Origin of the sequence: Pseudomonas sp. HN2-3 (genome assembly GCF_020691745.1) — a bacterium.
In the GTDB taxonomy this organism is placed as follows: Bacteria; Pseudomonadota; Gammaproteobacteria; order Pseudomonadales; family Pseudomonadaceae; genus Aquipseudomonas; species Aquipseudomonas capeferrum.
Genome location: NZ_CP085704.1, coordinates 3867001 through 3922527 on the forward strand (window position 1 = coordinate 3867001; position 55527 = coordinate 3922527).

The 55527-nt window shown below is 62.9% G+C and carries 54 protein-coding genes, 5 tRNA genes and 2 pseudogenes (2 of these 61 cut by a window edge); 20 read left to right on the forward strand and 41 right to left on the reverse strand.

Features of this window, described 5'->3' with window-relative positions:
* From LJX93_RS17515 to LJX93_RS17525, 3 genes are all read right to left on the reverse strand, one after another.
* On the reverse strand, positions 1-593 hold the 5' portion of the coding sequence (locus LJX93_RS17515; RefSeq protein ID WP_033699085.1) for a L,D-transpeptidase family protein. It extends 385 nt beyond the left edge of the window; only the first 593 of its 978 coding nucleotides appear in the window; its start codon is at positions 591-593; the stop codon falls past the left edge of the window.
* A 119-nt stretch (positions 594-712) separates the two neighbouring features.
* Positions 713-994 carry a hypothetical protein gene (locus tag LJX93_RS17520; RefSeq protein ID WP_033699086.1) on the reverse strand — a complete coding sequence of 94 codons (282 nt, stop codon included), beginning with the start codon at positions 992-994 and terminating at the stop codon, positions 713-715.
* Positions 995-1052: 58 nt separating this feature from the next.
* A complete protein-coding gene (locus tag LJX93_RS17525; RefSeq protein WP_033699088.1) occupies positions 1053-1658 on the reverse strand; it encodes an arylesterase in 606 nt (201 codons plus the stop codon).
* 10 nt (positions 1659-1668) lie between these two features.
* Here LJX93_RS17525 and LJX93_RS17530 point away from each other — a divergent pair, with 10 nt between their 5' ends.
* Positions 1669-2352 (forward strand): ABC transporter ATP-binding protein, encoded by a 684-nt coding sequence (locus tag LJX93_RS17530; protein WP_033699089.1) that lies wholly within the window; start codon positions 1669-1671, stop codon positions 2350-2352.
* A 5-nt stretch (positions 2353-2357) separates the two neighbouring features.
* Positions 2358-4865 (forward strand): ABC transporter permease, encoded by a 2508-nt coding sequence (locus LJX93_RS17535; RefSeq protein ID WP_033699091.1) that lies wholly within the window; start codon positions 2358-2360, stop codon positions 4863-4865.
* Positions 4866-4901: 36 nt separating this feature from the next.
* Here LJX93_RS17535 and greB read toward each other — a convergent pair whose 3' ends face one another.
* From greB to LJX93_RS17550, 3 genes are all read right to left on the reverse strand, one after another.
* Positions 4902-5375: a transcription elongation factor GreB gene (gene greB, locus LJX93_RS17540; protein ID WP_033699093.1), complete on the reverse strand. Its 474-nt coding sequence runs from the start codon at positions 5373-5375 to the stop codon at positions 4902-4904.
* A gap of 11 nt (positions 5376-5386) precedes the next feature.
* Positions 5387-5695, reverse strand: a complete 309-nt coding sequence (locus LJX93_RS17545) for a hypothetical protein (protein WP_033699094.1) — start codon at positions 5693-5695, stop codon at positions 5387-5389.
* A 184-nt stretch (positions 5696-5879) separates the two neighbouring features.
* On the reverse strand, positions 5880-7286 hold the full coding sequence (locus LJX93_RS17550; RefSeq protein ID WP_227696246.1) for a transglycosylase SLT domain-containing protein: 1407 nt from the start codon (positions 7284-7286) through the stop codon (positions 5880-5882).
* A gap of 158 nt (positions 7287-7444) precedes the next feature.
* On the opposite strand from LJX93_RS17550, the gene LJX93_RS17555 reads away from it, so the two are divergent.
* From LJX93_RS17555 to LJX93_RS17565, 3 genes are all read left to right on the forward strand, one after another.
* Complete coding sequence (locus LJX93_RS17555; protein WP_033699096.1) at positions 7445-8242, forward strand: TatD family hydrolase; 798 nt, start codon at positions 7445-7447, stop codon at positions 8240-8242.
* Between the two features lie 135 nt (positions 8243-8377).
* Entirely contained in the window at positions 8378-9856 is a 1479-nt protein-coding gene (locus LJX93_RS17560) for a methyl-accepting chemotaxis protein (RefSeq protein WP_033699097.1), read from the forward strand.
* Between the two features lie 88 nt (positions 9857-9944).
* Positions 9945-10313: an Mpo1-like protein gene (locus LJX93_RS17565; protein ID WP_227696247.1), complete on the forward strand. Its 369-nt coding sequence runs from the start codon at positions 9945-9947 to the stop codon at positions 10311-10313.
* Positions 10314-10331: 18 nt separating this feature from the next.
* Here the strand turns inward: LJX93_RS17565 and LJX93_RS17570 are convergent, their stop codons facing one another.
* The 3 genes from LJX93_RS17570 to LJX93_RS17580 all read right to left on the reverse strand — a co-directional run bounded on the left by LJX93_RS17570 (position 10332) and on the right by LJX93_RS17580 (position 12306).
* Entirely contained in the window at positions 10332-11129 is a 798-nt protein-coding gene (locus tag LJX93_RS17570; RefSeq protein WP_033699100.1) for an acyl-CoA thioesterase, read from the reverse strand.
* 116 nt (positions 11130-11245) lie between these two features.
* Positions 11246-12013, reverse strand: coding sequence for a CHAD domain-containing protein (locus LJX93_RS17575; protein WP_033699101.1), 768 nt, complete (start codon positions 12011-12013; stop codon positions 11246-11248).
* Positions 12014-12027: 14 nt separating this feature from the next.
* The gene (locus LJX93_RS17580) at positions 12028-12306 is read right to left on the reverse strand and encodes a hypothetical protein (protein WP_027593946.1); all 279 of its coding nucleotides are present in this window, start codon (positions 12304-12306) and stop codon (positions 12028-12030) included.
* 162 nt (positions 12307-12468) lie between these two features.
* Between LJX93_RS17580 and LJX93_RS17585 the strand changes: the two genes are divergently transcribed.
* Positions 12469-13509, forward strand: a complete 1041-nt coding sequence (locus tag LJX93_RS17585) for a patatin-like phospholipase family protein (protein WP_033699102.1) — start codon at positions 12469-12471, stop codon at positions 13507-13509.
* A gap of 66 nt (positions 13510-13575) precedes the next feature.
* Here the strand turns inward: LJX93_RS17585 and LJX93_RS17590 are convergent, their stop codons facing one another.
* From LJX93_RS17590 to LJX93_RS17640, 11 genes are all read right to left on the reverse strand, one after another.
* Positions 13576-15447: a SurA N-terminal domain-containing protein gene (locus LJX93_RS17590; RefSeq protein ID WP_227696248.1), complete on the reverse strand. Its 1872-nt coding sequence runs from the start codon at positions 15445-15447 to the stop codon at positions 13576-13578.
* A gap of 181 nt (positions 15448-15628) precedes the next feature.
* Positions 15629-15901 (reverse strand): HU family DNA-binding protein, encoded by a 273-nt coding sequence (locus LJX93_RS17595; protein WP_016485887.1) that lies wholly within the window; start codon positions 15899-15901, stop codon positions 15629-15631.
* Positions 15902-16053: 152 nt separating this feature from the next.
* Entirely contained in the window at positions 16054-18450 is a 2397-nt protein-coding gene (gene lon, locus LJX93_RS17600) for an endopeptidase La (RefSeq protein ID WP_033699105.1), read from the reverse strand.
* A 169-nt stretch (positions 18451-18619) separates the two neighbouring features.
* The gene (gene clpX, locus LJX93_RS17605; protein ID WP_033699106.1) at positions 18620-19903 is read right to left on the reverse strand and encodes an ATP-dependent Clp protease ATP-binding subunit ClpX; all 1284 of its coding nucleotides are present in this window, start codon (positions 19901-19903) and stop codon (positions 18620-18622) included.
* A 108-nt stretch (positions 19904-20011) separates the two neighbouring features.
* Complete coding sequence (gene clpP, locus LJX93_RS17610) at positions 20012-20653, reverse strand: ATP-dependent Clp endopeptidase proteolytic subunit ClpP (RefSeq protein WP_027593952.1); 642 nt, start codon at positions 20651-20653, stop codon at positions 20012-20014.
* A 91-nt stretch (positions 20654-20744) separates the two neighbouring features.
* A complete protein-coding gene (gene tig, locus LJX93_RS17615; protein ID WP_033699108.1) occupies positions 20745-22058 on the reverse strand; it encodes a trigger factor in 1314 nt (437 codons plus the stop codon).
* A 247-nt stretch (positions 22059-22305) separates the two neighbouring features.
* Positions 22306-22605 (reverse strand): DUF6388 family protein, encoded by a 300-nt coding sequence (locus LJX93_RS17620; RefSeq protein ID WP_033699109.1) that lies wholly within the window; start codon positions 22603-22605, stop codon positions 22306-22308.
* A 234-nt stretch (positions 22606-22839) separates the two neighbouring features.
* Positions 22840-22915: transfer RNA gene (locus LJX93_RS17625), tRNA-His, on the reverse strand.
* Positions 22916-22964: 49 nt separating this feature from the next.
* Positions 22965-23049 (reverse strand) — tRNA-Leu (locus tag LJX93_RS17630).
* Positions 23050-23104: 55 nt separating this feature from the next.
* A tRNA-His gene (locus LJX93_RS17635) sits at positions 23105-23180 on the reverse strand.
* A 40-nt stretch (positions 23181-23220) separates the two neighbouring features.
* A tRNA-Arg gene (locus tag LJX93_RS17640) sits at positions 23221-23297 on the reverse strand.
* A gap of 270 nt (positions 23298-23567) precedes the next feature.
* Between LJX93_RS17640 and folD the strand changes: the two genes are divergently transcribed.
* Positions 23568-24422 (forward strand): bifunctional methylenetetrahydrofolate dehydrogenase/methenyltetrahydrofolate cyclohydrolase FolD, encoded by an 855-nt coding sequence (gene folD / locus LJX93_RS17645; protein WP_033699110.1) that lies wholly within the window; start codon positions 23568-23570, stop codon positions 24420-24422.
* A 96-nt stretch (positions 24423-24518) separates the two neighbouring features.
* Here folD and LJX93_RS17650 read toward each other — a convergent pair whose 3' ends face one another.
* Genes LJX93_RS17650 through LJX93_RS17675 form a run of 6 tightly spaced genes read right to left on the reverse strand, consistent with a single transcriptional unit; the run spans position 24519 to position 30436 of the window.
* The gene (locus LJX93_RS17650) at positions 24519-26258 is read right to left on the reverse strand and encodes an ABC transporter substrate-binding protein (protein ID WP_033699112.1); all 1740 of its coding nucleotides are present in this window, start codon (positions 26256-26258) and stop codon (positions 24519-24521) included.
* Positions 26259-26295: 37 nt separating this feature from the next.
* Positions 26296-26568: a DUF2160 domain-containing protein gene (locus tag LJX93_RS17655; protein WP_047581170.1), complete on the reverse strand. Its 273-nt coding sequence runs from the start codon at positions 26566-26568 to the stop codon at positions 26296-26298.
* Between the two features lie 12 nt (positions 26569-26580).
* Entirely contained in the window at positions 26581-27381 is an 801-nt protein-coding gene (locus LJX93_RS17660) for a carbohydrate ABC transporter permease (protein WP_033699115.1), read from the reverse strand.
* Between the two features lie 3 nt (positions 27382-27384).
* Complete coding sequence (locus tag LJX93_RS17665; RefSeq protein WP_095063663.1) at positions 27385-28248, reverse strand: carbohydrate ABC transporter permease; 864 nt, start codon at positions 28246-28248, stop codon at positions 27385-27387.
* Positions 28245-29342 (reverse strand): ABC transporter ATP-binding protein, encoded by a 1098-nt coding sequence (locus tag LJX93_RS17670; RefSeq protein ID WP_186655170.1) that lies wholly within the window; start codon positions 29340-29342, stop codon positions 28245-28247. The genes LJX93_RS17665 and LJX93_RS17670 overlap by 4 nt, the downstream gene beginning before the upstream one ends.
* Complete coding sequence (locus tag LJX93_RS17675) at positions 29342-30436, reverse strand: ABC transporter ATP-binding protein (protein WP_033699120.1); 1095 nt, start codon at positions 30434-30436, stop codon at positions 29342-29344. The genes LJX93_RS17670 and LJX93_RS17675 overlap by 1 nt, the downstream gene beginning before the upstream one ends.
* Positions 30437-30659: 223 nt before the next feature.
* On the opposite strand from LJX93_RS17675, the gene LJX93_RS17680 reads away from it, so the two are divergent.
* Positions 30660-32447, forward strand: coding sequence for a sigma-54-dependent Fis family transcriptional regulator (locus LJX93_RS17680; protein WP_227696249.1), 1788 nt, complete (start codon positions 30660-30662; stop codon positions 32445-32447).
* A gap of 22 nt (positions 32448-32469) precedes the next feature.
* Here the strand turns inward: LJX93_RS17680 and LJX93_RS17685 are convergent, their stop codons facing one another.
* From LJX93_RS17685 to LJX93_RS27520, 3 genes and pseudogenes are all read right to left on the reverse strand, one after another.
* A complete protein-coding gene (locus LJX93_RS17685) occupies positions 32470-34158 on the reverse strand; it encodes a putative bifunctional diguanylate cyclase/phosphodiesterase (protein ID WP_033699123.1) in 1689 nt (562 codons plus the stop codon).
* A gap of 12 nt (positions 34159-34170) precedes the next feature.
* The gene (locus tag LJX93_RS27515) at positions 34171-35169 is read right to left on the reverse strand and encodes a methyl-accepting chemotaxis protein (protein ID WP_371856383.1); all 999 of its coding nucleotides are present in this window, start codon (positions 35167-35169) and stop codon (positions 34171-34173) included.
* Positions 35170-35454: 285 nt separating this feature from the next.
* A pseudogene (locus LJX93_RS27520) lies at positions 35455-35802 on the reverse strand (PAS domain-containing protein); the annotation flags it as partial.
* A 200-nt stretch (positions 35803-36002) separates the two neighbouring features.
* On the opposite strand from LJX93_RS27520, the gene LJX93_RS17695 reads away from it, so the two are divergent.
* From LJX93_RS17695 to LJX93_RS17715, 5 genes are all read left to right on the forward strand, one after another.
* Complete coding sequence (locus tag LJX93_RS17695) at positions 36003-36317, forward strand: helix-turn-helix domain-containing protein (RefSeq protein ID WP_033699126.1); 315 nt, start codon at positions 36003-36005, stop codon at positions 36315-36317.
* A gap of 249 nt (positions 36318-36566) precedes the next feature.
* Positions 36567-37877, forward strand: a complete 1311-nt coding sequence (locus LJX93_RS17700; protein WP_033699127.1) for a C4-dicarboxylate transporter DctA — start codon at positions 36567-36569, stop codon at positions 37875-37877.
* A gap of 45 nt (positions 37878-37922) precedes the next feature.
* Complete coding sequence (locus tag LJX93_RS17705) at positions 37923-38627, forward strand: FadR/GntR family transcriptional regulator (RefSeq protein WP_033699128.1); 705 nt, start codon at positions 37923-37925, stop codon at positions 38625-38627.
* 16 nt (positions 38628-38643) lie between these two features.
* On the forward strand, positions 38644-39324 hold the full coding sequence (locus LJX93_RS17710) for a GntR family transcriptional regulator (protein WP_033699129.1): 681 nt from the start codon (positions 38644-38646) through the stop codon (positions 39322-39324).
* 77 nt (positions 39325-39401) lie between these two features.
* Positions 39402-40451: a hypothetical protein gene (locus tag LJX93_RS17715; protein WP_047581180.1), complete on the forward strand. Its 1050-nt coding sequence runs from the start codon at positions 39402-39404 to the stop codon at positions 40449-40451.
* An 18-nt stretch (positions 40452-40469) separates the two neighbouring features.
* On the opposite strand, the gene LJX93_RS17720 is transcribed toward LJX93_RS17715, so the two are convergent.
* Positions 40470-40898: a PACE efflux transporter gene (locus LJX93_RS17720; protein WP_033699132.1), complete on the reverse strand. Its 429-nt coding sequence runs from the start codon at positions 40896-40898 to the stop codon at positions 40470-40472.
* A gap of 104 nt (positions 40899-41002) precedes the next feature.
* Between LJX93_RS17720 and LJX93_RS17725 the strand changes: the two genes are divergently transcribed.
* Both LJX93_RS17725 and mcpA read left to right on the forward strand, forming a co-directional pair.
* Positions 41003-41881: a LysR family transcriptional regulator gene (locus LJX93_RS17725; protein WP_033699134.1), complete on the forward strand. Its 879-nt coding sequence runs from the start codon at positions 41003-41005 to the stop codon at positions 41879-41881.
* 139 nt (positions 41882-42020) lie between these two features.
* Entirely contained in the window at positions 42021-43907 is a 1887-nt protein-coding gene (gene mcpA / locus LJX93_RS17730) for a methyl-accepting chemotaxis protein McpA (protein ID WP_227696251.1), read from the forward strand.
* A 69-nt stretch (positions 43908-43976) separates the two neighbouring features.
* On the opposite strand, the gene LJX93_RS17735 is transcribed toward mcpA, so the two are convergent.
* The 3 genes from LJX93_RS17735 to LJX93_RS17745 form a co-directional block, all read right to left on the reverse strand.
* Positions 43977-45041 (reverse strand): hypothetical protein, encoded by a 1065-nt coding sequence (locus tag LJX93_RS17735; protein WP_227696252.1) that lies wholly within the window; start codon positions 45039-45041, stop codon positions 43977-43979.
* A gap of 82 nt (positions 45042-45123) precedes the next feature.
* A complete protein-coding gene (locus tag LJX93_RS17740) occupies positions 45124-45498 on the reverse strand; it encodes a RidA family protein (RefSeq protein WP_033699138.1) in 375 nt (124 codons plus the stop codon).
* A gap of 12 nt (positions 45499-45510) precedes the next feature.
* Entirely contained in the window at positions 45511-46647 is a 1137-nt protein-coding gene (locus tag LJX93_RS17745) for an NAD(P)/FAD-dependent oxidoreductase (RefSeq protein ID WP_227696253.1), read from the reverse strand.
* A 115-nt stretch (positions 46648-46762) separates the two neighbouring features.
* On the opposite strand from LJX93_RS17745, the gene LJX93_RS17750 reads away from it, so the two are divergent.
* Together LJX93_RS17750 and LJX93_RS17755 are read left to right on the forward strand one after the other, a co-directional pair.
* A complete protein-coding gene (locus LJX93_RS17750; protein WP_033699140.1) occupies positions 46763-47368 on the forward strand; it encodes a helix-turn-helix domain-containing protein in 606 nt (201 codons plus the stop codon).
* A 132-nt stretch (positions 47369-47500) separates the two neighbouring features.
* The gene (locus tag LJX93_RS17755) at positions 47501-48286 is read left to right on the forward strand and encodes a sulfite exporter TauE/SafE family protein (RefSeq protein WP_033699141.1); all 786 of its coding nucleotides are present in this window, start codon (positions 47501-47503) and stop codon (positions 48284-48286) included.
* A gap of 16 nt (positions 48287-48302) precedes the next feature.
* Here LJX93_RS17755 and LJX93_RS17760 read toward each other — a convergent pair whose 3' ends face one another.
* Positions 48303-48845: a histidine phosphatase family protein gene (locus LJX93_RS17760; protein ID WP_227696254.1), complete on the reverse strand. Its 543-nt coding sequence runs from the start codon at positions 48843-48845 to the stop codon at positions 48303-48305.
* 206 nt (positions 48846-49051) lie between these two features.
* On the opposite strand from LJX93_RS17760, the gene arfB reads away from it, so the two are divergent.
* Both arfB and LJX93_RS17770 read left to right on the forward strand, forming a co-directional pair.
* The gene (gene arfB, locus LJX93_RS17765) at positions 49052-49465 is read left to right on the forward strand and encodes an alternative ribosome rescue aminoacyl-tRNA hydrolase ArfB (protein ID WP_227697312.1); all 414 of its coding nucleotides are present in this window, start codon (positions 49052-49054) and stop codon (positions 49463-49465) included.
* Positions 49446-49682 (forward strand): annotated as a pseudogene (locus tag LJX93_RS17770) (IS5/IS1182 family transposase); the annotation flags it as partial. The gene arfB and the pseudogene LJX93_RS17770, both read left to right, overlap by 20 nt.
* A 129-nt stretch (positions 49683-49811) precedes the next feature.
* Here the strand turns inward: LJX93_RS17770 and LJX93_RS17775 are convergent.
* The 7 genes from LJX93_RS17775 to LJX93_RS17805 all read right to left on the reverse strand — a co-directional run bounded on the left by LJX93_RS17775 (position 49812) and on the right by LJX93_RS17805 (position 54418).
* Positions 49812-49887, reverse strand: a tRNA-Gly gene (locus LJX93_RS17775).
* 64 nt (positions 49888-49951) lie between these two features.
* Complete coding sequence (gene pgsA / locus LJX93_RS17780) at positions 49952-50512, reverse strand: CDP-diacylglycerol--glycerol-3-phosphate 3-phosphatidyltransferase (RefSeq protein ID WP_033699146.1); 561 nt, start codon at positions 50510-50512, stop codon at positions 49952-49954.
* 33 nt (positions 50513-50545) lie between these two features.
* Positions 50546-52369, reverse strand: a complete 1824-nt coding sequence (gene uvrC, locus LJX93_RS17785; protein WP_033699148.1) for an excinuclease ABC subunit UvrC — start codon at positions 52367-52369, stop codon at positions 50546-50548.
* A 5-nt stretch (positions 52370-52374) separates the two neighbouring features.
* A complete protein-coding gene (uvrY, locus tag LJX93_RS17790; protein WP_027916239.1) occupies positions 52375-53013 on the reverse strand; it encodes a UvrY/SirA/GacA family response regulator transcription factor in 639 nt (212 codons plus the stop codon).
* A gap of 63 nt (positions 53014-53076) precedes the next feature.
* Positions 53077-53466, reverse strand: a complete 390-nt coding sequence (locus LJX93_RS17795) for a helix-turn-helix domain-containing protein (protein ID WP_033699153.1) — start codon at positions 53464-53466, stop codon at positions 53077-53079.
* A gap of 121 nt (positions 53467-53587) precedes the next feature.
* Positions 53588-54013, reverse strand: a complete 426-nt coding sequence (locus tag LJX93_RS17800) for a GNAT family N-acetyltransferase (protein ID WP_033699155.1) — start codon at positions 54011-54013, stop codon at positions 53588-53590.
* Between the two features lie 18 nt (positions 54014-54031).
* Positions 54032-54418 carry a DUF488 domain-containing protein gene (locus LJX93_RS17805; protein ID WP_033699157.1) on the reverse strand — a complete coding sequence of 129 codons (387 nt, stop codon included), beginning with the start codon at positions 54416-54418 and terminating at the stop codon, positions 54032-54034.
* 128 nt (positions 54419-54546) lie between these two features.
* On the opposite strand from LJX93_RS17805, the gene LJX93_RS17810 reads away from it, so the two are divergent.
* On the forward strand, positions 54547-55527 hold the 5' portion of the coding sequence (locus tag LJX93_RS17810; RefSeq protein ID WP_156310910.1) for an inorganic phosphate transporter. 636 nt of this gene lie beyond the right edge of the window; the window shows 981 of its 1617 coding nt (coding positions 1-981); it begins with the start codon at positions 54547-54549; its stop codon lies beyond the right edge, outside the window.

The window sequence follows — 55527 nt, forward strand, 5'->3', positions numbered from 1 at the left end:
TTCTTGTTCGAACCGTGAATCAGGTAACCCGGTACACCCAGGGTGAACTTGAAAGGCCCCAGTGGATTGTCTGGGCCGGCAGGCACCACTGTCGGCAAGATATCGCCGTCGGCAGCATGCTCGGCACGGATAGAGGCCGGCGGGGTCCAGGTCGGATTCGGGGTCTTGGCGGTAATCTTGGTGTTGGCGATCGGCGACCCCCACCCTTCACGACCGATACCCAACGGGAAGGTATGCACCACGCTCTCCCCTTTCGGGAAGTAGTACAGGCGGTACTCGGCAAGGTTGATGACGATACCTTCGCGCGGGCCGGGCGGCAGCACATAGCGGGTAGGCAGGATGATCTCGGTGCCGGCACCCGGCAACCAGGGGTCGACACCCGGGTTGGCGGCGATCATTTCCAGGTAGCCAAGGTCGTTGGCGGTACCGATGTCGGCGAACGTGTCTTCGTACTTGGCCTTGATCACCTGCACCTGGCCGACAATGTCTTCACCGGGGGGTGGCAGTGGCAGTTCCAGCGCAGCAGCGGGGCCCGCTACCAGCAGGGCGGCCAGGGACAGGCTACGGGTGACGGCAGGAAAGCGCGGCAACATCCGGTAAATCCTTCGAAAGGTGGGTCAAGAGGATCGATTGTACACCCGCACCGATGCAAGCGGGAGGCATTGGCGGTATGCAAGCGTTTCAGATGATGAAAGGTGTGACAGTTTGCCCGTCAAAGCTGCGGCCACACCGGGCGCATGCCGCGCCGCTGGGCGTCGAGAATGGCACGGCACAGCGCGCACAGACGGTTGTCGCGGTAGATCGAGCGCTGCACGCCCGACCAGCGCGGCTGCGCGGGCAGCAGGCCGCCACACAGGGTACGGTCGACCGGCACGCCAAGCTCAAGCTGGCGAGCGGCCAGGTGGACGCGGATTTCCTGGCAGGCAAACAGGTCGAGCTGTTCGTCAGGCTCGATCAGTTGGTAGGCATAAAGGGACCAGGCAGGGCGCGGCATCGGGGGCTCTCGAAACGGGGGGCGCAACCTTAGCCGAAACCCGCCCCCGTTTAAAGCGTCACAGCAAGGGTTTTATCTTCGGCCAGGCATTTTCCAGCAAGCGCTGCTGGGCACCTTGCGCCGGATGGATGCCATCGGCCTGCATCAGCTCCGGCACGCCCCCCACGCCCTCAAGGAAAAAAGGCACTAATGGCACCTGTTTGTCTGCCGCCAACTGCTCATACACCTGGGCAAACGCCGTGGTGTAGCGCACGCCATAATTGGGCGGCAGGCGCATACCCAGCAGCAGCACCTTGGCACCCGCTTGCCGAGCGCTCTCGATCATCGAAGCAAGATTTTGTTGCAATTGCTGCGGCGGCTGCCCGCGCAGCCCGTCATTGCCGCCCAACTCCAGCACAACCACGGCCGGCTTGTGCGCTGCAAGCAGCGCCGGCAGCCGCGCCTGGCCTCCGGCGCTGGTGTCACCACTGATCGAGGCATTGACCACCTGATCATCGAAACCTTCGTCCTTGAGCCGGGTCTGCAACAAAGAGACCCACCCCTGGCGGCTATCCAGGCCAAAACCGGCGCTGATACTATCGCCAACCACCAGCACCGTTCCCGCCGTGGCGCTCTGGGCCAGGCAATACAAGGCCAGACCGGCACTCAACCACCACATTCGCATTGGATTCTCCATGGGCCCCAGCATTCTCGTTGCGCAGAACCTTAGCAAAGTGGTCCCCAGCGCGGAAGGCGACCTGACCATCCTCCACGCACTTTCTCTCGACCTCGCCCAGGGCGACAGCCTGGCCATCGTCGGCGCTTCGGGCTCAGGCAAGTCGACCTTGCTCGGCTTGCTGGCCGGCCTCGACCGCCCCAGCGCCGGCAAGGTCATCCTCGCCGGGCACGACCTGGGGCCACTGGACGAAGACCAACGCGCCCGCGTGCGCGCCGAGCATGTCGGGTTCGTGTTCCAGTCGTTCCAGCTGCTCGACAGCCTCAACGCACTGGAGAATGTCATGCTGCCGTTGGAGCTCGACGGGCGCCGCGATGCCCGCGAGCACGCCCGCACCCTGCTCGAACGGGTTGGCCTGGGCAAGCGCCTGAGCCACACGCCGCGCCAGCTGTCCGGCGGTGAGCAACAGCGGGTAGCCATCGCCCGCGCCTTCGCCGCACAACCTGCCGTGCTGTTCGCCGACGAGCCCACCGGCAACCTCGACAGCCATACCGGCGAGCGCATCAGCGACCTGCTGTTCGAATTGAACAAGGAGCGTGGCACCACCCTGGTACTGGTCACCCATGACGAGCGCCTGGCCCGCCGCTGCCGGCGCCTGATCCGCCTGGACGCGGGGCGCCTGGTAGCCCCCGTGGAGGTCTGAGCCCGATGACCAGCATGCCCTTCTCCCGACTGTGCGGCCTGGCATTACGCCAGTTGCTCCGCGACATCCGCGCCAGCGAAGTGCGCGTGCTGTTCTTTGCCCTGCTGGTAGCCGTAGCCGCCAGCACCGCAATCGGTTACTTCGGCGCCCGCCTCAACGGCGCCATGCAACTGCGCGCCAGCGAGTTCCTCGGCGCCGACCTGGTGCTGCAGGGCAGCTCACCGGCCCGCGACGAGCAGATCAGTGCAGGCACATCACTCGGTTTGCGCCACGCACAGGTGGTCGAGTTCACCAGTGTGGTGGGCGGCGATAGCGGCATCCAGTTGTCCAGCGTCAAGGCCGCCGACGGCGCCTACCCCTTGCGCGGGCAAGTCCGCAGCGCCGCCGCACCCTATGCCGAAGAAACCCCCGGCGGTGGCCCGGCGCCCGGCGAGGCCTGGGTAGAACCGAGGTTGCTGGCCGCGCTGGGGCTGTCGATCGGCGACAGCATCGATGTGGGCATGAAAACCCTGCGCATGAGCCGTGTACTGACCTACGAACCGGACCGCGCCAATAATTTCTACAGCCTGACCCCTCGGGTAATGATGAACCTCACGGACCTGCAGGCGACCGGGGTGATCCAGCCCGGCAGCCGGGTGACCTATCGTGACCTGTGGCGCGGCGACATCGACGCACTGGCCCAGTATCGCCAGGCCGTGGAAAAAAACCTGGCGGCCAGCCAGCGCCTGCGCGACACCCGCGATGGCAACCGGCAGATCGGTGGCGCCTTGAGCAAGGCCGAACGCTATCTGAACATGGCCAGCCTGGTGGCGGTACTGCTGGCCGGCGTTGCCGTGGCCATGTCGGCCAGCCGCTACGCCGCACGGCGTCTGGATGCCAGTGCACTGCTGCGCTGCCTTGGCCTGTCCCGGCGGCAGGCGCTGGGCCTGTACTGCCTGCAACTGGCCATGCTTGGCCTGGTGGCGGCCGTGGCAGGCGCCCTGCTCGGCTGGCTGGCACAGTTGGGCCTGTTCCGGCTGCTGCATGGCCTGCTGCCGAGTGTGGTGCCACCGGGCGGCATCTTGCCGGCGCTCGCCGGTATGGGCACCGGGCTGGTGGCCCTTGCTGGCTTCGCCTTGCCGCCGCTCGCCGCCCTCGGCCAGGTGCCGCCATTGCGCGTGTTGCGCCGCGACCTGCTGCCGGTGCCGCCCAGCAGTTGGCTGGTGTATGGCGCTGCCTTGCTGGCCCTGGGCCTGATCATGTGGCGCCTGAGCCTCGACCTGCTGCTGACGTTCGCACTGCTGGGCGGCGGCCTGGTCGCCGCCGTGGTACTCGGCGGCCTGTTGCTGCTCGGGCTCCGCAGCCTGCGCCAACTGCTGGTCGGCGCACCGCTGGCCTGGCGCCTGGGGCTGGGGCAGCTGTTACGTCACCCCTTGGCAGCCGCTGGCCAGGCGCTGGCATTTGGCCTGATCCTGTTGGCCATGGCGCTGGTTGCACTGCTGCGCGCCGAACTGCTCGACACCTGGCAGGCGCAACTGCCCAAGGACGCGCCGAATCATTTTGCCCTGAACATCCTGCCAGATGATCGCGAGCCGTTCGCCCAGCGCCTGCGGCAGGTCAATGCGGCCTCGGCGCCGCTATACCCGGTGACACCCGGCCGCCTGGTCCAGATCAACCAGCAACCGGTGCAACAGGTCGTCAGCAAGGACTCTGCCGGCGAGCGGGCCGTACAACGCGACCTCAGCCTGACATGGGCCGCCGAGCTACCCGACGGCAACGCGCTGACTGCGGGCGACTGGTGGCAGGCGCTGCCTTCCGGCGATGAGGTGCCCGGTGTATCGGTCGAGGCGGAACTGGCCACCAGCCTGAAGCTACAACTGGGCGACCTGCTGACCTTCGACATCGGTGGCCAGCAACGCCAGGCCCGGGTCAGCAGCCTGCGCAGCGTGCACTGGGACAGTTTCCAGCCGAACTTCTACATGATCTTCCAGCCTGGAACGCTGCAGGGGTTACCCACCACTTACCTCACCAGTTTCTACCTGGCCCCAGGTCATGACCTGGATGTGGTCGCCCTGTCCCGGGCCTTCCCGGCAGTGACCATCCTTCAGGTCGACGCCTTGCTTGATCAACTGCGCAGCATCCTCGCCCAAGTCACCCTGGCGGTCGAGTATGTACTGTTGTTCGTGTTGGCGGCGGGGCTGGCCGTGCTGTTTGCCGGCTTGCAGGCAACGCTCGACGAACGCATCCGCCAGGGCGCCTTGCTGCGTGCGCTGGGTGCGGCGCGGCCATTGCTGGTCAAGGCGCGGCGTATCGAGTTCGGCCTCTTGGGCGCGGCCAGCGGCCTACTGGCCGCACTCGGTTGCGAGTTGATCACGCTGGTGCTGTACCGCTACGCCTTCGACCTGCAGTGGCACCCGCACCCATGGCTGCTGGTACTGCCACTGGCGGGGGCAGTGCTGGTGGGTGGAGCTGGGGTGCTTGGCACAAGGCGGGCGCTCAATGCCAGCCCGTTGACGGTGTTGCGGGAGGGGTAAGAAACACCGTGAATGGCCGCTACAGGCAATCGCCGATCATTGCCCGTAGCGGATGCTGTTCACGTACCACGCCGCATCCCCGGTCGGGGTCTTTACCACCACCTCATCGCCCTCCTCCTTCTTGAGCAAGGCCCGGGCCATGGGGGAGTCGATCGAGATGTAGTCGTTGCGCCCATAGATTTCGTCATACCCGACAATGCGAAACTTCTTGGTCTCACCCTCGTCGTTCTCGATCTCGACCCAAGCGCCGAAAAACACCCTGCCCTCCTGCTCCGGCGAATAAGCCACCACCTTTACATCTTCAAGGCGTTTGCGCAGGTACCGCACCCGACGGTCGATCTCGCGCAACAGCTTCTTGTTGTACTGGTAGTCGGCATTCTCGCTGCGATCGCCAAGCGAAGCTGCCCAGGCGACCTTCTGGGTGATCTCGGGGCGGTACACGCGCCACAGGTGATCCAGCTCCTTCCTCAGGGCCTCATGACCTTCGGTGGTGATGATATTGGTGCTCAACAGCACTCTCCTCAACGGCGGGTAATCAGGCCTTGGCGAGCAATGCGAGTGAGATGGCCGATAACTTCGGCGGCCTCGGCAGAGGCCGGCGACTGTATCACTGCCAGGTCGAAACGGTCGTTGCCGTACTGCGCAAGGTGGCAGCAGGTTTCGGTGAACTGGATGAGAAAGGCACGGGCCTGGCCTTTACGACGCGAAAGCCCTTCAAGGTGACGCAAAAGAGTGGGTTGATGCTGGCCACCGAGCAGGATACGCGGTGTGCGGGAAGCCTGGTTGGCAGGCAAAGGGCTCAAACAGACACTGGTACGTGGGCAACTCATGGCGCTTCTCTCAGCCTCGCGATTCCCGCTGGGCAGCGGTGGGAGGCGTCACCGAACCAGCGCTTTAGCGGTATTTCGGATGACCGGAGGGGCCTTTCCTGCGCCCCGCAAGTAGCTGTTTAAATCGGCGCAGGCGGTATGCTAGAGCTACAAGCGCTAAGTTACAAGCCTCAAGCTGCATTGCTCAGCGCTTGGCCACCCGCTCCAGCACGGCACGCTCGCGGTTGAACGCCAGGAAGTACTTGTTGACGCTGTTGACGAAATTGACCGGGCCCATGCCGACCTGCTCCATGGCAATACGCTCGGTCTGGAAAAACCACTGGTTGCCGTTGAGCCCACGCCGACGCGCTTCGGCACGCATCGCCTGGACCCGCTCGGGCCCCAGATTGTAAGCCGCCAGCACGAACGCCATGCGCTCGCGCTCGTTGATCTGTGGGCTGGCAAAGAACTTGCGCCGGATCAACGCCAGGTAGCGGGCACTGGCCTGCACATTGCCGTCAACCGTGGCGGTATTGCTCACCCCTACCCGCTGGGCGGCCGAAGGGGTGATCTGCATCAGGCCGTGGGCCCCGCCTGTGCCGCGCGCAGCGGGGTTGAGTGTCGACTCCTTGAAGGCCAGCGCCGCCAGGTTGAGCCAGTCGATCTGCTGCGCTTGGCCATGCTTCTGCAGCACCGCACGCACCGCACTGAGGCGTTGGCGATCCTTGCTCGCCAAAGGGTTGTGTACCCGGTACTGACGGCGGTAGATACGCTCGAACGCGGCGTCCTGGTTGTCCGGCGCGCGATAGCCCTGAAGGAAGCGATCGACCGTGGCCAGCAATTGCGGCGCGTCGCGCCCCACATACCAGCGCATTGCTTGCGGCGAGCCCAGGTGCACACGGCTGTCCAGGCGCAGACGCGGCATGACCCTGGCCCACCGCCGGGCAATCGGGCGCTCTACCACGGTCAGGTGGTAGATGCCGGCCTGCACCATCTCCAGCACATCCTCCACCGCCAGGGTCGAATCGACCCACTCCACCTTGATCGGCGCGCGCTTGCGCAGGGCCAACTGCTGGTTCACCTGCTGGATCACCGGGCCGGCAGCACTGGCACTGGTCAAGGCCACGGTGCGCCCGGACAACTGCTCGACATGGCTGAAGCTGCGCTCCCCCTTGCGCCCGACCAGCAACAAGGGCACTTGGTCCAGCACCGGCGCGCTGCTGCTGACACCGCGCACCACCACCGGGTCGAGCAGTTCACCGGGCGCCGCCAGGTCGCCCTCGCCGCGCTGCAACGCACCCAGCAACTGCTCCTTGGCCCGAGGGATAAGCTTCAGCTGAATCTGCTGCCCGTCACCTGCTCGGGCATTCAGGTAATGCTCGAGCGCACGCAGGCGGTAGTATTCGATGCCGACCGGCTCGCCCTTGACCTCGCCAGAGCTGTTGCGGCTTTGATTGACCAGCACCCGCAACACCTTGCTCGCCCGAACCTGCTGCAGGTCGCGCAGCTTGCTGGGCGGGATGTTCTGCTGCGGCCCCGGCAGGCGCGCCTGGGCAACACCGGCCGTGGTCAGCCCAAGCATCAGCAGGAAGGTCAGCAGGTATCGCAGCATGCGAAAACGAGTCCGAGGTCGGTGGGCGGCACTCATGTGGCATGGCCGCCTAGTGATAAATGACGGCAGAAGACCACGGCAACCGCATGAAGTTCTTGGATTTTTCCGAGAAACGCGGATTTTGCTATGCTGGCCGCCCCGCGGCACGAGGTAGCACCATGCAACTGATCGATATCGGCGTCAACCTGACCAACAGCAGTTTCCACGACCAGCAGGCCGCCATCGTCGAGCGCGCCATCGAGGCCGGCGTGGCGCAGATGGTGCTGACCGGCACCAGCCTTGCGGTCAGCGAACAGGCACTGGAGCTGTGCCAGCAGCTGGATGCGGCCGCTGAACACCTGTTCACCACGGCGGGCGTCCACCCCCACGATGCCAAGTCCTGGGACGCTGGCAGCGAGCGGCAACTGCGCCAATTGTTGAATGAGCAACGGGTGCGCGCAGTCGGTGAATGCGGCCTGGACTTCAACCGCGACTTCTCCCCTCGCCCTCAGCAGGAAAAGGCCCTGGAGGCACAGCTGACGCTCGCTGCCGAACTAGGCTTGCCCGTGTTTCTGCACGAACGCGACGCCAGCGAGCGCTTGCTGGCCATCCTCAAGGACTACAGGGACCACTTGACCGGCGCTGTGGTGCATTGTTTCACCGGCGAGCGCGAGGCGTTGTTCGCCTACCTGGACCTGGACCTGCACATCGGCATCACCGGCTGGATTTGTGACGAACGTCGTGGGACGCACCTGCACCCGCTGGTCGGTAATATCCCTGAAGGACGCCTGATGCTGGAGAGCGATGCGCCTTACCTGCTGCCGCGCAGCCTGAGGCCAAAGCCGAAAAATGGCCGTAACGAACCGGCGTTTCTGCTGGAAGTGCTGAGGGAGGTGGCGCTGCACCGGGGCGAGTCGATGGAACACACGGCAACCCATACCACCGCGGCGGCACGGGCATTCTTTCGGCTGAGCTAAGCCTGCATCGGGCCCCCGTGGATACAGGCACCTCGGATTTTTCTTGATACACATCAAGAACGGCTCTGGCGGGCGCAGGCACAATGATGGCACCTTGCCAATATTGTTTCCGCTCAACTCAGAGAAGACCTGCCCATGGGTGCCTGGCTTAGCAATGTTTCCCTGAAGTACAAATTCTGGGCCGTCAACGCGGTGGCCTTTGTCACGACCCTTTTGCTGGTGCTGTACGCCGTACATCTGGAGCAGCGTGCCCGCGCGGACGCCGCTCAGGCCCAAGCGGCGGCACAGGCCCAGCTGTTGGCAACATGGCCCGTCGGGCAAACGCTGCCCCGCCAGGCCAATGTCATCACCTGGCTGCCAGGCCAGACCCCGACCTTTGCCGGCGAACCGCTGGAGGTCCTGCGCGACGCCCAGGGCTGGGTCGAACTGCCCGCTGCCTGGCTGCTTGGCGATAACCCCCTGCGCGGCGCCCAGGTGCTGCGCAACGGCGATCAGCAACTGGCCGTGCTGGCCCAGTCGCCGAGCGTACGCCAGGTGTTCTTCGAACGTTTCACCAACTATGCCGTGTGCGTGCTGATACTGATGCTGGCCATGCTTGGCGCCTCGCAGTTGCTGATCCGCTTTCTGCTCAGCCAGCTCAACACCCTCAAGGACGTCATGCTCCATGTGGAGAAGACCGGCGACCTGTCGGCACGCGTACCCCTGGCGTGCGGCGACGAAGTCGGCCAGATGGCGGGCGCCTTCAACGCCATGCAAGGCACCTATCACCGCGTGGTCAGCACTGTGGCCCACACCGCCGCACAGCTCGACGCCGGCGCCGCACGCCTGGCGGCGAGCATGAATGACGTACGCCACGGCATGCTCGGCCAGCAGAGCGAGACCGACCAGGCCGCCACGGCCATCAACCAGATGTCGGCCACGGTGCACCATATCGCCCAGCATGCCGGCGCCACACGCGACCTGTCGCAGACTGCAGATACCCTCGCCGGCAGCGGCCAGGAGGTCGTCAGCCGCGTTCAGGACTCGATTTCCGGGCTGTCCAGCGGCGTACAGCAGACCGCCGAGATGATCCGCCAACTGGCCGAGGACAGCCAGAAGATCAATGGCGTGGTCGGGGTGATCCACAGCATTGCCGAACAAACCAACCTGCTGGCACTCAATGCCGCCATCGAAGCAGCCCGTGCCGGTGACTTGGGCCGCGGCTTCGCAGTGGTCGCCGATGAGGTACGCAACCTGGCCAAGCGCGTGCAGACGTCCACGGACGAAATCACCACCATGGTCTCGGCGCTTCAGTCCGGCACCCGCGATGCAGTCGAGTTCATGCAGGAGAGCTCGTACAAGGCTGACGATTGCGTCCGGCAGGCCCAGGCAGCCGGTGCAGCGCTGGCCGAGATCACCGGTGCGGTCGCGCAGATGCGCGAAAGCAACACCCAGATCGCCGTGGCTGCCGAACAGCAGAGCCAGGTGGCCGAAGAAATGAACCGGGCAGTGGTGAGTATCCGCGACGTCACCGAACACACCGTGCAACAGACCGTCGGCTCGGCCACCACCAGCAACGAACTGGCGACGCTGGCCGGTGAGCTGAACAAGGTGATAGGCCAGCTCAAGCTATAGCCCCCATTTACAGTCACGATAGCCAGCCTCGATTGGCCCCCTTCCGGGGGCCGCACTAAGCTTTGGACATGACCGAGAGGACCTGCCCATGAGCAAACGCCTAACCAACCTGCCCGCCTGGCAATGGCGCGGCTACCACCATAATCACCGTCACCCGGCCAACCTGGTACTGCACCTGATCGCCGTGCCGCTGTTCATTCTCGGCACATTGCTGGTGCTGTCCGGCCTGTTCGCCCTGGACCTGGGGCAGATCGCCGTGGGCGTCATCTCCCTGATTGCCGGCCTGGGCCTGCAGCGCCACGGGCATCGCCTCGAAACCGAACAACCGGAGCCATTCGCCAACCGCAAAGACGCCGTGCAGCGCCTGCTGACCGAGCAGTTCATCACCTTTCCGCGCTTTGTGCTAAGCGGCGCCTGGTGGCGTGCCTGGCGCGAGCGGCACAAGCATCGCCGTTGACCCTGCCGCCCGTTACGGCTACGCGAAAACCGTCACCGTCTGCCGGCTCAATGCCAGCAACTCGCCCTCTGCGGACCACAGCGCGGCGGCGGCATGCCCATAACCCTCACGAGCGTGCTCGGTCTCGACGCAATAGCGGCACCAGTCCAGTGTCGACAACTGCGGTATGGGCTGGATGAATTCGATGGTCCAGGTCAGTGTGCTGCCCGCCGCCGGCCGCTTCAGGTGCGGCAACAGGCTGGGCGGCCAGGCATCTACCAGTGCCAGCAGGTGAGCCTCGTTCAACGGCTCGTCAGCGATGTCGCGCAGCCGTACCCAGCCCCCCATCTGCCGCGAATCGTTGCCACTGAACGGCAGCCCACCGACCGCCCAACGCAGGGCTACATGGCGCATGAACTCTGGGGTCACACCTTTGATGTAGGGAAGCTCAGGGGCAGCCTGCTCCAGCGGCTTCATGGCAACCGCAGCCTTGGCCGGGACCTCGACCTCCGAGGAGCGCGCCGCACCGAAATTGCCCTGCACCAGGGTGACGACCTGCCCCTCCTGCACCGCGCGGCCAAGCAAGGTACTGACCGCTTTGCCCTCACGCAGCACGTCGACCTCGAAACGGATCGGCACGTCAGCCGCAGCAGGCGCCACGAAACTGATCGCCAAAGAGCGCACAGGCCGATCATCGGCAAGCTTCAGGCGCATCGCTTCATACACCATGGCGGCCATGAGCCCGCCGAAAGCCGCGCGGCCCTGGGCCCATGACGCCGGTACCGAAACCGATTCAGGGTTGGCTCGAACGGCTTCGAGCAATTGGGTGAAGTTCATGGCAGGTAGGCTCCTGTGCCGTGGTGATCCGGGGCACGTCATTCACGTGCCCTGCATCAGGACATACTAACCAGCCACTCTGCACCGTTCAGCCCACATATCGGTCATTTGCCGGGCTATCGCTGCTTCAACGCCACCTGCAAGGCATCCAGCGTGACATCGGATTTGCCTGCGGCCTCCTGCAACTGCTGCTGCCAATCGGTTTTGCACACTGCCAGGTCGGCGTCCTCGCGCACCTGCAACAACCACTGCAGACGGTCATGCCACGCGCCCAGGTCGCTCTGCGCCTTCTTCAACAGACGTTGCAGTTTTTTCCCGGCATGCTCGAGTTGCGGGTAGGCCTCGTCGCCATAGCGTGCCCGTTTGATCAACAACCGTAGCCGATGCCGATCGTGGGCGGGGTCCGCCAATGCCTTGCGCAGCTTGCGCCATTGCTTGTCCAGGCGTTTGTCGATGCGCTTGCCCAGCGCATCCACCAGGCCTTCGCGATCAGCCGCGCGCAGGAACAACGGAAATGCATCGACGATCGCCAGCAGACGGGCCAGCTGCGCACAGCTCGCGACACTGGCAAAGGTCTTGCCCCGCCCCGCCAGCCGTCGCTGCGCCGCCTCGCTCAAGCCCCGCCCGAACAATTCGGCCGCCAGCACCTCGCGGTCACGCAGCGGCGTCGTCAAGGTACCTAGGGCCTTGGCTGCGCCTTCCAGTTGTTCGACCCCAGGCAACCCCCGCAGCGGCCGCAGCAGGCTGCGCAAGCGCCGTACAGCGATGCGCAGGTCATGCAATGCCTCGCTGTCGGTATTGGCGGCGAGGCGCTCACGGCAGGCCAGCAGGCGCACCTGCAAGGCCAGTATCTGTGACACCACGTGATCGAGCATGGCAGACATGGGACGCTCCTCGGTCAGCGGCCAGCGCGCGACTCACGAATGTAGAAACGCGCCTTCTCGGCCTTCTTGGTGCAACCTTCAAACCCCTCGAACTGCTGCTGGGTCTTGGCGCCGGTCAGCAGCGACAAGGCCTTGGAATAACTGACAGTACCGGCGAAACCCTCGGCCTTGGCCAGGTCGAGCTCCTTCCAGGCGGCATCCAGCTGGGTTGCGCAGCTGTCACGGTAGGCCGTCTTGCCCGCACAGCCAGCAAGGGCCAGGGCAATCAGTGGAAGGCAGATCCAGGCTTTCATCGGTAATTCCTCAAAGTGAAAAGAGTGGCTGTTCGACGCACCCGCAATAGAAAAGTGCCCGCCAAGGCGCTTTGCTTAGCGTAGATCAGCGCGGTGTACATTGAAGCACAGGCAGCAATGGGTGCATTGTTAAACCATGGTTGCACAGGCTGAGGGAAAATCATGAGTAAACGCGTTGCGCTGGTACTGGGATCGGGGGGTGCCCGAGGGTATGCACACATCGGTGTGATCGAAGAAATCGAACGACGCGGCTACGACATTGCCTGCGTCGCCGGCTGCTCCATGGGGGCGGTGGTGGGCGGCATCTATGCCGCCGGCAAACTCGAAGAGTATCGCAACTGGATCGAAAGCCTCGACTACCTGGACGTCCTGCGCCTGGTCGATGTCAGCTTCCGCCTTGGCGCGATCCGCGGTGACAAGGTGTTCGGCCAGATCCGCAAGATCGTCGGTGAGATCAACATCGAGCAGTTGCGCATCCCCTACACCGCAGTGGCCACCGACCTTACCAACCAACAGGAAATCTGGTTCCAGGAAGGGTGCCTGCACCAGGCCATGCGCGCGTCTGCAGCAATCCCCAGCCTGTTCACACCGGTGATGCAAGGCAACCGCATGCTGGTCGACGGTGGCATTCTCAACCCGCTGCCGATCGTGCCGGTGGTGTCCAGCCACTGCGACTTGATCATTGCGGTCAACCTCAACGCCACCAACCAGAAGCAGTACCAATTGCCGGTGATCGAACGCCCGGCGGCATTCAAGATGCGCTTCGATTCGCTGCTCAGCTCGCTGGGTTCACGCCTGCCCTTCCGTCGCAAGCCGGCGGAAGAGCTGATACGTATCGAACAGGAGATCGTTGCCGAAGGGCTGGCGCCGCCCAGCCCGTGGCTGGCAGGTACTGCAGACCCGGAAGGCCAGCAGCCTGCGGCGGCCCCCGAACGTGAAGGCGCACCCAAGTCTGCTACCGGGTCATTCATCATCGACAACGTGGGGCCTGCGTCGCTGCTGGACCTGATCAACCAAAGCTTCGAAGTGATGCAGACGTCGCTGGCGCAATACAAGATTGCAGGGTACCCGCCCGATGTACTGATCAACGTACCCAAGCGCGTGTGCCGGTTCTTCGAGTTCTACAAAGCACCGGAGCTGATTGCCCTGGGTCGGGAGATTGCGCGGGATACGCTGGATAATTATGAAGGGGTGAAGCGGTAGAGGGCCGCTCAGGCCAGAAACAAGACAGGCCGCATTACGCGGCCTGTCTTGTCATGCAACGATCACTCAGTAACGGGTGATATCAGCATTGGCTTCCAACTGCTTGCGGTAGGCAGCGAAGTCCTGCTGGCCGGCACGCGAAGCGAGGTAGCGGCGAATCTGCTGCTTCTCTTCGTCGGTGGCCGCAGCGCCTTCGTTGACCCCTTTGAGCTGCAAGACCACCAGGCTGCCGTCGCCCAGCACCACACTGGTGTAGACCGGCTTATCCTTGGCCTGCGGCTTGCCCAGGCGGAACACTGCCTGCAGCTCGGCCGGGTCGATGCCGTCCTCACCACGGGTCACTGCCTCGTAGGTTTTCCAGCCCTGACCCTCATGGACGCTGTCAGCGGCAATGGAGCCATCACGCAGGCCGGCAATCAACTTGTCCGCCTTGGTCTTGAGTTCGGCTGTCGCCTTCTCCTTGGCCAGGTGTTCGCTGATGTTCTTGGCCACGGCTTCCAACGGCAGCTGTTCCGGCTTGCGGTGCTCCTTGACGCGCAGCACCACGGTGGTTTCCGGATCGAGCTCGATGGCGGTGCTGTTGGCAGCCTCCTCCAGCACTTCCTCCGAGAACGCCGCCTGAACCACCGCACGGTTGGCAGTGATACCTTCGCCACCCTCACGGCCGAACGCGGCGGAGGTGTGCACCTTCAGGTTCAGGTCTTGGGCAGGCTGAGCCAGGTCGGAAGCCTCGTAAGCGGCATCCTGCAACTGCTTGCTGGCGTCGACGTAGCGCTGTTCGACCAGCGGGGTCTTCAAGTCACGGGTCAGCTTGTCCTTCAGGCTGGCGAAACTTGGTACTTGCGGCGCCTCGACACCCAGCAGCTTGATCAGGTGGTAACCGAACTCGGTGCGCACCGGGGCCGATACCTGGCCATCTTTCAACTGGTACAAGGCATCTTCAAAGGCCGGGTCGTACACGCCAGGGCCGGCGAAGCCGAGGTCACCACCCGTAGTGGCCGAACCTGGGTCCTGGGAGAACTCCTTGGCCAGTGCGGCAAAGTCTTCACCCTTGGCCAGGCGCTGTTCGATCTCTTCGGCACGGGCCTTGGCCTGGGCGTCGGTGACCTTGTCGTTGACCTCGATCAGAATGTGCGCGGCATGGCGCTGTTCGGCGAGGTTGGCGATTTCTTTCTCGTACTGGGCCTTGAGCTCGTCATCACTAACCTTGACCTGGTCAAAGAACACCGACTTCTTCAGCTCGATGTAATCGATGACAACCTGGTCAGGCGACATGAATTCCTTGGCGTGCTGGTCGTAGTGCGCCTTGACCTCTGCTTCGCTGACCTTGACCGCGGCCGGGTCGGCCTTGAAGGTCAGGGAGGCGAAATCGCGGGTCTGCTTCTCCAGGCGCGCGAACGCCTCGACCTGCTTGTCAGTGACGAAGCTGCTGCCGGCAAGGCCGGTACGCAGTTGGCCGATGAGCATTTCCTCGGCAAGCATGTCGCGGAATTGCAGGCGGCCATAACCCATCTGGCGAATGACCTGGTCGAAACGATCGGCGTTGAACTTGCCGTCAACCTGGAACTCCGGAGTCTGCAGGATCACTTGATCCAGCGCGGCCTCGGAGAAGGCGAACTTGGCGTCTTCGGCGCCCTGCAACAGCAGCTTGCGAGTGATCAGGCCCTTGAGTGCCTCATCACGCAGCAGCTTGTCATCCAGCAGCGCAGGGTCGAAATCCTTGCCCAACTGTTGCATCAGCTGGCGGCGCTGCATGTCGGTCGCCTGGCTTAGCTCGTTCTGGCTGATGGTCTGGCCGTTCACCTCGGCGGCGTCCTGGCTATGGCTGGCAGCCTGGAAAATGGCCTCGAAGCCGGTCAACGCCATCAACACGACGATAAGGCCGATGATGGTCTTGGCAATCCAACCTTGTGAATTGTCCCTGATATTTTGCAGCATGCGTCCCCCAGAAACGGCTGTACCACTGCGTCGACAACCGCGGAGCGTGGGTAGAATCCTGATAAAAGAAAGGCGCATCCGAGGATGCGCCTTTTCTTAGCAAACGTGTCAGGCGGGAACGTTTGCGACCCGCCTCACGTGCTCGAACCTGGCCAGGCCGGGTCCGGCTGAAAGAGACGACTTAGTTGACGGCGTCTTTCAGGCCTTTGCCAGCCTTGAAGCCTGGAACCTTGGCGGCTTCGATCTTGATAGCCTTGCCAGTTTGAGGGTTACGGCCAGTACGCTCGGCGCGATCCTTGACCGAGAAGGTACCGAAGCCAACCAGAACGACGTCGTCGCCTGCTTTCAGGGCACCCGTTACGGAGTCGATCACAGCATCCAGAGCCTTACCTGCGGTAGCTTTGGAAATGTCAGCCGATGCAGCGATAGCGTCAATCAGTTCCGACTTGTTCACTCTAAGTCCCCTTATTTCTCTAATGAGTTTGTTTCTAAGTATGTAATGAAAAGCGTATGTAACGTGCGCTGGGTGGCCTGATAACAATAGCGTGCCGCTTTATAGCAAGGCCCCGAAAAAACTGTCAAGGAAAGCCCCCCAGCTAAAAACTACTAATGCGTGCTGATTCTTTCCTTAGCATCGCTGTCGCGCTTCTCATCCTTTGCGACAATCTCCGGAGCCACATCTGGCAAGGGCTCCGGGGCGTATTGCAGCGCAATTTGCAGGACTTCGTCAATCCATTTGACCGGTTTGATCTGAAGATCCTGTTTGATATTTTCCGGAATCTCCTTCAGGTCGCGAACATTCTCCTCGGGAATGATCACCGTCTTGATGCCGCCACGGTGTGCCGCCAGCAGTTTTTCCTTCAACCCGCCAATGGCCAGGACCTGACCACGCAAGGTGATCTCGCCGGTCATTGCCACGTCGGCACGTACCGGAATCTGCGTCAGCGCCGACACCAGCGCGGTGCACATGCCGATACCGGCACTTGGGCCGTCCTTGGGCGTGGCGCCCTCGGGCATGTGGATATGCACATCATGCTTCTCGTGGAAGTCAGCTGCGATGCCCAGGCTGCGGGCGCGGCTGCGCACCACGGTCTGCGCGGCAGTGATCGACTCGACCATGACATCGCCCAGGGAACCGGTCTTGATCAGCTGCCCCTTGCCGGGGATCACCACCGCCTCGATGGTCAGCAATTCGCCACCCACCTGGGTCCACGCCAGGCCGGTTACCTGACCGATCTGGTCCTGTTGCTCGGCTAGGCCGTAACGGAACTTGCGCACGCCCAGCAGGTGTTCGAGCTGCTCGCTGGACACTTTTACCTTGACCTGCTTCTGCCCGGTATGTTCCTTGACCACCTTGCGGCAGACCTTGGCAATCTGCCGCTCCAGGCCCCGCACGCCGGCTTCGCGGGTGTAGTAACGGATGATGTCGCGGATCGCCGAGACATCGATCTCGAGCTCTTCCTTCTTCAGGCCGTTGGCCTTGACCTGCTTGGGCACCAGGTACTTGACCGCGATGTTGATCTTCTCGTCTTCGGTGTAGCCCGGCAGACGGATGACTTCCATGCGGTCCAGCAACGCTGGCGGGATGTTCATCGAGTTGGAGGTGCAGAGGAACATCACGTCCGAGAGGTCGTAGTCGACTTCCAGGTAGTGGTCGTTGAAGTTGTGGTTCTGCTCGGGGTCGAGTACTTCGAGCAATGCCGAGGCCGGGTCGCCACGCATGTCGCTGCCCATCTTGTCGATCTCGTCGAGCAGGAACAGCGGGTTGCGCACGCCCACCTTGGTCATCTTCTGGATCAGACGGCCCGGCATGGAGCCGATGTAGGTGCGACGGTGGCCACGAATCTCGGCCTCGTCACGCACGCCGCCCAGGGCCATGCGCACGAACTTGCGGTTGGTGGCGGCAGCAATCGACTCGGCCAGCGAGGTCTTACCGACGCCAGGCGGGCCGACCAGGCACAGCACCGGGCCGCGGATCTTCTTCACGCGCTTTTGCACGGCAAGGTATTCAAGGATGCGTTCCTTGACCTCTTCGAGGCCATAGTGGTCGGCATCAAGGATTTCCTCGGCCTTGGCCAGGTCCAGGCGCACCTTGCTCTGGGCCTTCCACGGCACCTGGACGAGCCAGTCGAGGTAGGAGCGAACCACCGTCGCTTCAGCCGACATCGGCGACATCTGCTTGAGCTTGTTCAGCTCGGCCTGGGCCTTGGTCAGGGCATCCTTGGGCAGGCCAGCGGCTTCGATGCGCTTTTTCAGCTCTTCGACTTCGTTGTGGCCTTCGTCGCCATCACCGAGCTCTTTCTGAATGGCCTTCATCTGCTCATTCAGGTAGTACTCGCGCTGGCTGCGCTCCATTTGCTTTTTGACCCGACCACGGATGCGCTTCTCGACCTGCAACAGGTCGATCTCGGCATCCAGCAGCGCCAGCACGTGCTCGACGCGGGTCGTCAGGTCGACGATCTCGAGGATTTCCTGCTTCTGCTCGATCTTCAGCGCCATGTGCGCGGCCATGGTATCGACCAGGCGCCCAGGCTCTTCGATGCTGTTCAACGACGACAGTACTTCGGCGGGCACTTTCTTGCCCAACTGCACGTACTGCTCGAATTGCGACAGCAACGTGCGCACGAAGACTTCCGACTCGCGCTCGGCGGCATCGACTTCATCGATCAGGGAAACTTCGGCACGGATGTGCCCTTCTACTTCGGTGAAGCGCTCGACCGCACCGCGCTGCTCGCCCTCGACCAGCACCTTGACGGTGCCATCGGGCAGTTTCAGCAATTGCAACACGGTGGCAACGGTACCGACACGGTACAGGGCGTCTTCGCCTGGATCGTCATCGGCCGGGTTCTTCTGGGCCAGCAGCAGAATCTGCTTCTCGCCCGTCATCGCTGCCTCAAGGGCTTCGATGGATTTTTCGCGCCCCACGAACAGCGGGATGACCATGTGCGGGTAAACAACGACATCGCGCAATGGCAAAAGAGGCAAGTCGAGGGTGGTCTTCATGATTTCGCCTCTACAGCGGCCTTTATGGCCGGAAACCGGTGGAAATGATGCTTGGACCTAATGTGGGGGCACGCCTGGGAAATTACAAGCGCTTGCGCAGGAAAAGCAGAAAGGGGCCCGTAGGCCCCTTTCTTTCTTGCTTGCAACCACCACCTGGTTATCGCCTGGATCAGGCGTCAGGTGCGGCCTTGGCTTGCGGCTCGCTGTTCTCGTAGATCATCAGCGGCTGCGAAGTACCCTCGATGACGCTCTCATCGATCACCACCTTGCTGACATCCTTCTGCGAAGGGATCTCGTACATGGTGTCGAGCAGCACACCTTCGAGGATCGAACGCAGGCCACGGGCACCGGTTTTGCGCTCCAAGGCCTTGCGAGCAACGGCCTTGAGTGCATCGCTGCGGAACTCGAGGTCGACGCTTTCCATCTCGAACAGCTTGGCATACTGCTTGGTCAGCGCGTTCTTCGGCTCGGTGAGGATCTGCATCAAAGCAGCCTCATCCAGCTCATCGAGCGTCGCCAGTACAGGCAGACGGCCGACGAACTCGGGGATCAGGCCAAACTTGACCAGGTCGTCCGGCTCGACTTCACGCAGGGACTCGCCAACTTTCTTGCCTTCTTCCTTGCTACGTACTTCTGCGCTGAAACCAATGCCACCCTTGGTGGAGCGGTTCTGGATGACCTTTTCCAGGCCCGAGAACGCGCCACCGCAAATGAACAGGATATTGCGGGTATCAACCTGCAGGAATTCCTGTTGCGGGTGCTTGCGCCCACCTTGCGGCGGAACCGAAGCAACGGTGCCTTCGATCAGTTTCAACAGCGCCTGCTGCACGCCTTCGCCCGATACGTCACGGGTGATGGACGGGTTGTCCGACTTGCGCGAAATCTTGTCGATTTCGTCGATGTAGACAATGCCCATCTGGGCCTTTTCCACGTCGTAGTCGCACTTCTGCAGCAGTTTCTGAATGATGTTCTCGACGTCCTCACCCACATAACCGGCTTCGGTCAGGGTGGTGGCGTCAGCAATGGTGAACGGTACGTTCAGCAGACGTGCAAGGGTTTCGGCGAGCAGGGTCTTGCCCGAGCCGGTAGGCCCGATGAGCAGGATGTTGCTCTTGCCGAGTTCGACTTCGTCGCCCTTCTTGTCACGCTGGTTAAGGCGCTTGTAGTGGTTGTACACCGCTACGGCCAGCACCTTCTTCGCGCGCTCCTGACCAATCACATACTGGTCCAGGATGCCGCTGATTTCTTTCGGCGAAGGCAATTTGTGCGCGCTGCTCTCGGCCTGGGCTTCCTGCACCTCCTCACGGATGATGTCATTGCACAGGTCGACGCACTCGTCGCAGATAAATACCGAGGGCCCGGCAATCAATTTGCGCACTTCGTGCTGGCTTTTGCCGCAGAAGGAGCAATAGAGCAATTTGCCGCTGTCCTCGCCGTTACGGGTGTCAGTCATTCGATCGATCCAATCCGGTAGGCTTGCAACACAAGATGAAGGCAATTGCGGGCTTTTTCAAGTCCGCAGGTAGGCGCTTTCGGCGCCCACCTGCTCTGGCCCCTGGGATCAGGAGGCCAGTTGCCGCTTGTCGTATACCGAGTCGATCAGGCCGTACTCGGCCGCGCGCGAGGCGCTCATGAAGTTGTCACGCTCGGTGTCGCGCTTGATGGTCTCCAGATCCTGGCCAGTGTGGTAGGCCAGCAACTCGTTCAGACGCGCCTTGATATTGAGGATTTCCTGGGCGTGGATCTCGATATCGGTAGCCTGGCCCTGGAAGCCGCCCAGCGGCTGGTGAATCATCACACGCGAGTTAGGCAGGCAGTGACGCTTGCCTTTGGCACCGGCAGTCAGCAGGAAGGCGCCCATGCTGCAGGCTTGGCCGATGCAGATGGTCGAGACGTCCGGCTTGATGAACTGCATGGTGTCGTAGATCGACATGCCAGCGGTGACCGAGCCACCCGGCGAGTTGATGTACAGATGGATATCCTTGTCCGGGTTTTCCGCTTCGAGGAACAACATCTGCGCCACGACGAGGTTGGCCATGTAGTCTTCTACCGGGCCCACCAGGAAAATCACTCGCTCCTTCAACAAACGCGAGTAGATGTCGTAAGCGCGCTCGCCACGGGCGGACTGCTCGATAACCATCGGGACCAGGCCGCCTGCGGCCTGGATGTCAGAGCTCTGCTGAATATAAGAATTGCGGGACATGTCCTGCGCTCACTCCCAAATAGTCATGGCTTGAATACGCACAAGCCAGCGCGAAGGCTGGCTTGTGGGGGTTTCCTACGAGAGTAGCGTATTACTCGGCTTCGGCAGGTGCCTCAGCGGGTTTTACGGCTTCTTCGTACGAGACCGATTTGTCGGTCACAGTCGCTTTCTGCAGAACAGTATCTACAACTTGCTCTTCCAGCACAACCGAACGGACTTCGTTCAGTTGCTGGTCGTTCTTGTAGTACCAGGAGATGACCTGCTCTGGCTCTTGGTAAGCCGAGGCCATTTCTTCGATCATCTCGCGAACCTTGCCTTCGTCTGGCTTCAGTTCGAACTGCTTGACCACTTCAGCGACGATCAGGCCCAGGACCACACGGCGCTTGGCTTGTTCGGTGAACAGCTCGGCCGGCAGTTGCTCAGGCTTGATGTTGCCGCCGAACTGTTGAACAGCCTGCACGCGCAGACGGTTGACTTCGTTCTCCAGCAGGGCTTTTGGCACTTCGATCGGGTTGGCGGCCAGCAGACCGTCCATGACCTGGTTCTTGACCTTGGCCTTGATCGCCTGACGCAACTCACGCTCCATGTTCTTGCGAACTTCGGTGCGGAAGCCTTCCAGGGTCGATTCCTTGATGCCGAACTGGGCGAAGAATTCTTCGTTCAGCTCAGGCAGCGCAGGTGCCGAAACGCTGTTGACGGTGATGGTGAACTCGGCGGCCTTGCCGGCCAGGTCCAGGTTCTGATAGTCCTCTGGGAAGGTCACGTTGACAACGCGCTCTTCGCCAGCCTTGGCGCCTACCAGGCCATCTTCGAAGCCTGGGATCATGCGGCCGGAGCCCAGCACCAGCTGAGTGCCCTTGGCCGAACCGCCAGCGAACACTTCACCGTCTACCTTGCCGACGAAGTCGATGTTGACTTGGTCGTCGTTCTGCGCAGCGCGCTCAACGGTTTCGAAGCGGGTGTTCTGCTTGCGCAGCACTTCCAGCATGTTGTCCAGGTCGGCGTCAGCCACTTCGGCGCTCAGGCGCTCGACGTTGATCGACTCGAGGCCGGCAACAGTGAACTCAGGGAACACTTCGAAGATAGCGACGAATTCCAGGTCCTTGCCTTTTTCGAAGGACTTCGGCTCGACAGCCGGAGCGCCAGCCGGGTTCAGCTTCTGCTCGACCACAGCTTCGTAGAAGGAAGACTGGACCAGATCACCGAACACTTCCTGACGGGCGTCAGCTTCGAAACGCTGACGGATCACGCTCATCGGTACTTTGCCAGGACGGAAGCCTGCAACCTTGGCGCGACGGGCAGTCTGCTGCAGACGCTTGTTGACTTCGGTCTCGACGCGATCGGCCGGGACGGCGATGGTCATGCGGCGCTCGAGAGCGGAAGTGTTTTCAACAGAAACTTGCATGGATATTCCTCGTTGCACAGACGTTAGCCGGCGTTAGCCCGACTCCAGAATCAAGGGCAAGCATTCTAGTGAGTCGCGCAGCAGAAGTCACCCCACTCGGGACGACGGGAAACCACGCCGGTCGATTAACTTGCAGGGCACGTACGGCGTACCGTCGAGCCCGATTCACTTGAGGCTGCGCGCCACCTTGGGCGACCCGCAGCCGAAATACCTTGTCAAACAACTGCAGCCAGCGAATTCACCTTCTTTATTGAGGGTCGATTTCGTTGAACTGGCAGTACTCTTCCCAGGCCATGCCCAGCGCCTCAGCGACCTCGCGGTGCGTCTCCAGGCGCATGGCCTGCAGCTGCTCCGGGCTTTCGGCGATCAATTGCAGCGCCAGCTCCCAAGGTTCTATACCTTGCTCCTCGGCCGCATCTTCGAAGGCCCATTCGATCTGCTGGGCTTGCTCATGCGCATCCAGCTCGCGGATTTCTTCGAGCAGTTGCGGGTTGGCGTCGGCGAAGCGCTGCAGCGCCATGGCCTGACGGGCTTCTTTTGCAATCATGGGGTCTTTCCTCTGCCGACCGCAGGGCCGGTGCTTCAACCGGCTGAAATCTATCAGCTTTTATTGGGGCGCCACCAGAGGATTACAAGGGGGATCAGGTGGATTGCCAAACACTTTTCCGCCGCGCACAAAAAAAGCCGCAAGCAGCGGCTTTTCTCGACATCCCACCACGCCCGCGTGGTGTAGACAAAACAAAGGCGCCTGATTTTACAATCAAGGCGCCTTCGAAAAATATGGGGTGGACGATGGGAATCGAACCCACGACAACTGGAATCACAATCCAGCGCTCTACCAACTGAGCTACGCCCACCATATTGCGGTCTTGCGGTATGTTACAAATGCAGGGTGTTACAGAAGCATGGTGCGGACGAAGAGACTCGAACTCTTACAGCTTGCGCCGCTGGAACCTAAATCCAGTGTGTCTACCAATTTCACCACGTCCGCGTAACGCTTAAAACAAAGGCGCCGGATCGTACAATCAAGGCGCCCCTGTAAAATATGGGGTGGACGATGGGAATCGAACCCACGACAACTGGAATCACAATCCAGCGCTCTACCAACTGAGCTACGCCCACCATATTGCGGTACAACTACTTGCTTGCCTAAGCTGCCTGATGGCGCACCCGGCAGGACTCGAACCTGCGACCATCCGCTTAGAAGGCGGATGCTCTATCCAGCTGAGCTACGGGCGCATAAGCGATCAGCCTAACCGAACGATGACTCAACAGCGAACTGCCAAACCACTCATTCTGCCCGACTTTGCCAACCAGTGCTAGGCAGTGCCCGACAAGTGCGGCGAATGTTATAGCCGAGCCGCTAGGTCGTCAACATCTTTTTCTAAAAAATTTAAATTATTTAAGGGGTTAGGGGATTTGCCCGACCACCCGCCTTTGCCCTCGGGCCGTGTCGTGCGAGAATGTGCGCTCTTTATTGTTTCCTTCTCGATGGTTAATCACGCGTCTATGACTGCACACCTAATCGATGGCAAGGCGATCGCCGCCAGCCTGCGCCAGCAGATCGCTCAACGTGTCGTGGAGCGTCGCCAGCAAGGCCTGCGCACCCCGGGCCTGGCTGTGATCCTGGTCGGCACCGACCCCGCCTCCCAAGTCTATGTCTCGCACAAGCGCAAGGACTGTGAAGAGGTCGGCTTCATTTCCCAGGCGTTCGACCTGCCCAGCGAAACCTCGCAGCAAGCCCTGACCGAGCTGATCGACCGCCTCAATGACGACCCGGCCGTCGACGGCATCCTGCTGCAACTGCCGCTGCCCGCTCACCTGGACGCCTCGCTGCTGCTCGAGCGCATCCGCCCGGACAAAGATGTCGACGGCTTCCATCCGTACAATGTCGGCCGCCTGGCCCAGCGTATTCCGCTGCTGCGTCCCTGCACGCCGAAAGGCATCATGACCCTGCTCGAAAGCACCGGTCAGGACCTGTACGGCATGAACGCGGTCATCGTCGGCGCCTCCAATATCGTCGGCCGCCCCATGGCCATGGAGCTGTTGCTGGCCGGTTGCACCGTCACGGTCTGCCACCGCTTCACCAAAGACCTGGCCGGCCACGTCGGCCGTGCCGACCTGGTGGTCGTGGCCGCCGGCAAGCCGGGGCTGGTCAAGGGTGAGTGGGTCAAGGAAGGCGCCATCGTCATCGACGTGGGCATCAACCGCCAGGAAGATGGCAAGCTGGTTGGCGACGTGGTCTACGAGACTGCCTTGCCACGCGCCGGCTGGATCACCCCAGTGCCGGGTGGCGTCGGCCCGATGACCCGGGCTTGCTTGCTGGAAAACACGCTGTATGCAGCTGAAGAGCTGCATAAGTAAGAAAGCGTGAAAAAAACGGCACCTATTGCAGGTGCCGTTTTTTTTGCCTGCGGTTTATCGGCTGACTGTACCGACCTTTGCGCGGTCGTTAGCCGATCACTTGCGCGCCGCCTCCCACGACTTCAGCAGCTCGTTGTAGCTCACCGTCTCGCCCTTGGGCTTTTCGTTGGCCAGCTTAGGCTTCGGCGCGCCCGGCTGGTCGTACCAGTATTGGGCGTCCCGTTCCGGGTTGAGCTTCGGCGCACAGGTTGCCTGGGCATTGGAACGCTGCAGCCGCTCCATCATCCGGTCCTGATCACGGGCCAGGCCATCCAGCGCCTCCTGCGGGGTCTTCTCGCCGCTGGCCACTTCGGCGATATGGCTCCACCACAATTGCGCCAGCCGCGGGTAATCAGGCACGTTGGTGCCGGTGGGCGTCCATTGCACCCGTGCCGGGCTGCGGTAGAACTCCACCAGCCCGCCCAGCTTGGGCGCAAGGTCGGTCATCGCCTGGGAGTTGATGTCCGACTCGCGAATCGGCGTCAGACCGACGATGGTCTTTTTCAGCGACACCGTCTTGGATGTCACGAACTGCGCATACAGCCAGGCAGCCAGGCGCTGCTTCTCGGGGGTGGACTTGAAGAACGTCCAGGAGCCGGTGTCCTGATAGCCCAGCTTCATCCCCTCCTCCCAGTACGGCCCCTTGGGCGATGGCGCCATGCGCCACTTCGGCGTGCCATCGGCGTTGACCACCGGCAGCCCGGGCTTGGTCATGTCGGCGGTAAAGGCGGTGTACCAGAAGATCTGCTGGGCAATGTTGCCCTGCGCCGGCACCGGGCCTGCCTCGGAGAAGGTCATGCCCTGGGCTTCCTTGGGCGCGTAGGCGCGCATCCAGTCCACGTACTTCTGTGTTGCGTACACGGCCGCCGGGCCATTGGTGTCACCGCCGCGGGTAACGCTGGAACCCACCGGGTGGCAGTCCTCCACGCGGATGCCCCACTCGTCCACCGGCAGGCCATTGGGCAGGCCCTTGTCGCCACCGCCGGCCATCGAGAACCAGGCATCGGTAAAGCGCCACCCCAGCGACGGGTCCTTCTTGCCGTAGTCCATGTGGCCATAGACACGCTTGCCGTCGATTTCCTTGACGTCCTCGCTGAAGAATTGGGCGATGTCCTCGTAGGCCGACCAGTTCACCGGCACGCCCAGCTCATAGCCGTACTTCTCCTTGAACCTGGCTTTGAGCGCTGGCCGCTCGAACCAGTCGGCACGGAACCAGTAAAGGTTGGCGAACTGCTGGTCAGGCAACTGGTAGACCTTGCCATCCGGCGCGGTGGTAAACGAGATGCCGATGAAATCCTTGAGGTCGAGGGTCGGCGAAGTGTAGGCCTTGCCCTCGTTGGCCATCAGGTCGGTGATCGATTCGACCTTGCCATAGCGAAAATGCGTACCGATCAGGTCCGAATCGTTGACCCAGCCGTCATAGATGTTCTTGTCCGATTGCATCTGGGTCTGCAGCTTTTCGACCACGTCACCTTCCTGCAGCAGGTCGTGGGTCAGCTGGATGCCGGTGATCTCACTGAAGGCCTTGGCCAGCACCTTGGATTCGTACTCATGGGTGGTGATGGTTTCCGACACCACATTGATCTTCATCCCACGAAACGGTTCGGCGGCCTTGATGAACCACTTGAGTTCGGCCAACTGCTGCTCAGGTGTCAGGGTCGAAGGCTTGAACTCGCTGCCGATCCACCGCGATGCCGCATCCTCGTACTGGTCGGCCCACGCCGCGCCCGGCACGCTGGCCAGCACCAGCAACGCGGCCAGGGTCAAATGTCGCCTTTTGTCATTGTCATGGAACATTGTGATCTCCCGATTGAGTTATTCCCGGAGCCGTCGCTCAGCCCCAACGCAGCACCACCACGAGCCAGCCCAGCGACAGCAGCGAGGCCACCCACAACGGCCAGTCGCTGACCCCGACTACCAACAAGTGCAGGTAAGCGCTGACCAGCAAGCCAACGAACAACCGGTCGCCACGGCTGGTGACGATCGGCAGAAAGCCGCGCCGCTCCACACAGGGGTGGCGCAGTTCGAGCAGGGTCATGCACACCAGCAGCACACCGACGGCAGCGAAGAACAGCGCTGTCGGCAGGGTCCAGGCCATCCATTCCATGCGTTGCCCTCCTTACACCCGGCCAAGGGCAAAGCCCTTGGCCACATGGTTGCGGACAAACCAGATCACCAGCATGCCCGGCAAGATGGTCAGCACGCCGGCAGCGGCCAGCACGCCCCAGTCGATACCGGAAGCTGAAACGGTGCGTGTCATCACCGCCGCGATCGGCTTGGCATTGACTGAGGTGAGGGTGCGCGCCAGCAGCAGTTCGACCCACGAAAACATGAAGCAGAAAAACGCCGTCACGCCGATGCCGGAGCCAATCAGCGGGATGAAGATCTTCACGAAGAAACGCGGGAAGCTGTAACCGTCGATGTAAGCCGTTTCGTCGATCTCCTTCGGCACCCCCGACATGAAGCCCTCAAGGATCCACACCGCCAGCGGCACGTTGAACAAGCAATGGGCCAGCGCCACGGCAATGTGCGTGTCGAACAGGCCGATCGAGGAATACAGCTGAAAAAACGGCAACAGGAACACCGCCGGCGGCGCCATGCGGTTGGTCAGCAACCAGAAGAACAGGTGGCGGTCGCCAAGAAAGCGATAGCGTGAGAAGGCATAGGCCGCCGGCAACGCCACCGCCAGCGAAATAAGCGTGTTCAGGCAAACGTAGTACAGCGAGTTGATATAGCCGCTGTACCAGCTGGCATCGGTGAAAATCACCCGGTAATTGTCGAGCGTGAATGCCTGTGGCCACAGGGTCAGGCCGCCGAGGATCTCGGTGTTGCTCTTGAACGACATGTTCAGCAGCCAGTAGATCGGCACCAGCAGGAAGAAGAAGTACAGCAGCAGGGGCAATGCCTTGCGCGCGCTCATGGCCTAGTCCTTGTCGGCGTGCGTCATGGCGGTGTAGAACAGCCACGACACCAGCAGGATGATCAGGAAGTACACCAGCGAAAATGCCGCAGCCGGCCCCAGGTCGAACTGCCCTACCGCCATGCGCGTGAGGGTCTGGCTAAGGAACGTGGTGGCATTGCCGGGCCCGCCACCGGTCAGCACAAACGGCTCGGTGTAGATCATGAAGCTGTCCATGAAACGCAGCATCACCGCGATCAGCAGCACGTTCTTGAGCTTCGGCAGCTGGATGTGGCGGAACACCGCCCAGGCCGACGCCCGGTCGATGCGGGCGGCCTGGTAATAGACATCGGGTATGGCCCGCAAGCCCGAATAGCACAGCAGCGCCACCAGCGACGTCCAGTGCCAGACATCCATCACCAACACCGTGAGCCAGGCGTCGAACGGGTCACTGGCATAGTTGTAGTTGACCCCGAGCTTGGCCAACGCGGCGCCCATCAGGCCAATGTCGGCACGGCCGAAGATCTGCCAGATGGTGCCGACCACGTTCCACGGGATCAGCAGCGGAATGGCCATCACGATCAAGCAGATCGACGCCATGCGGCCCTTGGTCGGCATCGTCAGGGCGATGCCGATCCCCAGCGGAATCTCGATCAGCAGCACGCAGCCTGAATAGATGAACTGGCGCAGCAGGGCATCGTGCAGGGCAGGGTCACGCAGTACCTGGCGGTACCAGTCGGCCCCCACAAAATAGCGATTGGACTGATCGAAGATGTCCTGCACCGAATAGTTGACCACGGTCATCATCGGCACCACCGCGCTGAACGCCACCAGCGTGAACACCGGCAGCACCAGCCACCAGGCCTTGTTGTTGCGCACCTTGTTCATGGCCCGGCCTCCAGCAGTACATCATCGACGTAGAGCATCAGCCATTGGCTGGGCAGGCTCACCCAGGCCTGGCCCACCGGCAGCGGGCGGTCCTCGCCCAGGCGCGCCTTGAGCGTGGCACCGCCGAGCGTGAAGGTGACGATGCGGTAGGTGCCCAGGTCTTCGACATCCAGCACCTGCACCGCAAAGGCGTGGTCGAGCGGGGTGTCCCAGAGCTGCACGAACTCCGGCCGTATCCCTACTTGCAGGCGCCCACCTCCCGTTGCCGCCAAACGTTCGCGCAGGCCATCGGGCAATGCCAGGTGCAGGCCGCCAAAGCTCACCCCATCGGCTTCGGCGCGCACGTCGATGAAGTTCATGCCCGGGCTGCCAATGAAATAGCCGACAAAGGTATGACGTGGCCGCTCGAACAACTCGCGCGGGGTTGCGAACTGGACGATGCGCCCAGCGTGCATCACCGCGATCTTGTCGGCGAAGGTCGAGGCCTCCAGTTGATCGTGGGTGACGTAGATCATGGTGATGTTGAACTGCTCATGGATCTGCTTGAGCTTGCGCCGCAGCTTCCACTTCAGGTGCGGGTCGATCACCGTCAAAGGCTCGTCGAAGAGGATCGCCGAGACGTCTTCGCGTACCAGGCCACGGCCCATCGAGACTTTCTGCTTCTCATCGGCGCTGAGGTTGCGCGCCTTCTTTTTCAGCACGGCGGACAGGTCGAGCACCTCGGCGATCTCCTCCACCCGTGCTCGCACCCTGCCCTCGTCCACCCCCTGGTTGCGTAACGGAAACGCCAGGTTGTCGAACACCGTCATGGTGTCGTACACCACCGGAAACTGGAACACCTGGGCAATGTTGCGCGCCTGCGGCGACAGCGCGTTGACCGGCTTGCCGTCGAACAGCACTTCGCCGTGAGAAGGCGTAAGCAGCCCCGAGATGATGTTGAGCAAGGTCGACTTGCCGCAACCCGAAGGCCCGAGCAAGGCATAGGCACCCCCTTGCTCCCACACGTGCTCCAGCGCGTGCAAGGCGTAGTCTGCCTCCGAGGCCGGCTGGCGGCTGTAGCTGTGCGCCAGCTGGCGCAGGCGGATCTCGGCCATCAACGACGCCTTGCCTGGCGCAGGCCCGGGGCCTGTACCAAGGCCCCGGCATTGTCGAAGACAAACAGCTTGTGCGTGGGGATGAACACCCGGATCGGCGTGTCCACCTGGTACTCGTGCACGCCCGGCAAGTGCAGGGTCATCCGCCAGTGCTCATTGCGCACATGGAGGAAGGTTTCCGAGCCACTGATCTCGGCCAGCTCCACCAGTACCGCCAGCTCCAGGTCATCGTCATGGGTCGGCACCAGGGTGATGTGGCTGGGGCGCACACCAAAGCGGTAGTCACCTTCGCCTAGGCGTTGCAGGTCGGCGTTGCGGGCAAAGTGCACCGCCTGCGCCATGCTCACCTCATTGCCCGCGATGCGCCCGGGTATCAGGTTGATGGGGGGTTCGGAAAACAGCTCGGCGGCCAGCACGCTGTTGGGCTGCTGATAGACCGCCGCGGTTGGGCCGCTCTGCACGATGCGCCCCTGGTGCAAGAGCGTGGTGGTACCGCCCAGCGCCAGCGCTTCATTGGGCTCGGTGGTGGCATAGACGGCAATGCAGTTGCGCTGGGCGAACAACGCCCGCAGCTCTTGGCGCAGGCCTTCGCGCAGCTTGTAATCGAGGTTGACCAACGGCTCGTCGAACAGGATCAACGAAGCATCCTTGACCAGCGCCCGGGCCATCGCCGTGCGTTGCTGCTGGCCACCGGACAACTCCAGCGGCAAGCGCTGCAGGTAAGCCTCGATGCGCAGCATTTCGGCGGTTTCCTGTACCCGTCGGCGCACCTCTGCCTCGGCCAGGCGTGCCTGGCGCAGGGGTGAAGCGATGTTCTCGTACACGCTCAGGGTCGGGTAATTGATGAACTGCTGATACACCATCGACACGTTGCGCTGGCGCACCGGCACCCCGGTGACATCGCTGCCGGCCATCAGCACGCGGCCCCGGTCCGGTCGGTCAAGCCCCGCCATCAGGCGCATCAGGCTGGTCTTGCCGGCCAAGGTGCGGCCCAGCAGCACGTTGAACGACCCCGGCTCGAAACGCAGGGACGCATCGACGATGCAAGCCTGGTTGTCGACACTGCGGCTGACCTGCTCCAGCACCAGGGACATGGCGTGGCCTTTTCTTGATTGTTGTGCGCAGGGCACAGCCAGTTTCGTGCCAGCACTGCCTGATCGCTCTGGCCCGCGCCTTCACCTGCCAGGGCCTGCCATTGCCCGTTCACACCTGAACACCTGCCCTGAACACCTGAACAGGCGTGGGTTTGACAATGAACAACCGTGGACGACACTGAACAGCGGTCGACTGATAACAACAAACACACAGGACAGGCCCATGGCCGCATCCGCTTCGCCCCATGCCCAACTGATCCAGGCGTCCTGGGCGCGATGCCGCGAGCATGGCCTGCAACCTCAGCGTGCACCCGACTTCGATTGCCTGACCGTAACCGAACTGAACAGCCTGCTGGAGCGGCGCCATGCGCTGTTGCGGCTGACCCGTGATGAAGTGCTGCCACACTATGCACACCTGCTGGGCAACGCCAGCTACCTGGTGATGCTGGCCGACGCCAGTGGTTGCCTGCTTGACACCTGGGGTTCGCAACGCTTCGTCGACCCGCGTCAACGCCATGGTTTCAGCGCAGGCGCCCATTGGCTCGAACGCGGCGTGGGCACCAATGCCCTGGGTACTGCGCTGGTCTGCGCCGAAGCGATCCACGTTGGTCAGGATGAACACTTTCTGCAGCAGAACCGCTACCTGTGCAGCGCCGCTGCGCCGGTGTTCGATGCCGAGCGGCAACTGGTCGGCGCGCTCGATGTGGCCAGCGACGGCTACCTGCCCGCCAGCCAGACGCTCGGCCTGGTGCGCATGATGGGCCAGAGTCTGGAGAACCGGTTGATCCTGGCGCAGCATGGCGACCATCACGCCCAGCTGCTGTTCAACAGCGCCTGCGACAACCTCGACAGCCCTTGGGCGGGCTTGCTGGTATTCGATGAGCGCGGCCAGGTGCTCGCGGCCAATCACCGGGCCGACAGCCTGCTCGGCGGCAACCCGCTGCGGCAGAACCTCGAACAATTGTTCCAAACCCCCTTGCAGCAGTTGCTGGCCCAGCCCCAGCAACAGCCGTTTGCCCTGCAGGCGGCCGGCCGCCACCGTTTCCACTGCCAATGGCAACCGCCCCGCCACGGCCCCACACCCACGTCACCCGGTCACGGTGACCCGCGCCTGGGCAAAGCCTTGGACCAAGCCAGCCTGCTACTGGAAAAGGACATCCCGGTATTGATCCAGGGTGAAACCGGGGTGGGCAAGGAAGTCTTCGTCGAGGCCCTGCACCGCGCCAGCAGCCGCGCCGGCCAGCCGCTGATCGCCGTCAACTGCGCGGCAATCCCCGCCGAGCTGGTCGAGTCGGAGCTTTTCGGCTATGACAAAGGCGCCTTCACCGGCGCTCATCACAAGGGCAACCCCGGGCTGATCCGCAAGGCCGATCACGGCATTCTGTTTCTCGACGAAATCGGCGACATGCCACTGCCGACCCAGGCCCGACTGCTGCGCGTACTGCAATCACGCAGCATTCAGCCCCTGGGCAGCGGCGAGCCAGTGACCGTAGACATCCGCGTGGTATCGGCGAGCAATCGCGACCTGGCCGACGCCGTGCGTACCGGTCGATTTCGCGAAGACCTTTACTACCGGGTAGCCGGGCTGACCCTCAGCTTGCCGGCCTTGCGCGAACGCAGTGATCGGCGCGCGCTGATCGAGCAGGTGCACGCCCGGCATCTCGCCCCCGGGCAACCACGGCAATTACCCCCCAACACCCTTGAACTGTTGTTGCACCATCCCTGGCCGGGCAACCTGCGCCAACTCAACAGCGTACTGCAGGTAGCCCTGGCCCTGGCCGGCACGCAGCCAATCGGCATCGAGCACTTTTCAGCGTGCTTCCTTGCCCAGGCCAGAGCACTCACGCCAAGCCCGCAGGTCGCAGCGACGCAAACGCCCGCCACTGACCTGGCCCACCTGCTGAACACCTGCGACGGCAACATTTCTGCGCTGGCGCGCTTGCTGGGCATCAGCCGCACCACCCTGTACAAACGCCTGCGCGAACAGGGGCTGGAACCCTCCCACCTGTAAGCCTGTATCGGCCTCTCAACCATCAACCGCCGCGCCAGGCCTCGGGCTGCCGATAGCCTTGCGCCCACGCCACCACCTCGCTCGCCGGCATCGGCCGGGCAATGCAATAGCCCTGCGCCAGCTCACAGCCCAGCGCCATCAACACCCGCCCGTGCTCGACACTCTCCAGGCCTTCGGCAATCACCTCGCGGCCAAACGCCCGCGCCAGCCCGATCACCGCCCCGGTCAGGGCCAGGTCGTCCTGGTCATGAAGGATGTCGCGCACGAATGACTTGTCGATCTTGATGGTTTGGGTGGGCAAGCGCTTGAGGTAGCTGAGCGACGAATAACCGGTGCCGAAATCGTCCAGCGAAAAGCGCACGCCCAGGGCCCGGCAAGCATCCAGGCAGCGGCTGACATGCTGCAGGTTGTCGATGGCCACCGACTCGACGATTTCCAGGTCCAGCCGCGTCGGGTCAACCCCCGCATGCGCTGCCAGCAACTGCTCCAGGCGCTCGACGAAATCATTGCGCTGCAGATGCCGCGCCGCGATGTTGACACTCAGCGACCAAGGCTGCCCCAGTCGTTGCCAGGCCTGCAGCTGGCTCAACGCCTGGTCGATCACCCATTCGCCAATCTCGATGATCAAGTCGGTCTGCTCCACCCAGGGCAGGAACTCACCGGGAGGCACCAGGCCACGACCCGGCCTTTGCCAACGCAACAAACCCTCGAACCCCAGCACCTGGCCGCTGCGCAAATTGACCTTGGGCTGGTAGTGGAGGCACAGCTCACTATTGCGCAGTGCCCGACGTACCCGCGCCACAGTCTGGTGGGTGGCCTTGAGCTCCTGCTCCTGGGACACATCGAACAGGTGATAGCGGTTGCGCCCCCGCTGCTTGGCCACGTACATGGCCTGGTCAGCGTGGCGCACCAGTGTATCGGCATCCTCATCGTCGAGCGGGTAGAGCGTGACGCCGATACTGGCGCTTAGCGAAAGGGTGTGTTCACGTACCACATACGGGGTCGACAGCGCGCGCAACACACGGCGCAGAGCCGCATCCAGCTGACGGTCGTCACCGACATTGCGCAGGATCAACACGAACTCGTCACCCGATAACCGGGCGACGGCATCCCCACCGCGCAAGATACCTTTCAGGCGCTGCGCCACTTCGACCAGCAACAGGTCACCCGTGGCATGCCCGTAACCATCGTTGACCGCCTTGAAGCCATCCAGGTCGAGCATGCACACGGCCAGCGGTATGTCCTCGCGACGCGAAAAAGCCAACGCCTGGTTGAGCAAGTCGGACAGGAAGGCGCGGTTGGGCAGGCCCGTCAGCACATCGTGGCCCACCCGCCACTGCAGGGTATGCAGCAGCTGGCGCTTCTCGGTGACATCGAAACGTATCGACACATACTTGCGTACCTTCCCAGTCGCGGGGTCGACCAGCGGCACCATGGTACTGTCCACCCAGTACAGCGAACCGTCCTTGGCACGGTTGCAGATCTCGCCCTTCCACACCTTGCCGGCGGCCAGTGCCCGCCACATGCCCTCGAAGAACTCCGGCTCATGCAGGCCGGAGTTCAGAATGCGATGGTTGGCGCCCAGCAGTTCGTCCCGGCTGTAACCCGAGATGCTGCAAAACTGCTGGTTGACATAGGTAATGCAGCCACGCAGGTCGGTTTCGGAAAAGATCGCGGCCGCGTCCACGGCCGCACGGTAGTTATCGTCCATAAGCATCCTGCCCTAGCGGTTGAAGCGCTCCACGAGGGCGCGTAATCCTGCGCACACCTCTTCCAGCTCGGCACCGCGCGAGGCGGCGGCGTTGGCACTGTGGGCGCTGTGTTGGGCAATACCCGCCACACCGTTGATCTGCCGCGACACCTCTTCTGCCACGGCAGACTGCTGCTGCGAGGCCGTGGCCATCTGCTGGCTCATGTCACTGATACGCTGCACCGCTGCACGAATACCGTGCAGTGCCTGCTGTGCTTCCTGCACCTGGGCTACGCCCTGTTCGGCACCCTGGATACCTTGGCTGGCAATGGCCACGGCGTCCTCGGCGCCGCTGCGCAGGCCGTCGATGATGGCCTGGATATGCAACGTCGACTGCCGGGTCTTGTCGGCCAACGCCCTTACTTCATCGGCTACCACGGCAAAGCCGCGGCCCTGCTCGCCGGCACGGGCGGCCTCGATGGCGGCATTGAGGGCCAGCAGGTTGGTCTGTTCGGCAATGCCACGGATCATCCCGGCAGCCTCGGCGATGGCACCGGTCTGGCCGGCCAGGTGGGTGACCGCCTGATTGATCTGGTCCACCGTGCCGGCCAAGGCGCGAATGGCCGTGCCGCTGGCGTCGGCCACGCGGCTGCCCTGCTCGGCCAGCAGGTGCGCGGTTTGCGCCTCGGCTGCGGTGAGCTGCACATGGTTGACCACCTCACCGATCGATGCAGTCATCTGGGTCATGGCGGTTGCGCTCAGGTCGGTTTCGGCGCGCTGTTCCAGCAGCGCCGTTTCAGTGCCGCGCGACAACCGCCCGGCATCGTGGGCGGCCACCGCCATCTGCGTGGCGAGATCGCTGAGGCGGGTCAACGCGGTCTTCAGGCGGGCTTCTTCACCGATCAGGATCAGTTGCAGTTGCCCAGCCGCACCGGGCAAGTCGCTGTAGGTCAAGGCGGCGGTCGGGTCGGCGAAGGTCCCTTCAGCGCCCCGGATCACCCGCCGCAGTTGGCGGCCCAGGTCGTTGCGCATCCACAGGCCGTAGGCGGCGAACAAGGCCAGGGTCACGCCCTGCCCTGGCCAGCCCGGCAAGAGCTGGTTGGCGCCCACCGCCAATACCCCGCCCAGCAGTGGCAACGCCAAGGCCTGGGCCAGCAGGGCCAGGCGGCGGGCGTTCGACAGCGGCGCCTGGCCTTGGCGCAAGCGCGCATACAATGCCTCGGCACGGCGCACCTGCTCGCGGGTCGGGCAGACCCGCACCGACTCGTAGCCAATGACCCGGCCCCCTTCAAGGATCGGCGTGACATAGGCATTGACCCAGTAGTAGTCACCGTTGCGGCAGCGGTTCTTGACGATACCCATCCAGCTTTTGCCGGCTTTCAGGTGACGCCACATCAAGGCATACACCGCTGCGGGCATGTCCGGGTGGCGCACCAGGTTGTGCGGGCTGCCGATCAGTTCGGCCTCGCTGTAGCCGCTGATGGCGGCAAACTCTGGGTTGCAGTAGGTAATCAGGCTGGTGGTGTCGGTGGCGGAAATAAGCCGCTGACCCGAGGGGAAACGTTGCTCGACCGGGGTTACCGGGAGATTGAGGCGCACGATGAGACTCCATTCACTGACGAACCGGCACTCTGCCCATCGACGGCCATCGGAACCGATCCGCATCGATCCGCTCAAATGTGCACATGTGCTTCCAGCCACACCGGCATGAGGCCGAATGACACTGGAGACTCGATGATGACTGTCCGGTCAAGTGGCGAATTCTACGAAATCCATCACATAAATCCAACAAAGGTGATCAATCATGGCGTTGCGCCATGCGGATAGATATCGTTAAGTTCTTGATTCTAAATGGGAATTAAGTGATGACGAGATCAGCTCTGGGGTTTGCCCTGCGTCGCTACCGCAAGCTGGCGGGTCTGACCCAGGCACAATTCGCCGAGCGAACCGGCTTCGACCCCAAGACTATCAGCCGTTTCGAGACCGGCACCTATACCCCCAGCGTTGATGCGCTCATGGCGTTCGCCGGCGTGCTGGGCGTCAAACCCAAGGACTTCTTCGCCGAACCGGACGACGAAGAGGAGCAGCGCGCCTACCTGTTCGGTGTCATCCACAACGCCCCACCCAAAGACCTTGGCAAGCTGATTGCAGCAGTGGACGAGGTATTGGCCAAGCCCTGATCTGATTCTTCCCTTTCTTGGGGCGAACTGTGCAGCCCCGACCAAATGGCAACGCACCGAATTAGAGCCTGGGAGGGCCGATTGCACCATAACTGGTCAGACCGGTAAGGCCAAAAACCCTTGCAATGTAGGATTTTTCGCGCTTTTATGGCCTCGCGCTGAACAAACCGGTAAGACCACAATAATTAAGTCCTGCGCTCTTTGACCCTCGCGGCATCGAAGCAAGGACACCGATCAGAGATCACTCCCATGCTCAAATGGTGCTCGCGTTCGATCTTCCTGCAAGTTGTGCTGGGCCTTGCCCTCGGCATTGCCTGCGGCCTCAGCTTCCCCGACCTCTCCCTGCAACTCAAACCCCTCGGCGACGGCTTCATCAAGCTGATCAAGATGCTCATCGGCCTGATCGTATTCTGTGTCGTGGTCAGTGGTATTTCCGGTGCGGGCGACCTCAAGAAGGTCGGGCGAATCGGCCTGAAATCGGTCATCTACTTCGAAGTGCTGACCACCATCGCCTTGGTGATCGGCCTGGTATTTGCCTTCAGCAGCGGCATCGGCAGCGGCGCCAACATCCACTTGGACCAGTTGTCCAGCGCCGATGCCAACGGCCTGGCCGAGCGCGGCCAGCACATCCACGGTGCCACCGCGTTCTTCATGGACCTGATCCCGACCTCGGTAGTCGGTGCCTTCGCTGACAACAACATCCTGCAGGTGCTGCTGTTCTCGGTGCTGTTCGGCAGCGCGCTGAACCTGGTGGGCGACTCGGCGGCGGGCATTTCGCGGCTGATCAACGAACTCAGCCACGTGATCTTCCGCATCATGGGCATGATCGTGCGCCTGGCGCCGATCGGTGTGTTCGGCGCCATCGCCTTCACCACCAGCAAATATGGCCTGGAATCGCTGCAACACCTGGGTGGCTTGGTCGCGTTGTTCTACCTGACCTGCGCCGGCTTCGTGCTGGTCGTGCTGGGCACTGTCATGCGCGTGTCGGGCCTGAAACTGCTGCCCCTGATCAAATACCTGCGCGAAGAACTGACCATCGTTCTTGGTACCGCCTCGTCCGACGCCGTGCTGCCACAGATCATGCGCAAGCTCGAGCACCTGGGCATTGGCAGCTCCACCGTCGGCCTGGTCATCCCGACCGGGTACTCGTTCAACCTCGACGGCTTCTCCATCTACCTGACCCTGGCCATCGTGTTCATCGCCAATGCCACCGGCACGCCACTGGAGATGACCGACCTGCTGACCATCCTGCTGGTATCGCTGGTGACTTCCAAGGGTGCTCATGGCATCCCAGGCTCGGCGTTGGTGATCCTCGCCGCCACCCTGACCGCTGTGCCGGCCATCCCGGTAGTAGGCCTGGTGCTGGTGCTGGCCGTGGACTGGTTCATGGGGATCGGGCGGGCACTGACCAACCTGATCGGCAACTGCGTGGCCACCGTGGCCATCGCGCGCTGGGAAAAGGACATCGACCTGGAACGCGCGCAGAACGTGCTCGCTGGCAAACCTGGTTTTGCCCACACACCCCGCAAGCAGCCCAACGCCCATCAACAGGAATTCTGATCGAACAAGGCCGGCGTTGGACGCCGGCCCTTCCAGGAGCGAACCGTGATCAGCTCATCAACCGTCGTCACCTCTGTGGTGGAAAAACTGCGCCAGGCCCTGGCCCGCGGCCAATGGCGTTCTGGCGACATGCTGCCGGGCCAGCGCGAACTGGCCGAACAACTGGGCATCAGCCGCCCCAGCCTGCGCGAGGCCGTCACCGTGCTGGAAACCTTGGGCCTGGTGCGCGCCCTACCGGGTAAAGGCGTACTGGTATTGGATGCCGACGCCGCCCTGCCGGAGCCGGGCATCGACACCAGCGCGTCGGCCAGCCTGGCCGATGTGCTGGAGCTGCGCTACACCCTCGAACCCTTCATCGTCGGCCTGGTGGCGCAGTCGGCCAACAGCCACGACATCGGCCAACTGCGCCTGACGCTGATGGACATGCGCGAAGCACTGGACGCCGATGACAGCGAAGCCGGAGTCAAAGCCTACATCGCGCTGCATGAGGCGCTGTTCGCCCTGACCACCAACCCGATCTTCCAGAGCGTGGTGCAACAGACCAGCAATGCCCTCAAGCAAAGCGCCGACATGCTGCGCAATTCGCCCGAGCACCTGGCCGCGCGGCTGAAGGAAAGCAATGCCGTGGTGCGCGCCATCCGCGAACGCAACAGCGCCGAGGCCAGTGCCCAGATGCGTCAGCACATCCTTGCCGAAGGCCAGCGCATGGGCATCCAGCTGAACATCCCGGACGAACACCCACGCCCTTGACCCCAGGAGAGCGACCATGACCGCCAGCGCCCACGCCGCCCCCCACCTGCCTGCCCTGCTCGTCGCTGGCGAAACTCGCCTGTCGGCCGACCAGATCTACCCACGGCTGTTCGACGCGATCCTCGAACAGCGCCTGCCACCCGGCGCCCTGCTGCCCGAGCAAGCCCTGGGGCATGCCTTTGGGGTAAGCCGCACGGTGATCCGTCGGGTGCTCGGCCGCCTGTCGGACCAGCAGGTGGTGGTCCAGCGCCCCAGCCACACTGCGCACCTGGCCGCCCCCGACCCAGACCAGGCGCGCCAGGTGCTCAGTGCCAGGCGCCTGGCCGAAACCACCTTGATTACCCTGGCTGCGCAGCGCGCGCGGCCGGCACAGATCCGCCAGCTGCGCCTGTTGGTCGAGCGCGAGCGCCAGCACCATGAAAGTGGTGAGCGCTGCGCGGCCATCCGCCTGGGCGGCGAGTTTCACCTGAAGCTCGCGCAGGTCGCCGCCAACGCGCCACTGGCGCGGTTCCTCAACGGCCTGGTGCCGATGACTTCGCTGATCATTGCCCGCTACGAATCACCTTGCTGCGACCACTGCGCCTGGGAAGAGCATGCGGCGATCATCGATGCGGTGGAAGCCGGGGATGCGGCGGCAGCGCTGGCATTGATGCATGAGCACCTGGACCGGCTGCAAGACAAACTCGACCTGGGCTGAGGTTTTTTTCAAGGCCGCCCTATACTCGAGAAACCACCCCAGCCTCTACCCAGGGAGGCGGCCGCGTGAGCTCGCGTATGCCGTTACTGCTGCTTTGCCTGCTGTTGGCCCTCGGCGGCTGCGCGGGCAAGCGTCCGCCTGCCCCGCCACCTGCCGCGGTGCTGACCCCGGCCACGTGGCAGCGCATCGATCAGGACCTGATCGATGCCTCGGTGGGCGCTGCAGGTTCTGCCAACGACTATGCCCGGCGCTCCATGCGGGTGTGGAAGGACCAGGTGCAGCAACGTACCGAAAGTGAGTTCATCCCATGGTTCACCGGTTATTGGACCCAGCAATGGCTGACCCTCAAGGTGGCCTGGTACAAGCTCGACAGCGGTGAAGGCCGCGAGCCTGCGCAGAAACGCCTGGCGCTGTACCTTCAGGAGCAGTACCACGAGCGGGTGATCGAGCCGGTGGCCGAGCAGATCAACCCGGAGGGCATCCGCGACCGTGCCTGTGAGCTGTATGTGCAGTTGCTCGGCCAGCAACTGCCGGCCATCATCGCCCGCTACAACGCGCCGCCCGAGCAACTCAGCCAACGCCTCAATCGCATACCCGCCATCGCCCTGGGCCCACCCGATGCGCGCAACGCCAGCCTCTATCAACTGCTGCGCGCCAAGTCGCTGGACCAGCAACCGGCCTGGCAAGCCATGCGCCAGCATCTGCACGAGCAAGCCAGCAAAGGGCCTGGGCAGACCGACGTGGGGCTGTCATCGGTGGCCACGCGGGCCAGCGAGAAACTCGGTGCCACCCTGGCCCCGCGCGGCATTGCCAGCGCCGTGGCTTCGGCGGTGGGCAAGGTGGCCGGGGCGATGATCTCGGTGGCGGCGGCAGGCTACGGCATGATCACCCACGACCGTGAGCAACCGCAGATGGTCGAGCAGTTGCGGGTGATCCTCAATGTCGCGCTGAACCAGGAATGGCAGGAGCTGATGGAAAACCGCCAGAGCGGGGCGATGGCCGGCGTCTATTACCTGTCAGGGCAGGTCGAGGACAACCTGCTGGCCAGCGCGCCGCGGCCGGTGGAGCCCGTGGAGCCGCAGGCAGAACCGAAGCAGACGCCACTGTTGATACGCCTGCCGCCGTAGCGGTTAGCGGTACCGGCCTCAGGCAGTGGCCAGCGCTGAGCGGGGCAAGCCGAAAATCCGGTCGAACGCCCAGTTGTAGGCAAAGGTGTAGCACGGCACCAGAATGATGAATGCCAGGTCCACCACAAACGCCTCCACCAGGCTCATGCCCAGCCACCAGGCAATCAGCGGAATCAAGTACACCACCAAGGTCAGCTGAAACCCGATGGCATGTGCCACACGCCGCCCCACGCTGCGCCCGCGCTTGGCCTGGCGGCTCTCCCAGCGCTCGAACAGCGTGTTGTAGATCAGGTTCCAGAGCATGGCGATGGTGGTGATCATCACGGCCAGTGGCCCGGTGTGGGACGCCTCAGTGTCTGACAGATACGCCAGCCCGAGGGTCGACATGCACAGCCCGATCAATTCATAAAACGTCACGTAGACCAATTTGCGTTTAACGCCCTGCACCCCGTTTTACCTCTATTTGACTAACAACGATGGGGCGGGAGAATGCTTCAATCTTCTTGACAGTAAAAGTCAGCAGCTGTCAGATCAACTGACAGGAGGCTGCCATGAACTTTTCCAGCGACAACATCCAGCTGTTTCTCGCCGTGCTCGATCGCGGCTCGTTCTCTGCGGCCGCGCGCGCGTTGCACCGCGTGCCCTCGGCGGTAAGCATGGCCATCGGCAACCTGGAGGCAGAGCTCGGCTACAGCCTGTTTGAACGTGGCCCGCGCGAAGTCCGCGCGACCGCCCAAGCCTTGGCCCTGGAGCCCCATGCCAGGCTGATCGCCGAACAGCTAGGGCTGTTGCAAGTACATGCCCTGGAGCTGTCCCAAGGGCTTGAGAGCAGCCTGACTATCGCCGTGATCCCGGACATCGACCATCGCCCGCTGCTGGCCGCCATCGCCCAGCTTGGTGAACGCTACCCGCTGCTCGATATCGCACTGCTCAGCGCCCCGCAGGAAGACGCCCTGCACCTGCTCGACAGTGGCCGCGCCGACCTCTGCGTGGCCTTCGCCGGCCTGCAGGTGGATGCCCGCCGCGGCTTTCAGCACATCGGCATGGAATCGCTGGTGGCAACGCTGTCACCCGCGCACCCGGCCGTGCTCGAAGACCGCGTTCACTACCTCGAAGACCTGATCAACGTGCGCCAGATCCTGGTGCGCAGCCGCGACCTGCCGCTGACCGACCCGCGCGCACTGATTGGTGCCACGCACTGGTCCACCGACAGCTTCGATGTCGCCCTGCAGATGGTCGAGGCCGGCCTCGGCTGGGGGGACCTGCCACTCTCGCGCATCGCACCGCTGCTAGCGGCCGGGCGTCTGGTGCGGCTGGGCTTTCGCAATACCCGCAACGAGTTGCAGTTGCCCGTGCACCTTTTGTGGCGCAAGCAGCAGCCGCTGCAGCAGGCGGCGCGTTTGTTGATTGAGCAGCTGTCCATGCGTTGAACGCCGTTCGTCGAAACGTCCTAAAGAAATTTCGCCAAGTGTTTCAATTTTTTAGCCCGCAAGCCGATAGCCAATCGACAGGGCGCAGCGCGTCATGAGCGCGCTACGCCCTCCCCTCATTGGCCCAAGGTCTCGAAACATGAACCTGAAATTTCGCCACAAGATCCTGCTCAGCGCCTGCGGCGTCGTGGTCCTGGCTTTTGCCCTGTTCACGCTCTACAACGACTACCTGCAACGCAACACCATTCGCCAAAACATCGAGTCTTCGGTGCAGCAATCCGGTGAGCTAACCGCCAGCAGCGTGCAGAACTGGATGAGCGGGCGCATCCTGGTGCTGGAAAACCTGGCCCAGGACATCGGCCAGCAAGGTGCCGGTGACACCCTGGCCGGGTTTATCGAGCAGCCTTCTTACACGCGCAATTTCCTGTTCACCTACCTGGGCCAGTCCAACGGCGCATTCACCCAGCGCCCCGACGCGCAGATGCCCGCCGGTTACGACCCCCGCCAGCGCCCGTGGTACAGCACCGCGGCGAGCGCCGGGCAAACCGTGTTGACCCCGCCCTACCAAGGCGCCGTCGGCGGCCTGGTGGTGACCATTGCCACCCCTGTGAAAAGCAAGGCCAATGGCGAGCTGATCGGCGTGGTAGGCGGTGACGTCACCCTCGATACCCTGGTAGAGATCATCAACTCGGTCGATTTCGGCGGCATCGGCCACGCCTTCCTTTCCGACAGCAATGGCCAGGTAATCGTCAGCCCCGATAAAGACCAGGTGATGAAAAACCTCAAAGACATCTACCCTGGCAGTGGCCTGCGCGTCGCGTCGGGCATGCAGGATGTCACCCTCAACGGCCAGGAACGCCTCATCTCCTTCGCGCCGGTTTCCGGCCTGCCTTCCGCACAGTGGTACATCGGCCTGTCGATCGACAAGGACAAGGCCTACGCCGCCCTTGACCAGTTCCGCACGTCGGCAATCATCGCCATGCTCATCGCCGTAGCGGCCATCGCCGGCCTGTTGGGCTTGTTGATCCCGGTGCTGATGCAACCGCTGACCACCATGGGCCGTGCCATGCGCGACATCGCCGAAGGCGAAGGCGACCTGACCCGCCGCCTGGCCGTGCAGAACAAGGACGAGTTCGGCGAACTGGCCACCTCGTTCAACCGCTTCGTCGAACGCATCCATGCCTCGATCAGCGAAGTGTCCTCGGCCACCCGCCTGGTGCATGACCTGTCGGAAAAGGTCGTCAATGCCTCCAACGCTTCGATCACCGGCTCCGAAGAACAAAGCATGCGCACCAACAGCGTGGCGGCGGCGATCAACGAGCTGGGCGCCGCCACCCAGGAGATCGCCCGCAACGCGGCCGACGCCTCGCAGCATGCCAGCGGTGCCAGCGAGCAGGCCCATGGCGGCCGCGAAGTGGTCGAGGAAGCGATCAGTGCCATGACCGCCCTGTCGCAGCGCATCAGCGAGTCCTGCGCGCAGATCGAAACGCTCAATGCCAGCACTGATGAGATCGGCAAGATCCTCGATGTGATCAAGGGCATCTCGCAGCAGACCAACTTGCTGGCGCTCAACGCTGCCATCGAGGCAGCCCGTGCCGGTGAGGCCGGCCGAGGCTTTGCCGTGGTCGCCGACGAGGTACGCAACCTGGCGCACCGCACCCAGGAATCGGCCGAAGAAATCCACCGCATGATCACCAGCCTGCAGGTGGGTTCACGCGAGGCGGTGCATACCATGAACACCAGCCAGGTCTCCAGCGAGCAGACCGTGCAGGTGGCCAACCAGGCCGGCGTGCGCCTGGCCAGCGTGACCCAGCGTATCGGTGAGATCGATGGCATGAACCAGTCAGTGGCCACTGCCACCGAAGAACAGACCGCCGTGGTCGAGAGCCTCAACCTGGACATTACCCAGATCAACGCCCTCAACCAGCAAGGCGTCGAGAACCTGAACGAAACATTGCTGCACTGCGATCAACTGGCCCAACAGGCTGGCCGCTTGAAGCAGCTGGTAGGCAGCTTCAGAATCTGAGTGCCGCTGTAACGCAAGCCGCTCCTGTAGGAGCGGCCTTGCGTCGCGATGGGCTGCAAAGCAGCCCCCCTACACCACCACCACCTTCCCAGCCTTACCCCGCCGCACCCAAGCCACCAACACCGCCGCCATCAGCACAAACCCCAGGTACCCAAACAGCGGATACACCTCGCCCACCAAGCTGATGAACCCCACCAGGCTGCAGCCGAACGCCACAACCCCGGTCACCACCGAGCCCCAGCGAAACTTCGCCGTACCCGCCGGCAACAGCCGCGACAGGAACGAGAACATCGTCCCCACCGCCGTGTTGACGATCATGCCGAAGATGATCAGGCACATCACCACCCCCAACACCGGCGACACCTCATTAGCGATCGACAGCATCGGCATCGGCAGGTCGGCGACACTGTCCAGGCGTGACAACAGCCCGGCGGTCATCACCAGCATCAAGCCGCCCAGCGCCGCGCCCCCCAGCAAACCACCCCACACCGCCGTCTTCTCGCCTTTGGCCGAGCCCCCCAGAATGGCCAGGATCGGCGCACCGGCAACGATGTTGTAGGACACATACAGAAACGCGCCCAGCAGCCAATGGCGCGTGCCTGCCTGCTGCTGGCTGGCCAGGTGGTCGAGGTCGGCGAAACTCTGTTCACGGGTGAACACGGCATACAGTGCAATCGCCGAAGCCACCAGAATCAGCAACGGGGTGATCGCGCCGATGGCCAGGATCACCTTGCGCACGTCCAGGCACACGATGCCTACCACCACGAGCGTTACCAGCACACTGCCGGTCAATGCCGGGATGCCGAACTGCTGCTCCAGCAAAGCACCGCCACCGGCCAGCATGACCACGGTGACGGCGAACATGAAGAAGGTGATCAGCCAATCGACGAACAGGCCCAGGTGACGGCCACAGATGGCCTGGATCACATCTTTGTGCGAAGTGGCCCGCTGGCGGTTGCCCAACCCCGCCAGGGCCATGCCGAGGAAGGTGAACAAGACCGCGCTGACCATCGCGCCAACCAACCCCCAGACCCCGAAATCGACAAAGAACAACAGCAGTTCCCGCCCCGAAGCAAAGCCCGCCCCTACGATCACGCCGACAAAGGCGCCGGCGATTTTCAGCTGCTCTTGCATGTGAACCTCTGTATTTATTGTTGTTAGGTGTGTTTGAGCGCCACGCATTCCTGTATAGAAGCGGCCTTGCCAGGGCGACCTGTCACTCCCCGATAAACGCCTGCACTTCGATTTCTACATCGACCCCCAGTGCCAATGCCGAGGCCACCGTCGAGCGCACAGGCAATGCGGCGCCGAAGAACTCTTTGTAAACCTCGTTGAAACCGGCAAAGTGGCTCATGTCCGAAAGCCACACCGTGGCCTTCACCACCTGGTCGAAATTCGCCCCACAGGCCGCCAGGCTTTCGCCGATGCGCTCGCAGGCCGCGCGGGTCTGGGTCTGAATATCACCCCGCACCACTTCGCCGCCGGCACTCATCGGCACCTGCCCGGACAGGAACAGAAAACCGCCCGCTTTTACCGCACGCGAAAACGGAAACGGCAAGCTGCTGGGGAAACGCTGGATGTCATTGCTCATGAGAAGCTCCTATCAAGGTTGTTGGAAACGTGCCGGGGACAAGCGCTCGGGCGCCACCCCCTGGCTGACAAGGCTAGGGCACAACGGCTGACCGAGCAGCAGGTCGGCCGCCAGGCGTGAAGCCCCTGCGGCCGACTGGATGCCATAACCACCTTGTGCCGCCAGCCAGAAGAACGCGGGGCTGCGCGCATCGAAACCGATCACCAGGTCGCCATCGGCTACGAATGAACGTAAACCGGCCCAGCTGTGGCTCGGGCGGCGGATACTTAGCGTGGTCATGGCTTCGATGTTGTAGATGCCCAGTGCCACATCGAGCTCCTCGGGCGCAGCGTCCTGGGGTTCGACCGGGTCGGCGTTGGCCGGCGAACCAAGCAGCTGGCCAGCGTCGGGCTTGAAGTAGAAGCTCTCGTCAACGCCGATCACCGCCGGCCAGCGGGCGAAGTCCTGGTCTGCCGGCCCTGGGAAGGTGAAGGCGCTGCGCCGGCACGGTTGCAGGCCGATGGGGCCCACGCCGCACTGCTCGGCGACACGGTCGGCCCAGGCACCGGCGGCATTGACCAGTCGACGTGCCTGGAGATGGCTGCCATCGCTCAGTTGCACCTGCCATACCCCGTCTAGGTAGCAGGCCTGGGCCAACTCGGCATTGCAGCGAAGCTCGCCGCCGGCAGCGCGATAGCCGCGCAAAAAACCCTGGTGCAGCGCGTGCACGTCCAGGTCCATGGCGCCCGGCTCCAGCACCGCGCCCGCCAGCACTTCAGCGCGCAAGCTCGGCACCAGGGCCAGGGCCGCATCGCGGTCGAGCAGGCTGACGTCGGTGCCGTTAGCCAAGTTCTGCGCGTGGGCCTGTTCGAGCAGTTGCCGTTGCTCGACGCTGGCGACATAGAGACAGCCGCGCGGTTCAAGCAGGGGGTGTTCGCAGAAGCCTTGTGGCGGCGCTTCATAGAACGCGCGGCTGGCGCGGGTCAGGGCTTGGATCTGCGGGGTGCCGTAGGCCTCCATGAACATCGCGGCCGAGCGCCCCGTCGAGTGGTAGCCCGGTTGCGACTCGCGCTCGAGCAGCAGCACCCGTTGCTGGCCCGCCAGACGATAGCCCAGCGAGGCGCCGGCGATTCCGGCGCCAATGATCAAGGTGTCGTAGATCGTGGTCATGCGCGCTCCTACCCCCATAATTATCATTTATGAGAATTCTAATATATGAGAATTTAGAGATGCGCAAGTGTCCAAGGTAATATGCCCGACCAACGCCGTATGCCGAGTGCACCGAATGCCCGATGACCGCCCCGATGCTTTGCCCCTGCTAGACCGCGCCGCCGTAGGCAGGCGCCTGCGCCAGGTGCGCAAGGCGCGCCAGCTGACCCTCAAGCAGTTGTCCGAAGCCAGCGGCGTGCCGGTGTCGACGTTGTCGAAAATGGAGCTCGCCCAAGTCTCGGTCAGTTACGAAAAACTGGCCGCCGCCGCCCGCGCCCTGAATGTCGATATCGCCCAGTTGTTCCGTGCCAGCGGCACGGCCGATACGCCAGTACCGGTGACGGTGGTGGTTGATTCACTGGCGGCCGTTGCGGGCTACGCGACCGGCACCTACGACTATCACCCGATTGCCGGCGCCTTCCCCGAGCGCCGCATGACCCCGGCCTATGCCCGCATCATCGCCCGTGAACGCGGGCAGTTCGACGATTTTATCCGCCATCCTGGCCAGGAGTTCGCCTTGGTCATCTGCGGGCGTGTGCGTATCGAGTTCGAGACCGGTGAAGCGGTCAGCATCGGCCCGCAGGAGACCGCGTACTTCAACAGCCAGGTGGGGCATATCTATCTGTCGGAAAGCGAGGATGGCGGGGATGCGCATGTGATGGTGGTCATGACAGACCGTTAAGGCGCGCTTTCACGCACCTGTGCAGACGCCACGCGGTTATAACCTAATAACGAACAAGTCTATTTGGCTATAAAAAATTCTATATGCTGGCTTCCATCCGATAACGGGCAAAGTTGGGCAGTCGAGTAGCGTATGGATGTAGGTTCTTTCGGTTTCACCCTTGCCGGGCTGGTTGTAGGTTTCATCGTCGGCATGACCGGCGTGGGCGGCGGCTCGCTGATGACCCCTATCCTCTTGTGGTTTGGCATCAACCCGGCCACCGCTGTCGGCACCGACCTGCTGTATGCCGCCATCACCAAGGCCAGTGGCGTCTGGGTGCATGCCCGCAACAAGAACATCGACTGGAAAATCACCGGCCTGCTGAGCCTGGGCAGCGTACCCGCCGCCGCCATCACCCTGTGGTTCCTCAGTACCCTGCACACCGACACCTCGGCGCTCAACGCCATCATCAAACAGGGCCTGGCGGTGGTGTTGATCCTCACCGCACTGGCCATTCTGTTCAAGTCGCGCCTGCAGGCCTTCGCCAGCCGCCATGCCGGTGATCACTACCACCTCAGCGACCGCAGCCTCAACACGCTTACCGTGCTCACTGGCGTGGTACTGGGTGTAATGGTCACCCTCACCTCCATCGGCGCCGGCGCCTTGGGTACCGTGGCACTGTTCCTGCTGTACCCGTTCCTGGTCACCCGCCGCCTGGTCGGCACCGAAATCGCCCATGCTGTGCCGCTGACCCTGGTCGCGGGCCTGGGCCACGCCGGCATGGGCAACATGGACTGGTCGTTGCTGGGTTACCTGCTGCTCGGCTCGCTGCCGGGTATCTACATGGGCAGCCACCTCACCGGGCGCATTTCTGACCGCGTGCTGCGCCCGTGCCTGGCGGCGATGCTGCTGCTGATCGGCTACAAGCTGGCGTTCTGAACCACGCTTGCCGCCGCTAAGCGCCCAGACGCAGCCGCCACTGCCCGGTAAAGCTGAGTTCAAGGCGCGATAGCGGCAGCACATCGATGCGCTGGTGGGTGCTCAACGGGCACCCCAACAGCTGTACCAGCACGGCACGGATGACCATAGGGTGGGTCACTGCCAGCCACTCGCCCGGCGTGTCGAACGCCGCCAGCCAAGCCGCCACGCGCTGGCACAGTTGCGCGAAAGACTCCCCGCCATGTAGCGCGCTGTGCGGATCGCCCAGCCATTCGCACAGCGACTGCGCTTGCTCCACCTGCAACTGCTTGAGCGACAAACCCTGCCAATGCCCCAGGTCACAATCGGCCAACGCCGGCTCGACCCGCGCCTGCGCCGACAACCACGCCGCTGTCTCACAAGCTCGACGCTCCGGCGCCGTCAGCACCTGCACCGCAGGCCCGATTGCCAGCGGCGGTTGTGCCAGCGCAAGGATGCTGTCATCAGCCTGGGGCATGCAGCCAGTCTTCTGGGCTTGGGTCAGGGCATGGCAAACAAGGGTCAGGCGAATGGCTTTCACCGGGGCACTCTTCATGGCAGGCGGGGCCGACTGGTTTAGCATGCCAGGGGCTTTTTTACCGCAACAAATTGTCCCGCCCAGGCGATCTGCCACCCTTTATTCCCTTTTGCACGGCTGATTCCTCTGTGGTCGAGGCCAAAGGTGTTTTGTTCTGTGGGCGAGTGGCGAAGGCTGCGATAATGGAGGGCAATGACAAGGGCCATGCCATGCTGACCATCTCTAATAACGTGCATCTGCCAGATGCCGACATCGAACTGACATACATCCGCGCGCAAGGCGCAGGCGGGCAGAATGTCAACAAGGTGTCCAGCGCCGTCCACCTGCGCTTCGACATTCCTGCCTCGTCGCTGCCCGCGTTTTACAAGGAGCGGCTGCTGGCGCTGCGTGACAGCCGCATCACCGGCGACGGCGTGTTGATCATCAAGGCCCAACAGTACCGCACCCAGGAGCAAAACCGCGCTGACGCACTGACGCGTCTTGCCGAGTTGATCATTACTGCCGGCAAGACCGAGAAGAAACGCCGCCCCACCAAGCCGACCCTCGGCTCGAAGACACGCCGCCTTGAAGGAAAAGCCAGGCGCAGCAACGTCAAAGTGGGGCGGGGCAAGGTGGAGTTCTAGGGGCAGTGTGTGGTCAACGGTCTATCACCGGTTTCGGAGCTGGCGAAACCGGGGGACATTCGATCAGATGCTCAAACGCTTGCACCTGTTGGTGAATGAGCAAGTCTTGATCGATTTGCAAACCTGGTTGATCGATTCAACCGCAGTTCGCGCTACCCGGACCTCATCTGGCGCCAGGAAAAAAGGGCGATCCACGACTCTGCCCCCTGACGAGCCAACCCAGTAGTACAGCCTGACTTCATGGCCTCAGAGCACAGCACGGGGACAAACACCAAATTCCAGGCACAAAAAAAGAGGCCTTAAGGCCTCTTCTTTGTGATCCCAGCGACGCACTGAGGATCGAATTTGGAGCGGGAAACGAGACTCGAACTCGCGACCCCGACCTTGGCAAGGTCGTGCTCTACCAACTGAGCTATTCCCGCGTCGTGATGGGTGCCATTCTAGCAATATCTAAAACGGCGTCAACCCCTTGATTCAAAAAAGTTTTTATTTCTGCTCCGAGCCTTCGCGCAGGTGTGGCCAGGCGGCCAGCAGATAATGCGCCATCGACCACAGGGTCAAGCCCGCTGCCACCAGCAGCAGCCCGTAACCCAGAATGACCCAGAAGGTCACACCCGGCGGGTTGGCCAGCAGGATCACCAGCGCAAGCATTTGCGCCGCAGTTTTCCACTTGCCAAGGTTGGACACTGCCACATGCGCCCTCGCCCCCAGTTCGGCCATCCACTCGCGCAGCGCCGACACCACGATCTCGCGGCCGATGATCACCGCCGCCGGCAAGGTCAGCCAGAAGTTCGCGTGCACCTGCACCAGCAACACCAGGGCCACGGCGACCATCAGCTTGTCGGCCACCGGGTCCAGGAAGGCACCGAACGGTGTGCTCTGCTGAAGGCGGCGCGCCAGGTAGCCGTCCAGCCAGTCAGTGGCGGCGGCGACGGCGAACACGCTGCTGGCGGCCATGTAGCTCCAGTGATAGGGCACATAGAACAGCAGGATGAAGATCGGGATGAGCAGGACGCGTAGAACGGTGAGCAGGTTTGGAATATTCATCGGTACGACTGGCTGCGGGTTGAGCCAGGCATTCTACTCGCTATGCAGGCTGGCATAAATCGACTCGGCAAGCTTTTTACTGATGCCGGGGGCTTTGGCGATTTCATCGACACTGGCGCGGTTGAGCTCTTGCAGGCCGCCGAAGTGTTTCAGCAGGTCGCGACGGCGCTTGGGGCCGACCCCGGCTACGTCTTCCAGGCTGGACACGCGACGGGCTTTGCCGCGCCGGGCGCGGTGGCCAGTGATGGCGAAACGGTGGGCTTCGTCGCGGATCTGCTGGATCAGGTGCAGGGCCGGTGAGTCGCCCTTGAGGGTGAACTCGTGGTGCACGTCGTTGAGGTACAGGGTCTCGAAACCGGCCTTGCGGGTCACGCCCTTGGCAACGCCCAGCAGGGTCAGGTCAGTGAAGGCCAGCTCCTGCATGACGTCGCGGGCCATGTTCAACTGGCCCTTGCCGCCGTCCACCAGCAACACGTCGGGCAGCTTGCCCTCGCCGTCCTTGATGCGCCCGTAGCGGCGGGTCAGGGCCTGGTGCATGGCCGCATAGTCGTCGCCGGCGGTCACGCCTTCGATGTTGAAACGGCGGTAATCGGACTTGATCGGGCCTTCCGGGCCGAACACCACGCAGCTGGCCACGGTGGCCTCGCCGCTGGAGTGGCTGATGTCGTAGCACTCCAGGCGCTGCGGTACTTCGTCCAGGCCAAGCACCTGGGCCAGGGCCTCGAAACGGGCGGCCATGTGCTGGCGATTGGCCAGGCGGGCGTTGAGGGCCTGCTCGGCGTTGGTCACTGCCAACTGCTGCCAGCGGGCCCGGGTGCCGCGCACCCGGTGGGTGATGGTCAGCTCGCGGCCGCGCAGGGTTTGCAGGGCTTCACGGATGGCTTCGAAGTCTTCGTGCACCACGTTGACGATGAGCTCACCGGGCAGTTCGCGTTCGGCATTGCCCACGTAGTACTGGGACAGGAACGCGGCCATGACCTCGGCCACCTCCTCCTCGATGCCCACCTGGGGGAAGAAGTTCTTGCTGCCCAGCACCCGCCCGCCGCGCACGCTGATCAGGTGCACGCAGGCGCCACCGGGGTTGACGAAGGCGGCGATCACATCGACGTCACCGGTACCGCCCTCGATGTACTGCTGGTCCTGCACGCGGCGCAGCAAGGCGATCTGGTCGCGCAGCTCGGCGGCCTTCTCGAAATTGAGGGCCATGGCGGCCTTTTCCATCTCGGCATTGAGCTCGTTGCCCAACTGCTGGCTGCGGCCTTCGAGGAACATCACCGAGTGGCGGATATCGTCGGCGTACTCGTCTTTGTCGACCAGGCCGACGCACGGCCCCTTGCAGCGCTTGATCTGGTACTGCAGGCAGGGCCGAGTGCGGTTGGCGTAGTAACTGTCTTCGCACTGACGCACCGAAAAGGCCTTTTGCAACAGGCTGAGGCTTTCGCGAATGGCACCGGCGCTGGGGTAGGGGCCGAAGTATCGGCCCTTGGCCTTTTTCGCACCGCGGTGGATGCCCAGGCGCGGGAAGTCGCCGTCAGACAAAAACACGTAGGGGTAGGATTTATCGTCGCGCAGCAGGATGTTGTACGGCGGCCGCCATTCCTTGATCAGGTTCTGCTCCAGCAGCAGCGCCTCGGTTTCGTTGGCGGTGATGGTGGTCTCGACCTGGGCGATGCGGCCCACCAGCGCAGCGGTCTTGGGCGCCAGGCCGGTTTTGCGGAAATAGCTGGCCAGGCGCTTCTTGAGGTTTTTGGCCTTGCCCACGTAGAGCAGCCGCGCCTCGGCGTCGAACATACGATAAACGCCCGGGCGACCGCTGCAGGTCGCCAGGAACGCGCTGGCATCAAAAGCTTGGGACATGAGGTTTACAGGCTTGCGTCAACCATACCGTGGCGAACGGCCAGCAAGGTCAGTTCGACGTCGCTGGTGACCGAGAGTTTTTCAAAGATCCGATAACGGTAAGTATTGACGGTCTTGGGCGAGAGACACAACTTGTCGGAGATGATCTGCACTTTCTGGCAGCCGACGATCATCAAGGCGATCTGGATTTCGCGCTCTGACAACGCATCGAACGGCGAGCCTTGTGGCTGGAACGACTTGAGTGCCAGTTGCTGGGCGATCTGCGGGCTGATGTAGCGCTGGCCGGCAAAGGCCAGGCGGATGGCCTGGACCATTTCGTCGAGCCCGGCGCCCTTGGTCAGGTAACCGGCAGCACCGGCTTGCAGCAGGCGCGTGGGGAACGGGTCTTCCTCGCACACGGTGACCGCGACCACTTTGATGTCGGGATGGCTGCGCAACAGTTTGCGGGTGGCCTCCAGGCCGCCAATGCCGGGCATTTTCACATCCATCAGGACGACGTCGGGTTTGAGTTCCCGCGCCAGCTTGAGCGCCGACTCCCCCGAATCCCCCTCACCCACCACTTGCAGGCCGTCGATGTCGGCCAGCATGCGGGTAATACCGGTTCGTACCAGATCGTGATCATCGACCACTAAGACCCTAATCAAGCACACACCTCGTCTGCAGGGCGATTGGATCCCGCCACCTTAACAAAATTTTTCATGGCGGGCCTAACGCAAAACTTCTGTCAGATACGCCTGACGGCCAAGTGTGAAAGGCCTCACTGTTTCACGGCTTTTAACCTCACCGGACAAACGCCCAAGCAAGTGCCAGAGCGCGGCTTGATCGTCGACCGGCAGTTGCCGAAAAGCGCCCAGCAAATCGGCCTCGTCCTGGGTCAGGTTGCCCAGCGGTGCCGGGGTGCGCACACCGCTGAGCACATAGAGCGCGTCCATGCCCTGGGCGGCCAGTGCTGCGAGGTAATCGGCGCGGGGCGTGCGCTCACCGCTCTCGTACTTACCTTGGGCATTGGGCTCGACCCCACCGATGTCACCAAACACCCGTTGGGTCATGCCCAGCCGTTCGCGCTCTTCGCGCAGCCGCGGACCGAATCCATTCATCTCACGTTTCTCCTTTGTCCTTGAACATCATCCAACGCCGCCCACCGTCCTGTAAGCAGCGGTAAATTTCAGACCCCACTATGCCCATGGTCACCTGCCGCGACAAGCCATCACTGCGCTATCAGTCGATGACGCGCTGCATGCGCACGAAGCATTCATCCTCGCCCACCTCCGCAAAGCCCCTGCGTTGATACAACAACCGAGCCGGGTTGCTGCGAAACACCATCAAGCGCAGCAGTGGCAGATGCCGCTGTTTCGCCCAGCCGGCAAGGGCCTCCAGCACCCGGCCGCCGATGCCGCGCCCGCGGTGCTCAGGCAGCAGGTGCAGTTCTCGAATGAACAGTGCCTGACGGTCCTGGCTGAGGCTGCAGTAGCCCAGCACCTGTTCACCCTCCATCACCAGCCACTGCTCGCGCCAGGCCCAGGCCTGGTCAAAGGCTTCTTCGATCCACAGCAGGTTGAATTCGCGGTAGTACGGCAGCATGGCCCGGCGCGTGAGGTCGCGGGCGAAACTGCGGTGGGCATCGGAGGCGGGTATGAGCTTCATGCCGTTATTGTGCACCGCTCAGGTGGCATAGCACACGGGCGAACTGCCCGGGCCATGGCGCTCCAACTCATCTTCCAGCCATTGGGCGAGTACCCGGGCGTTGTTGTGCTCGGTGTCCTTGGCGGCATAGAGCAAGGTCAGCGTGCCCTTGGCGGCCAGGCCCAGCAGCGGGTACCAGTACTCGGGGTGTGCGGTCAGCTCCTGCCGGTAGCGTTGGGTGAAACCGGCAAAATCCACCTCGCCCTGGTGAAATGCCTTGCGCAAACCCTGCGAGGGCGCCACCTCGCGCAGCCATTGGCCATGCAGGTCATCCTTGCGCTTGTTACGCGGCCACAGGCGGTCGACCAGCACACGCTGGCCGTCTTCCTCGGCGAGCGCTTCGTAGACACGTTTGCAACGGATCATGGGCTTCTCCGGCCATTGCCGTCTGTCTTGAGCCTAGATAATTCATTGACCGAGGTCACGGGCCAGTAACGAATTGTTTCTATGCTCACAGCCTTCGGCACCTTCGCCCGACGCCAATCGGAGCCCCCATGGCAACCCCGTCCCTGGCCAGCCAGCCGCACCTGGCCCAACGCGATGCGCGCCCGCAGCTGGCTCACAAGCCCGGCCGCGCCACCGTGGTTCTGTTCTTCGGCCTGCTGTTGGCCGGCCTCGCCTATACCGCCTGGAGCCTGAAACAGGACGTCAGCGCCAGCGGCACGGTAATCACCACCGTCACGCCGTTCCTGCTGCTGGGCCTGGCGTTGCTGATTGCCCTGGGTTTCGAATTCGTCAACGGCTTCCACGACACCGCCAACGCCGTGGCCACAGTCATCTATACCCACTCGTTGCCGGCACCGGTTGCCGTGGTCTGGTCGGGTTTGTGCAACTTCCTCGGCGTGCTGTTCTCCAGCGGTGCAGTGGCGTTCGGCATCATCGCCTTGCTGCCGGTAGAGCTGATTTTGCAAGTCGGCTCTTCGGCCGGTTTCGCCATGGTCTTTGCCCTGCTGCTAGCCGCGATCATCTGGAACCTGGGCACCTGGTGGCTGGGCCTGCCGGCCTCGTCTTCGCACACGCTGATCGGCTCGATCATCGGCGTAGGGGTGGCCAATGCGCTGATGCACGGGCGCGACGGCACCAGCGGAGTGGACTGGGGCCAGGCCAGCAAGGTGGGCTATGCCCTGCTGTTTTCACCGCTGATCGGCTTTGCCTGCGCCGCCCTGTTGCTGCTAGCCCTGCGCGCACTGGTCAAGCGCAAGGCGCTGTACCAGGCACCCGAAGGCCAGACACCGCCGCCGTGGTGGATCCGCGGCGTGCTGATCCTGACCTGCACCGGGGTGTCCTTTGCCCATGGCTCCAACGATGGCCAGAAAGGCATGGGGCTGATCATGCTGATTCTGGTCGGCACGCTGCCGATGGCGTATGCCCTGAACAAGACCATGCCCAGCGAGCAGTCCTTGCAGTTTTCGGCCGTTGCCGAGGTGACGCGCCAGGCGCTGGTGCGCAGCGATCCGCAACCGGTGCCGGCAGAC

Bases quoted from the DNA above. Each gene is read 5' to 3' on its own strand.
- LJX93_RS17520 (WP_033699086.1), bottom strand. From the start codon at position 994: ATGCCGCGCCCTGCCTGGTCCCTTTATGCCTACCAACTGATCGAGCCT.
- LJX93_RS17525 (WP_033699088.1), bottom strand. From the start codon at position 1,658: ATGCGAATGTGGTGGTTGAGTGCCGGTCTGGCCTTGTATTGCCTGGCC.
- LJX93_RS17530 (WP_033699089.1), top strand. From the start codon at position 1,669: ATGGGCCCCAGCATTCTCGTTGCGCAGAACCTTAGCAAAGTGGTCCCC.
- LJX93_RS17535 (WP_033699091.1), top strand. From the start codon at position 2,358: ATGACCAGCATGCCCTTCTCCCGACTGTGCGGCCTGGCATTACGCCAG.
- LJX93_RS17545 (WP_033699094.1), bottom strand. From the start codon at position 5,695: ATGAGTTGCCCACGTACCAGTGTCTGTTTGAGCCCTTTGCCTGCCAAC.
- LJX93_RS17550 (WP_227696246.1), bottom strand. From the start codon at position 7,286: ATGCTGCGATACCTGCTGACCTTCCTGCTGATGCTTGGGCTGACCACG.
- LJX93_RS17555 (WP_033699096.1), top strand. From the start codon at position 7,445: ATGCAACTGATCGATATCGGCGTCAACCTGACCAACAGCAGTTTCCAC.
- LJX93_RS17560 (WP_033699097.1), top strand. From the start codon at position 8,378: ATGGGTGCCTGGCTTAGCAATGTTTCCCTGAAGTACAAATTCTGGGCC.
- LJX93_RS17565 (WP_227696247.1), top strand. From the start codon at position 9,945: ATGAGCAAACGCCTAACCAACCTGCCCGCCTGGCAATGGCGCGGCTAC.
- LJX93_RS17570 (WP_033699100.1), bottom strand. From the start codon at position 11,129: ATGAACTTCACCCAATTGCTCGAAGCCGTTCGAGCCAACCCTGAATCG.
- LJX93_RS17575 (WP_033699101.1), bottom strand. From the start codon at position 12,013: ATGTCTGCCATGCTCGATCACGTGGTGTCACAGATACTGGCCTTGCAG.
- LJX93_RS17580 (WP_027593946.1), bottom strand. From the start codon at position 12,306: ATGAAAGCCTGGATCTGCCTTCCACTGATTGCCCTGGCCCTTGCTGGC.
- LJX93_RS17585 (WP_033699102.1), top strand. From the start codon at position 12,469: ATGAGTAAACGCGTTGCGCTGGTACTGGGATCGGGGGGTGCCCGAGGG.
- LJX93_RS17590 (WP_227696248.1), bottom strand. From the start codon at position 15,447: ATGCTGCAAAATATCAGGGACAATTCACAAGGTTGGATTGCCAAGACC.
- lon (WP_033699105.1), bottom strand. From the start codon at position 18,450: ATGAAGACCACCCTCGACTTGCCTCTTTTGCCATTGCGCGATGTCGTT.
- clpX (WP_033699106.1), bottom strand. From the start codon at position 19,903: ATGACTGACACCCGTAACGGCGAGGACAGCGGCAAATTGCTCTATTGC.
- clpP (WP_027593952.1), bottom strand. From the start codon at position 20,653: ATGTCCCGCAATTCTTATATTCAGCAGAGCTCTGACATCCAGGCCGCA.
- tig (WP_033699108.1), bottom strand. From the start codon at position 22,058: ATGCAAGTTTCTGTTGAAAACACTTCCGCTCTCGAGCGCCGCATGACC.
- LJX93_RS17620 (WP_033699109.1), bottom strand. From the start codon at position 22,605: ATGATTGCAAAAGAAGCCCGTCAGGCCATGGCGCTGCAGCGCTTCGCC.
- folD (WP_033699110.1), top strand. From the start codon at position 23,568: ATGACTGCACACCTAATCGATGGCAAGGCGATCGCCGCCAGCCTGCGC.
- LJX93_RS17650 (WP_033699112.1), bottom strand. From the start codon at position 26,258: ATGTTCCATGACAATGACAAAAGGCGACATTTGACCCTGGCCGCGTTG.
- LJX93_RS17655 (WP_047581170.1), bottom strand. From the start codon at position 26,568: ATGGAATGGATGGCCTGGACCCTGCCGACAGCGCTGTTCTTCGCTGCC.
- LJX93_RS17660 (WP_033699115.1), bottom strand. From the start codon at position 27,381: ATGAGCGCGCGCAAGGCATTGCCCCTGCTGCTGTACTTCTTCTTCCTG.
- LJX93_RS17665 (WP_095063663.1), bottom strand. From the start codon at position 28,248: ATGAACAAGGTGCGCAACAACAAGGCCTGGTGGCTGGTGCTGCCGGTG.
- LJX93_RS17670 (WP_186655170.1), bottom strand. From the start codon at position 29,342: ATGGCCGAGATCCGCCTGCGCCAGCTGGCGCACAGCTACAGCCGCCAG.
- LJX93_RS17675 (WP_033699120.1), bottom strand. From the start codon at position 30,436: ATGTCCCTGGTGCTGGAGCAGGTCAGCCGCAGTGTCGACAACCAGGCT.
- LJX93_RS17680 (WP_227696249.1), top strand. From the start codon at position 30,660: ATGGCCGCATCCGCTTCGCCCCATGCCCAACTGATCCAGGCGTCCTGG.
- LJX93_RS17685 (WP_033699123.1), bottom strand. From the start codon at position 34,158: ATGGACGATAACTACCGTGCGGCCGTGGACGCGGCCGCGATCTTTTCC.
- LJX93_RS27515 (WP_371856383.1), bottom strand. From the start codon at position 35,169: ATGCGCAACGACCTGGGCCGCCAACTGCGGCGGGTGATCCGGGGCGCT.
- LJX93_RS17695 (WP_033699126.1), top strand. From the start codon at position 36,003: ATGACGAGATCAGCTCTGGGGTTTGCCCTGCGTCGCTACCGCAAGCTG.
- LJX93_RS17700 (WP_033699127.1), top strand. From the start codon at position 36,567: ATGCTCAAATGGTGCTCGCGTTCGATCTTCCTGCAAGTTGTGCTGGGC.
- LJX93_RS17710 (WP_033699129.1), top strand. From the start codon at position 38,644: ATGACCGCCAGCGCCCACGCCGCCCCCCACCTGCCTGCCCTGCTCGTC.
- LJX93_RS17715 (WP_047581180.1), top strand. From the start codon at position 39,402: ATGCCGTTACTGCTGCTTTGCCTGCTGTTGGCCCTCGGCGGCTGCGCG.
- LJX93_RS17725 (WP_033699134.1), top strand. From the start codon at position 41,003: ATGAACTTTTCCAGCGACAACATCCAGCTGTTTCTCGCCGTGCTCGAT.
- mcpA (WP_227696251.1), top strand. From the start codon at position 42,021: ATGAACCTGAAATTTCGCCACAAGATCCTGCTCAGCGCCTGCGGCGTC.
- LJX93_RS17735 (WP_227696252.1), bottom strand. From the start codon at position 45,041: ATGCAAGAGCAGCTGAAAATCGCCGGCGCCTTTGTCGGCGTGATCGTA.
- LJX93_RS17740 (WP_033699138.1), bottom strand. From the start codon at position 45,498: ATGAGCAATGACATCCAGCGTTTCCCCAGCAGCTTGCCGTTTCCGTTT.
- LJX93_RS17745 (WP_227696253.1), bottom strand. From the start codon at position 46,647: ATGACCACGATCTACGACACCTTGATCATTGGCGCCGGAATCGCCGGC.
- LJX93_RS17750 (WP_033699140.1), top strand. From the start codon at position 46,763: ATGCCCGATGACCGCCCCGATGCTTTGCCCCTGCTAGACCGCGCCGCC.
- LJX93_RS17755 (WP_033699141.1), top strand. From the start codon at position 47,501: ATGGATGTAGGTTCTTTCGGTTTCACCCTTGCCGGGCTGGTTGTAGGT.
- arfB (WP_227697312.1), top strand. From the start codon at position 49,052: ATGCTGACCATCTCTAATAACGTGCATCTGCCAGATGCCGACATCGAA.
- pgsA (WP_033699146.1), bottom strand. From the start codon at position 50,512: ATGAATATTCCAAACCTGCTCACCGTTCTACGCGTCCTGCTCATCCCG.
- uvrC (WP_033699148.1), bottom strand. From the start codon at position 52,369: ATGTCCCAAGCTTTTGATGCCAGCGCGTTCCTGGCGACCTGCAGCGGT.
- LJX93_RS17795 (WP_033699153.1), bottom strand. From the start codon at position 53,466: ATGAATGGATTCGGTCCGCGGCTGCGCGAAGAGCGCGAACGGCTGGGC.
- LJX93_RS17800 (WP_033699155.1), bottom strand. From the start codon at position 54,013: ATGAAGCTCATACCCGCCTCCGATGCCCACCGCAGTTTCGCCCGCGAC.
- LJX93_RS17805 (WP_033699157.1), bottom strand. From the start codon at position 54,418: ATGATCCGTTGCAAACGTGTCTACGAAGCGCTCGCCGAGGAAGACGGC.